The organism is Poseidonocella sp. HB161398 (genome assembly GCF_005870025.1).
Lineage (GTDB): Bacteria > Pseudomonadota > Alphaproteobacteria > Rhodobacterales > Rhodobacteraceae > Mangrovicoccus.
In genome coordinates this window covers 225,922-278,835 of the sequence record NZ_VATA01000003.1, presented here as the reverse complement: position 1 = coordinate 278,835, position 52,914 = coordinate 225,922, and the positions used below count along the sequence as shown (strand labels likewise).

Sequence of the window (52,914 nt, the reverse complement as noted above, 5' to 3'; positions counted from 1 at the left end):
ATGGCGCTGGTGGCCGAGGGGCGGTTCGACTCTATGGCGACCTTCCGCGACACCTGGGACTGGGACATCGCCGCCGGCACGCTGATCGCCGCCGAGGCCGGGGCGACGGTGACCGACGGCTTCGGCCAGCCCCTGTGGTTCAACACGCTCGACCGCCACAATCCGGGGCTGGTCTGCGCCTCCCCGGCCGTGCACCGCGCGCTGATGAACCACCGCCGCCCGGGCTGAGGGGCCTCAGCCCCCGGCCACCATCGCCTCGAGCTTGCCCAGCGTCTGCTGGCCCAGCTCTTCGGCGCCGAAGCCCTTCGCGGTGCGGCATTCCTCGGCCGTCACGAAGACCATCGACAGCGTGACCCGCGTCGCCCCGCCCAGATCCTCGAAGGTCGCCCGGGCATCGGCATGCTTCGGCCCGTTCTCGCCCCAGAGCAGCGTGTAGGCGATGTGCGCCTCGGGGCGGATCTCGGTATAGAGATGGTGGTTCGGATAGACCTTGCCGTCCGGGCCGATCATGTCGAAGAGCCATTCCCCGCCGGTCCGCAGGTCGATCCGCTGCGTCCGGCAGGAGAAGCCCTCCGGCCCCCACCACAGCGGCAGCGTCTCCTCGTTCACCCAGGCGCCCCAGACGGCCGCGCGCGGCGCCCGGATCACCCGCTCCAGCACCATGGTGCGGTCGGTTGCGTTGTCTTCCAGCCGGGTCATGAGTCCCCCTCCGTGATTGACTTGGCGACGAAGGCCTCCAGCCGGTCGAGCCGGGCCTCCCAGATCTCGCGCTGCTCGTCGAGCCAGGACCGCACCGGGTCGAGGCTGTCCGGGACCAGCGCGCAGGTGCGGATCCGCCCGTCCTTGGAGCTCGCGATCAGCCCCGCCTCCTCCAGCACCGAAAGATGCCGCATCACCGTCGGCAGCTTCAGCCCGGTCGGCCCGGCCAGCTCGGAAACGGCCAGCGGCTCGCGGCCCAGGCGCGACAGCATCGCCCGGCGCGTCGGATCGGACAGGGCGTGGAAAAGCAGGGACAGGTCAGGTGAATGCTTAGACATGTGGCTAACTAACCGCAGCCGCCGTGCCGGATCAAGAAATACTTCGCCGATCCGCTAAGTTTCTGCGCCCGGACCTGCCCTCTCCCTTGCGACTTTACCCGATCTTGACCCTTTGCTGCGATTGCACCAAAACGCGGGCGACCGGACAGTGCCACGGAGGTTCCCCAAATGGCCAAGCGACTGCATCTTGTCTTCGGCGGCGAGCTCGTCGATCCTTCCAAGACCGAGTTCAAGGATGTCGACGCCATCGACATCATCGGGATGTTCCCCGACTACGACTCCGCCCATTCCGCGTGGAAGGACGCCGCGCAGCGCACTGTCGACAACGCCCATATGCGGTATTTCATTGCCCATATCCATCGCCTGCGCGACCAGGAAAACCCGGCCTCCCCGACCGAAGAGCTCGGCTGAGCCCCTGCGCGTGCCTGAATGAAGCCCCTTGCCCTCTCCGCCTATCTTGCGTTTTCCCGCAATGCCGAGGGCTGGGGCCGCCGCCAGCTGCAGAAGCGGCTGGCCCGCGGCAAGGAAGACCCCGCGCGGATCGGCGAACGCGAGGGCCGCGCCTCGCAGCCCCGCCCCGAAGGCCCGCTGATCTGGTTCCACGCCGCCTCGGTCGGCGAGAGCCTGTCGATCCTCGAAGTCGTCAAGCGGCTGGGGATGCATGACCCGCAGCTGAATTTCCTCGTCACCACCGGCACCGTCACCTCGGCCGAGATCCTCGCCGCGCGCCTGCCTCCGCGCAGCATCCACCAGTTCGTGCCGCTCGACGTGCTGCCCTTCGTCCGCCGCTTCCTGGCGCATTGGCAGCCCGACCTGGCGATCTGGACCGAAAGCGAATTCTGGCCCGCGCTGATCACCGAGACGGCCGCCCGCGGCACGCCGCTGCTGCTGCTGAACGCCCGCATGTCCGAGCGCAGCGCGCGGCGCTGGTACTCGATCGGCAAGTCGGCGAAGGCGCTCCTGGAGCTGTTCTCGGCGGTGCAGGTGCAGGACGACGCCACTGCCGGGCATCTGCGCGCCCTCGGCATGCCGCGCGACCGGATGGCCGTGACCGGCACGCTGAAGGAAGGCACCCCGCCGCCGCCCTGCGACGAGTCGGAACTGGCGCGGCTCGGCGACCGGCTGAAGGGGCGCCCGCTCTGGTGCGCCGCCTCCACCCATGAGGGCGAGGAGGAGATCGCCGCCCAGGCCCACCGCCTGGCGCAGAAGAGCACGCACCGGCTGCTGATGATCCTCGCGCCGCGCCATCCCGAGCGCGGCGGCGCGATCCGCGACATGCTGGCCGCCCAGGGCTTCGCCGTGCGGCTGCGCAGCGAATATCCCTGCCCGGACGAGGATTGCGAAATCTATGTCGCCGACACGCTGGGCGAGATGGGGCTGTGGTACCGCCTGGCGCCGGTCAGCTTCGTCGGCGGCTCGCTGGTGCGGGTCGGCGGGCACAATCCCTACGAGCCCGCGGCGCTCGGCTCGGCGATCCTGCACGGGCCGCATGTCCACAATTTCGCCGATATCTACGCCCGGCTCGACGCCGCGGCCGCGGCGCTGCGGATCGCCGATGCCCAGGGCCTGGGCGAGGCGGTGGCCGAGCTGCTGCAGCCCTCGCGCAGCGCGCCGATGGCCTATGCCGCCTGGGAGCTCAGCTCCTCCGGCGCCGATGTCACCGACAAGGCGCTGGCGCTGATCCTCGAGCATCTGCCCGGCCCGGCGCACTGATGCAGGCGCCGCGCTTCTGGGACAATCCGCCGGAGCGGCCCGGCTGGCAGGCACGGGCGCTGGCGCCCCTGGGCGCGCTCTATGCCGCCGGAACCGCGCGGCGGGTGGCGCAGCCGCCGCTCTGCCGCCCTGCCGTGCCGGTGATCTGCGTCGGCAATATCAATGCCGGGGGCACCGGCAAGACGCCGACGGTGATGATGCTCCTGCAGAAGCTTGCCGAGGCCGGGCGCGCGCCATTCGTGGTCAGCCGCGGCCATGGCGGCAGCGAAGAAGGCCCGCTGCGCGTCGATCCGCGGCGCCACAGCGCGGCCGAGACCGGGGACGAGCCGCTACTGCTGGCCGATTTCGCACCGGTGGTGATCGCCCGCGACCGTGCGGCGGGCGCGACGCTGGCCGAGGCCGAGGGCGCCGGGGTGATCCTGCTCGATGACGGCTTCCAGAACCCGGCCCTGGCCAAGGACCTGTCGATCGTGGTCGCGGATGCGGCGCATGGCTTCGGCAATGGCCGGGTGCTGCCCGCGGGCCCGCTGCGCGAGCCGGTGGCGGCGGGGCTGGCGCGGGCCGACCTGCTGCTGACCCTGGGCGATGCGGAGGCGCAGGCGCGCTTCGACACGGCCTGGGGCGCCGCCACGGCGGGGCTGGCGCGGCAGCGGGCGGAGCTTCTGCCGCTGCAGACCGGCATGGACTGGCGCGGCGTGCCGGTGCTGGCCTTTGCCGGGATCGGGCGGCCGGAGAAGTTCTTCGCCACGCTGCGCGCACTCGGCGCCGATCTGCGCCGGACCGAGGCGCTGTCGGATCACCAGGCGCTCGGCCCGGCGCTGATGCAGCGGCTGCAGGCCGAGGCGCGGGCGACCGGCGCGCAGCTTGTCACCACCGAGAAGGACGCCGTCCGCCTGCCCCAGGCGCTGCGGCGCGAGGTGCTGACCCTGCCGGTGCGGCTCGGCAGCCCCGACTGGTCGGTGCTCGACGGCTTCCTCGCCGGCCTGACGGCAGGCCAAGGCTAATGCAAAACCGGGGCGCATGAAAAAGGGGCCCCGAAGGCCCCTTCCCCGCTGTCGCTGATCCCGGGATCAGCTTCCCAGCTTCTCGTCCAGGATCGAGGCGAACTTGTCGTAGCCCATGTTGGAATAGGGCTCGCCGTCGATGAAGAAGGACGGGGTCGCGGTGACATTGTCGGCCTTGGCGTTCTCGCCGTACCAGGCGACCAGCGCCTGGGCCATGTCGTTGTCGTTCAGGCAGGCGTCGAGCTCGTCCTTGGTCAGCCCGGCGGTCAGGCCGATCTTGCGCAGCGCATCGGCGATCTGCGCCGGCTCGCCCGCGCGCGCCCATTCGTTCTGGGTCGCGAACATCCGGTCGGCAATGCCGAAGAACCGCATCTCGCCGCCGCAGCGCGCCACCATCGAGGCCCAGAGGCCGAAACGGTCGAAATAGACCTCGCGGAAGGTGAACTGCACCTTGCCGGTGTCGATGTAGTTGGCCTTCAGCTCGTGGAAGACGTTCTGGTGGAAATTGGCGCAATGCGGGCAGGTGAAGCTGGCATATTCCATCACTTTCACCGGCGCGTCGGCGCTGCCCAGGACCATGTCCTTGATGGCGGGCGCATCGCCCGCGGGCGCGGCATCCTGCGCGAAGGAGAATGAGGGCAGCATCGTGGCCGTGCCGAGCATGAGCGCGGAGGTCAGAAGCTCGCGACGTGCGATCATTGGGTCATACCTTGTGTTTTCTTGCGTTGATTCTGGCGCCGAGCCCGGCCAGCGCGTCGCGCAGGGCCTGATCGGCCACGTCCCGGGTCTGGGCTTCGATTTCCGGCGTGGGCGCGGGCGGCGGCGGGGGCGCGGCGGCAAAGCCCGCCTGCGCCTCGGCAAAGCCGCCATGCCCGGCGGTCTGGGTCAGCGCGATGCGGGCGATGGCATTGTAGCCGTAACAGGCATTCACCCGGGCGCGGATCACCTCGGACTGGGCCTGGATGATCGGCCCGGCAGCACCGCGGACCAGGATGGTCAGCGTCGCGCCCAGCCCGCCCTTCCTGGCATAGCCGACCTTCACCGGCTCGCACATCCGCGCCATGTCCTCGCCCACGACCTCGGTCCAATGCGTCAGCAGCCGCGTCATCGCAAAGCCACGGCTCTCGCCCGCCTTCGAGATGCGGGTCTGGACAAGACTGCCCGCGCTTGCGAAGCCACGGCCGCGCCGCTGCATCGGGGACTTGGATTTCCGGGCGTCGGACATTGCGCTCCTTCCGTTCGGGCGCCAGATTACCCGCTCTGGTGGCGCATGCCAGAGCAAACCTTGGTGGAGGCATAACGCTTGCGTGACAGTAGTCCAGAGGCAACCGCGGCAGATCTGCTGGAATGGTACGACCGCCACGCGAGGGTGCTGCCCTGGCGCGTGCCACCCCATGCCGACGAGCGGCCGGACCCCTACCGGGTCTGGCTGTCGGAGGTGATGCTGCAGCAGACGACCGTGCCCGCGGTGAAGGCCTATTTCCACCGCTTCACGCTGGAATGGCCGACGGTGCAGGCGCTGGCAGCGGCCGAGGATGCCGACGTGATGGCCGCCTGGGCGGGGCTGGGCTACTACGCCCGGGCCCGGAACCTGCTGAAATGCGCGCGCGAAGTGGCGCAGATGGGGCAGTTCCCCGACACGCTCGAGGGGCTCCTGGGCCTGCCCGGCATCGGCCCCTATACCGCCGCCGCGATCGCCGCCATCGCCTTCGACCGGCCCGAGACGGTGGTCGACGGCAATGTCGAGCGGGTGATGGCGCGGCTCCATGACGTCGAGACGCCGCTGCCGACGGCCAAGCCCGAGCTGACCCGGCTGGCCGCCGCGCTGACGCCCGCCGAACGGCCGGGCGACTATGCCCAGGCGGTGATGGATCTGGGCGCGACGATCTGCACGCCGCGCAACCCGGCCTGCGGCATCTGCCCCTGGCGCGACCCCTGCCAGGCCCGGCGCGAGGGCACGGCGGCCGACCTGCCGAAGAAGCTGCCGAAGCGCGAGAAGCCGACGCGGCTTGGCATCGTCTATCTCGGCCGCCGCGCCGACGGCGCCTGGCTTCTCGAGACGCGCCCGGCCTCGGGGCTGCTCGGCGGCATGCTCGGCTGGCCGGGCAGCGACTGGGCCGAGGCGGAGCCGGTCGCGATGCCGCCCGCCCCCGGCGACTGGCAGACGCTCAATGGCGAGGTGCGCCACACCTTCACCCATTTCCACCTGCGGCTTCGGCCGATGGTGGCGCGGCTGCCGCAGGAGGCGGAGCCGCGGCGCGGGCATTTCGTGGCCAAGGGCGATTTCCGCTCCGCCCATCTGCCGACGGTGATGCGCAAGGCCTTCACCCTTTCGAAACCCTGGTTCGAGGAGAAATAGCGGCAGGAGGCCCGATGTCCCTGCCCGCCCAGTCCCTGTTCCGCCGCGCCGACGGCGTGCCCCGCGCCTGGCCCTACTGGGGCTCTCTGCTGCTGGTGCCGCTGGTGGTCCTAGCGGCCGCGGCGGGCGGCTGGGCGCTCCTGCTGGTGCCGCTGGCGGCCTGGGGCGCGACGGCGGCGCTCGACCGGCTGATCGGCGAGGACCGCGGCGAGGCGGGCGATCCCGCCCAGGGGCTCTTCTGGCATCTGGCGCTGCTCTGGGTCTGGGCGCCCTTGCAGGCGGGGCTGCTCCTCGCCCTCCTCGCCACGCGGCGGGAACTGGGACTGTCCCCGGGCGAGGAGATCCTGCTCTTCTCCGGCATGGGCGTGCTCAGCGGCACGATCGGCATCACCTACGCGCATGAGCTGATCCACCGCCCCTGCGCCAAGTCGCGGCTGCTGGGCGACCTGCTGCTCGGCTCCGTGCTCTACGGCCATTTCCGCAGCGAGCACCTGCTGGTCCACCATGTCCATGTCGCCACCCCCCGCGATCCGGCGACGGCGCGGCGGGGCGAGGGATTCTGGCGCTACTTCCTGCGGGTGCTGCCGCAGGGGCTGGCCAGCGCCCGCGATGCCGAGGCCGCGCGGCAGCGGCGGCGCGGCCGGCCGCCCTGGCACCTGTCGAACCCGTTCTGGCTCTATGCCGGGCTGGCCTGCCTCTTCTGCGGCCTCGCCCTGGCGCTCGGCGGCCCGGCGGGGCTCGGCCTGTTCCTCTGGCAGGCGCTGGTCGCGGTCTGGCAGCTGGAGCTGGTCAACTACATCGAGCATTACGGGCTGGTCCGGGCACGGCGTCCGGACGGACGCTACGAGCCGGTCGGGCCGCAGCATTCCTGGAACGCGGCGCAGCGGGCCTCGAACTGGCTGCTGATCAACCTGCAGCGCCATTCCGACCACCATGTCGTGCCGATGCGGCCCTATCCGCTGCTGCGCAACCGCGCCGGGGCGCCGGAGCTGCCGCATGGCTATCCGGTGATGACGGTGCTGGCGATGGTGCCGCCGCTCTGGCGGGCGCGGATGCATCCGCGCCTCGCCGCCTGGCAGGCGCGGCACTATCCGGCCGCCGCCACCTCGCGCGCGGCATCGGCGCGGGCGACGGCCGCGGCCAGCCCGGGCGCGGCGCCGCGCAGGGCGGCCGGGGACAGCGAGGCCAGCGCCAGCGCCTCGGCCGGGACATTGCCGTGGCGCGCCTCCGACCGGGCATAGCGCGGGTCGTAATGGTCGCGCATCAGCTCGGCCGCCACCTGGCGGAAGGCGCCCTGGCGCACCTGGCCCTGCCAGGCCTCGACCCGCTCATGGCCCTGCAGCCGGACGAGCTTCTCCAGCGTCGCGCAGAACCCGTCGGGATCGGCGACCAGATCGGCATAGGCGTCGAGGAAGAACTCCGCGCGCTCCTCCAGCGGCGCGGCGACCTCAACCCGCGGGGCGGCGCACATCCGCTCCCAGAGCCGGGGCGGCACCAGCAGATCGCCGATCCTCGAGCTCTCCGCCTCCACCACCACCGGGCGCGCCGGATCGAGCGCGCAGAGCGCCTGGGCGATGCGGCTCTCGAACATCTTCTGCGCGGGCTGCGGCGCGGCATGGCCGCCGAAGACCGAGCCGCGATGCTGCGCCAGCCCCTCGAGATCGAGCACCTGCACGCCCTCGCGCGCGAGCTCGCCCAGAAGCACGGTCTTCGCCGTGCAGGTCATCCCCGAGAGCACCACGCAGCGGAAGGGCAAGGGCGCCTCGTGCAGCATCCCGGCCACCAGCCGCCGGTAGGTACGGTAGCCGCCATCGACCTGCTCTGCGCGCCAGCCGACCTCGCGCAGGAGCCAGGTGAAGGTGCCCGAGCGCTGGCCGCCGCGCCAGCAATAGACCATCGGCCGCCAGGGCGCGGGCCGGTCGGCCAGCTCCGTCTCCAGATGGCGGGCAATGTTGCGCAGGACCAGCGCGGCGCCGAGCTTGCGGGCGCCGAAGCGGCTCTCCTGCTTGTAGATGGTGCCAACGCGGGCGCGCTCGTCATTGTCGAGCACGGGCAGGCTGATGGCGCCGGGGACGTGGTCCTCGGCGAATTCGGCGGGGCTGCGCACGTCGATCACGTCATCGAAACCGTGGGCGAAGAAGCCGGAAAGAGTGTCTATCTCGCGAAGCATCCCCTCTCCTAGCGCCTGTCGCGGCAATGCGAAAGCGTCAGCGCCGGCGCGCGGTGCCCAGCCAGATCGGCCGCAGCCGCTTCGAGACGCCGTAATTCTGCGGCGCCACCCCGGGAATGCCCTTCGGCCCGAACCCGCCGGTGCGCAGAGGCACGAAGCCCGCCTCCGCCATCAGCGCCTGCAGCGCCTTCGGCTCGATGCCGCGGCGGCGGCCGAGATGCTTGGGCAGGCCCGCCGCCATGCGGCCGGGAAAGAACCGCATCCTGAGCGCCGGCAGGAGCCCCGGCCGGGTGCAGGCGACCATCAGCACGCCCTCGGGGCAGAGCACCCGCGCCGCCTCGGCAAGCACGGCGCGGCGGTCGAGCTCGCGGTCGAAGACATGGTCGCAGAGCACGATGTCGAAGGCCCCCGACTCGAAGGGCAGCTCGGAGAGCGCCGCGGCATGGCGGTAGGTGACGCGGTAGCCATGCGCCTGCGAGCGCTCGCGGGCATGGCGCAGCATCGCCTCGCGGGTGTCGACGGCGGTGACGGCGCAGCCGCGGCGCAAGAGCCCGTCGGCGAGGATGCCGGATTCGCATTGCAGCTGCAGCACCCGGCTGCCTGCCCAGCGGGCGTCGCCGCCGAGATATTTCAGCTTCACCGACAGCGCGGCGCGGGCGCAGGTCCACCAGGCGTCCCGCTCGTCGTAATCCTGCGCCGCGGCCTCTTCCGGAGACAGCCCCCCGGCATCCTGGCCTCCCGCCGGGAAATCCTTCATGCGTACCTCCGTGTCCGCCATGGCCCTCCCCGGACCCGCGCCCGAAGCGGCGCCGGACGGTCCCGGATCCTGTCCGCAAACGGACGGCCCCGCCGGGGGCAAGCCCTTGTCCAGTATCACAATTCGAATACTTGACAATCACTTTCAGGTTGACCGGACCCCGCGCCGCACGGCATGGCGGCCTGCTGCAGCGCGGCATCGCCCGGACGGCCAGGCGCCGTGGCGCCGTTCGGCCAATTGCCTGACAGGGCACGGGTTTTGCCGTCTCCGACCAAGGTCTAGCGCGCCCGGCACAGCATCTTCTTGGCGGGTGCGGGGCGGCGGTGCTAGAAATGGGCATGACCAGTCCTCATCCCGCCCCTGCCGCGCCCAGGCTGCGCACCGCCCTGATCGTGGACGACCATCCGCTGTTCTGCGACGCGCTGACCATGACGCTGCGGCTCTGCACATCGATCACCGACATCCGCACCGCGGAACGGCTCTCCACGGCTCTGGAGATGCTCGAGGGCGGCGACCTGCCCGACGTCGTCGTGCTGGACCTCAACCTGCCGGATGTGCGCGGGCTCGACGGGCTGGTGCGGATCTGCAAGGCGGCGAAGGACATCCCCGTGCTGATCGTCTCGTCGATGGCCGACAACCGGATGATCGCCTCGTCGCTGCGGGCGGGCGCCGCGGGCTTCGTGCCCAAGCACAGCCAGCGCGACGTGTTCCAGCGCGCCTTCGAGGCCCTGGCCGCGGGCGAGCGCTTCACCCCGCCGGGCTATGTGCCGATCGAGCCCGACCAGACCGATGCCGGCGATGCGCCGCTGGAGCGGATGTCGCTGCTGACCAAGCAGCAGGCCCGCATCCTGGAGCTGATCTGCGAGGGCAAGCTGAACAAGCAGATCGCCTATGACCTGTCGATCGCCGAGACCACGGTGAAGGCCCATGTCACGGCGATCATGCGCAAGCTCGGCGTCCAGAGCCGCACCCAGGCGGTGCTGATCGCGCAATCGGCGCGGTTCAGCCACGTCCTGCAGCAGGGAGAGCCGCAATAGCACCGGGCGGACCCCTGTCACAGACCCTGGCCCGCGCCGCCCCGGTCCTGGCCTGCGCGCATGCGCCCTGCGACGCGCCCGACGCGCTCCAGCAGATCCGGCAGGAGCTGAAGCTCGCGCCCGGCGACCTGGTGGCGATCTTCGTCTCGCCGGTCGCCGATGTCGCCCGCATCGCCGCCGAGGCCGCCCGCGCCTTTTCCGGCATGACCGTGATCGGCTGCACCACCGCCGGCGAGATCACCGGCCAGGGCTATGCCTCGCGCGAGATCGTGGCGCTCGGCTTCCGGCAGGATCTCTTCGCCTGCGACACGGTGCTGGTGCGCAACCTGCATGATTTCGACAATCACGACCTCAGCTACCGCGTGCTGCGCGCCCGCTCCGAGCTGGAGCGCCGGGCGCCGGACTGGACCACGGAATTCGCCTTCACCCTGATCGACGGGCTGTCGCTGGCCGAGGACATCCTGATGGGCGCGCTGGCGATGACCATGGGGCCGGTGCCGATCTTCGGCGGCTCCGCGGGCGACGACGCCGCGTATACCCGCGCCTTCATCCTGCACGAGGGCGAGGCGCTGACCGATGCCGCGGTGCTGACGCTGGTGCGCACGCGCTGCCGGGTGAAACTCTTCACGCTCGACCATCTCAGCCCGACCGAGGCGCAGATGGTCGTCACCGGCGCCGACCCGGCGCGGCGGCTGGTCACCGAGATCAATGCCGAGCCCGCCGGGCGCGAATATGCCCGCATCCTGCAGAAGGATCCCGAGCAGCTCGGGCCGATGACCTTCGCCGCGCATCCCCTGCTGGTGCGGATCGGCGACACGCATCATGTCCGCTCGATCCAGCGGGTCGACGAGGAGGGCAACCTGGTCTTCCATTCGGCCATCGCCGAGGGCGTGGTGCTGACGCTAGCGCGCGCCGAGCCGATCGTGGCGCATCTGGAGCGCGAGCTGGGGCGGCTCTGCGAGGGCGGCCCGCCCGCCTCGATCCTCGGCTTCGACTGCATGCTGCGGCGCATCGAGGCCGAGCAGAGCCAGGAGGTCGGCGCGCTCAGCCGCGTTCTCGCCCGCCATGGCGTGGTCGGCTTCAACACCTATGGCGAGCAGTACCACGCGACCCATGTGAACCAGACGCTGACCGGCGCCGCGATCTACCCGCCCGAGACGGACTGACCCCATGAGCCAGTGGCTGATCGACCCCGAAGACAGTCTGGAGCGGCAGCGCGACAAGCTCCTGAAGATCGCCTCGGTTCTGATGCGGCGGGTGGAGCAGGACTTCTCCGACAAGAATGCCAGCTACGCGCATTTCCAGCGCGCGGTGATGCTGGAGGAGCAGGTCAGGAACCGCACCCGCGACCTGGAGCGGACGCTCGACCTGCTGAACCAGGCCAATGCCCAGCTGACCGATGCCACGATCCGCGCCGAGAAGGACCGGGCGAACCTGTCGAACGCCATCGAGGCGATCCAGGAGGGCTTCGCGCTCTTCGATGCCGAGGAACGGCTGGTGCTGTGCAATTCGCGCTTCTGCCAGCACCTGCCCGACATCCAGGCGCGGATGGAGCCGGGGCTGCAGTTCAACGCCTATGTCGACATGGTCAGCGAGAGCCGCCACCTGGTGCTGCCGCCCGACACCTCGGTCCGGCAATGGCGCGACCAGCGCAAGGACAAGCACCGCGAGGACTATGTCGTCTTCAACGTCCGGCTGATCTGGGACCGCTGGCTGCAGGTCAGCGAGCAGCGCACCCATGACGGCTTCACGGTGATGATCCATACCGACATCACCGACATCATCCGGCTGGAGCGGCGCGAGCGGGAGCGCATGCTCGACGACCAGGCGCGGCTGATCCGGGCGACGCTGGACCATGTGAACCAGGGGGTCTGCATCTTCGACGCCGACCACCACCTGATCGGCTGGAACCAGCGGCTGAGCTCGCTCCTGGCGATCCCGGCGGGGCGGCTGTCGGTCGGCGCGCGGTTCGGACGGCTCCTGGACATGATCGGCGAGCGGGTGCAGTTCCCGGGCGCGGCCAACGCAGACACGCTGCGCGACTGGGTGGCGCGCGAGACCGAGCGCCCGGCGCTTAGCTTCGAGATCCAGCGCGGCCAGCGGATCATCCTCGACGTCTTCGCCGAGGAGACGCCGGACCGCGGCTTCGTCATCAGCTTCACCGATGTCACCTCCGAGCGCGAGGCGATCCGCGCCATGGTGCAGGCCAACGAGACGCTGGAGCAGCGCGTCGCCGAGCGGACGCTGGACCTGGAGCACGCGCTGGCCGATGCGGAACGGGCCAATTCCTCGAAATCGCGCTTCGTCGCGGCGGCGAGCCACGACCTGCTGCAGCCGCTCTCGGCGGCCAAGCTCTTCCTCAGCTCGCTCGAGGAAGGCGGCGCCGCCCCCGCCCTGCAGCGCGAGACGCTGCAGCGGACGCGCAATGCGCTGGTCAGCGTGGAAACCATCCTGGCCTCGCTCCTCGACATCTCGCGGCTCGATGCCGGGCTGGCCGCCGTCGATCCCGCGCCGGTGCCCCTGGGGCTGGTGCTGAACACGCTGGCCGACGAGTTCGAGCCGCTGGCGCGCGCCAAGGGGCTGCGGCTGACCATCCTGCCCTGCTCGGCGATCGTCACCTCGGACCAGATCTATCTGCGCCGCATCCTGCAGAACCTGATCGCCAATGCGGTGCGCTACACGCCCCGGGGGCGGATCCTGGTCGGCGCACGGCGCCGGGGCGACGAGGTCCGGGTCGAGGTCTGGGACACCGGCGTCGGCATCGCGCCCGAGGACCAGCAGACCGTCTTCGGCGAGTTCCAGCGCGGCCGCGCGGCGGCGGACCTGTCCGAGGGCGTGGGGCTCGGCCTCGCCATCGTCGAGCGCGCCTGCGCGCTTCTCGGCCACCAGGTGGCGCTCGCCTCCGAGCCGGGGCGCGGCAGCGTCTTCTCGGTCACTTTCGCCCGGGCATCCGCGGCCGCGCCGGTCGCGCGCGCCCGCAGCGATCCCGCCCGCGCGGCGAGCTCTGCGCTCGAAGGACAGATCGCGCTGCTGGTCGAGCCGGACGAGACCCTGCGCGCCGCCCTCGCCCAGCAGTTCGATGCCTGGCACATGGAGGTGCTCGACCTGCCCGATGCGCAAGAAGCCGCCGAGTTGCTGGGAGAGATCGACATCCTGCCCGACCTGGTCATCCTGGGCATCCGCCGCGGCGAAGGGGTGGCCCTGCTCGACCAGCTGCGCAGCGCCGCTCCGCAGCTCTCCAGCCTTCCCACATTGGCGATTTCCTCCGACAAGTCGCTGGAGCTGCGCCAGAAGCTGGAGCGGCGCGGGGTCGAGATGGCGCGCAAGCCGATCGACCCGGACGCGCTTCACCGCCGCATCGACGCGCTGCTGCGACCTGCGATCAGCTTGACTGGATGAACGTTCCCGGGCAGCTTGGCGGGGACGAGTTTTCTCGAATTGCCTTGAAGATGGGCGGCCGCAGAGCATATTGTCACCAGGCCGTCGCAGGTCGCGATCAAGATAGCCGGATGCAAGACAGAATCGATCCTCTCATTGCCGAACGGGCCCCCTGGCTCTTCTCGGACCTGCCCTGGGCCCCGCCCTGCCGTTTCGCGCTGACGCGGATGCTCGGCTATTCCAAGACGGTGCGCCTGGGCGAGCATTTCGACCCGCTGCCGGTCGGCGAGATCATGTCGCAGCTGGCCGACATGCTGGCCAAGGATCTGGAATTCTCGGGGATCACCAACATTCCCGCCGCGGGCCCGGCGCTGATCGTGGCCAACCATCCGACCGGCATTGCCGACGGCATCATCCTGAACGCCGTGCTCAGCAAGGTCCGCACCGACGCGTATTTCTACGCCAATTGCGACATCCTGCGGGTGCTGCCGCAATTCGACGGCATGATCGCGCCGGTCGAATGGCGCAAGGAGAAGCGCAGCCATTCGAAGACGCGCGAGACGATGGCCTATACCCGCAAGGCGGTCGACCAGGGGCGGCTGGGGGTGATCTTCCCCTCGGGACGCCTGGCCAAGCGGCGCGGGCTGAAGCTCTACGAGCGGCCCTGGATGGCCTCTGCGGCGATGATCGCGCGCAAGTTCGAGCTGCCGGTCATCCCGGTGAACATCCGCGCGCGCAACTCGGTGCTGTTCTATCTCTTCGACCTGCTGCACCCGACGCTGCGCGACATCACGCTGTTCCACGAGACGCTGAACAAGGCCAAGCAGCCCTACCGCGTCACCATCGGCGAACCGATCTCGCCCGCCTCCCTGCCGGTGAAATCCGAGGACGGCATCGAGATGCTGCGCCGGGCCACGCTGGCGCTCGGCGGCCGCTACGCGCCGAATGTCTCGCTGGTGCAGAACAGCCGCTGGGTCGCGAAGACCAAGCTCCTGAGCTACTGACGGGCCGCGCCCCGCCCCGCGGGCGGTTCCGGCGCATTCGGCTTTCCGGCATTCGAAGCGGACGCCCTCGCGGGAGCGTCCCGCGGCAGGCCGCGACGCACGCGGCCCCGGGCAGGCTCAGCCCTTGGCTTCCTGCGCCTGGCAATAACCCTGGCTGCTGACCCAGGTCATCATGTCATTGCGCTTCTTCGAGGAATGGAACGGACCCCAGTCGGCTGCCACGCCGCGCATGCCCGCCGAGATCACGCCGTCCCGCGGCACGGTCTTGTTCATGATGCGGATGGCGCAGGAGAGGTTCTTGGACCCGTCGAGCAGCGCAGAGCCGCTCTTGGCTTCGCAGCCATAGGCCCGGGCCGTCCCCGGCGCGATCTGCACCAGTCCGAACCAGCGCCCGCCGCCGCCGACGGCGGTCTCGCGCCAGGTGCTCTCGTGCTTGGCCATCGAGGAGAGGAGCCCCGCCCAGAAGGCCTGCCGGTCCTCCATCGAGGCGGTCTTGTAGCCCGGGCAGTAGTTGTCGATGTCGCCGGGAACCATCTGGGGCAGATCGCTGCCATGTTCCTGCAGCGCCTTGAGTGCCGCCTGCGTCCAGGCCTCGCCCTTCGCGGACTTGTTGTCCCACGCCATGGTGGGCTTCTCCGTGCGGCTGGCCATTGCCGGGCCGTTTTCCACGGAACAGGCCCCCAGGGCCATACCAATTACCAGAACGCAAAGCCGCAGCCTCGTCATGCGGGACCTCATCGCCATTTCGCCGAAGGCGTGGTTAGGGCGCGACGGCCATCCGGCAAAGGCTTTATTTCAAGCCCGGAGTAATTGGGCAGATCCCCGCCGATCCCCGCCCGCCCCGGCCTGTTTGCGCGGCCCTTGTTTCCCGGGCGCGCCTTGGCGTAGAAGAGCCCATCCCGGCAATGCCCTCGACGGAGATCCCATGCTCGACCTGACCTACGACACCCCGAAACCCAAGGTGATTGCCGGCGCGACCGGCGACTGGGAACTCGTGATCGGCATGGAGATCCACGCGCAGGTCTCGTCCGAGGCGAAGCTGTTCTCCGGCGCCTCGACGAAATTCGGCGCCGAGCCGAACGCGAATGTGGCCTTCGTCGATGCCGCCATGCCCGGCATGCTGCCCGTGATCAACGAATTCTGCATCGCCCAGGCGGTGCGCACCGGGCTCGGGCTGAAGGCGGAGATCAACCTGGTCTCGGCCTTCGACCGCAAGAACTACTTCTATCCCGACCTGCCGCAGGGCTACCAGATCAGCCAGCTCTACCACCCGATCGTCGGCGAGGGCGAAGTGCTGGTCGAGCTGGCCGAGGGCATCGCGCGGCTGGTGCGGATCGAGCGCATCCACCTGGAGCAGGACGCCGGCAAGTCGATCCACGACATGGATCCGCACATGTCCTTCGTCGATCTCAACCGCACCGGCGTCGCGCTCATGGAGATCGTCAGCCGCCCCGACATCCGCGGCCCCGAAGAGGCCGCCGCCTATGTCGGCAAGCTGCGCCAGATCCTGCGCTATCTCGGCACCTGCGACGGCAACATGCAGAACGGCAACCTGCGCGCCGACGTCAACGTCTCGGTCTGCCGTCCGGGCGATTACGAGAAATACCAGGCGACCCAGGATTTCGGCCATCTGGGCACGCGCTGCGAGATCAAGAACATGAACTCGATGCGCTTCATCCAGGCCGCGATCGAGGTCGAGGCGCGCCGCCAGATCGCGATCCTCGAGGATGGCGGCAAGATCGACCAGGAAACCCGGCTCTACGATCCGGACAAGAACGAGACGCGGTCGATGCGCTCGAAGGAAGAGGCGCATGACTACCGCTACTTCCCCTGCCCCGACCTGCTGCCGCTGGAGATCGAGCAGGGCTGGGTCGACGACATCGCCGCGACGCTGCCCGAGCTGCCGGATGCCCGCAAGGCGCGCTACATCGCCGATTACGGCCTGTCGGACTACGACGCCTCGGTGCTGACCGCCGAGGTGGAGAATGCCGCCTATTTCGAGGAGGTCGCCAATGCCTCCGACGGCAAGCTGGCCGCGAACTGGGTGATCAACGACCTCTTCGGCCGGCTGAAGAAGGACGACAAGGCGCTGTCCGACAGCCCGGTCAGCCCGGCGCAGCTCGGCGGGATCATCAACCTGATCCAGAAGGGCGACATCTCGGGCAAGATCGCCAAGGACCTGTTCGAGATCGTCTATGTCGACGGCGGCGACCCCTCGCATATCGTCGAGGAGCGCGGCATGAAGCAGGTGACCGATACCGGCGCGATCGAGGCCGCGGTGGACGAGGTGATCGCCGCCAACCCGGCGCAGGTCGAGAAGGCCAAGCAGAACCCGAAGCTCGCGGGCTGGTTCGTCGGCCAGGTGATGAAGGCCACGGGCGGCAAGGCCAACCCGAAGGCCGTGAACGACCTGGTGGCGGCAAAGCTGGGGCTCTGAGCCCGGCGCCGTGCAATTCAGAATACAGGAAGGGGCCCCGCGGGGCCCCTTTTTCGTGCGGTGGCGCGGCCCTTCAGGCCAGTTCGGTCTCGACCTCGATATTGCCCTGGGTCGCGTTGGAATAGGGGCAGATGAAATGGCCGCGCTCGACGATCTTCTCGGCCGTGGCGCGCTCCACCCCCGGCATCGAGACGACGAGCTTCACCTTCAGGCCGAAGCCGCCCTCGCTGCGCGGGCCGATGCCGACATGCGCCTCGACGGTGGCATCCTCGGGGACGGTGCCGAGCTTCTCGCTGGAGGCGGCGAAGCGCATCGCGCCGAGATAGCAGGCGGCATAGCCGAGCGCGAAGAGCTCTTCGGGATTGTGCCCCGCCCCGGCGCCGCCCAGCTCCTTCGGGCTCGCCATGGTCACGGTCAGCATCCCCGATTTCAGCGCCGCCGTGCCGTTGCGGCCGCCGCCGGTTGCCGTCGCCTCGGTCCAGTACTTGGGGTCGATGGACATCGCAGTTTCCTTTGTGCACGTTTAAATCGTGCACGATACTTATGGCCGCCCCGTGTCCGAGTCAATGGCTTGCAAAAGGATCGTGCGCGATTTATCTGAAAGGGATGACCCTCGCCCCGTCCGACATGCTGTGCTTTGCGCTCTATTCCGCCTCGCAGGCGATGCAGCAGGCCTATCGCCCGCTGCTCGACCGGCTGGGCATCACCTATCCGCAATACCTGGTGCTCTCGGCGCTCTGGACGGCCGAGGGGCCGCTGACCGTGGGCGGGATCGGCCAGGCGGTCGGGCTCGATTCCAGCACGCTGACGCCGCTCCTGAAGCGGCTGGAGGCGGCCGGGCTGGTGGAACGGCGGCGCGACGGCAAGGACGAGCGGCAGGTGCGGGTGCATCTGAGCCCGGCGGGCCGCGCGATGGAGGCGGCCGCGGCCGACATCCCGCGCTGCGTCGGCGAGCGCACCGGGCTGGCGCCCGAGGCGATGGCCGCGCTGCGCGACGAGATTGCCGCGCTGGCGGCGGAACTGCGCCGCGCGCGCTAGCCGAAGAGCCGCCCCTGCAGCCAGATCAGCGAGGGATACGCCGCCAGCCAGGTCCAGAGGAAGCGGTTCAGCCCGAAGACGCAGGCATTGGCCAGATGGAACGCGGCCGTCGCGCAGAGCGCCGGAACGAGGAGCAGCGGACTGGTCAGCGCGAGCGGGAAGAGCAGCTCCAGCCCCATCACCCCCCAGGAGGCCGTGCGGAGGAGCCCGCGCCGCGCCGCAAGGCCGCGCAGGTCCTCCGCCACCGGATAGGCGGAGAAGCGGAACACGTCCGACAGCGCCCGGCCGCTGCGCCAGTCGGGATTGACGATCTTCACCCAGCCCGAGACCGCGTAGCTCAGCACCAGCTGGGCGGCGAGATAGCCGAGCGCCAGCTCCGCCTGGCCGGGGAAGAGCCGCGCCATCATCAGGCAGAAGAGGATCAGGAGGCCCATCCGGTCCGAGCCGCCGTTATAGGGCCCCTGCCAGCGGTGGAGGAGAAGGAGCGAGGTCGCGAAGAGCCCGGCCAGCACCGCCTCCGCCCCGGCCCGCGCGAGCAGCGCCAGGCAGAGCGCGGCGCGCAGCGCGTAGAGCGGGCGGGCATCGCCCTCGGCCAGATGCTCGGCCGCGGCCTGCAGAAGGGCCAGCGCCAGCAGGCACTCGCTCAGCCACAGCGCCGCCTCGAGCGTCATGGCGTGCCGCTGCTCCAGAGCGTCTGCCGCTCCAGCGCCTCGCCCTTGCGGCTGACGAAGACCAGGCGGACCTGCCAGTCGCCCGTCCGCCCCGCGAGAAGCCGCGTGCGCAGCTCGGCTTCGGCATGGGGATCGGGGGCTTCGGCCAGCCGCTCCGACAGGCTGACGAGATAGAGCCGGGCATTCCAGCGCGGGTTCCAGGCCAGCCGCCGCAGCATCGCCGCCAGCGGCAGGCGGGGCGGCAGCGGCACCGCCTCCTGCCAGAGCCCGCCCGCCTCGCGGATCTCGATCCGCGGCGAGGGGCCGACGCCCGAAAAGAACCGCCAGCTTGGCAGGAGCGCAGGGAGGAGAAGCCTGAGGGTGCCTGGCATGGCCGCCTTTCCGAACCGCCGGGACGCGCGCCGCCCCTGCCCCATGCCTAGGCGTGCAAGGTTAACGGAAGCTTGCGCCGGGCCCGGAACGGCAGAGGGCCGCGCCGTGGCGCAGCCCTCCGGGTCGTATCGCGGCCGGGATCAGGCCGGAACGGCCAGGCCCTGCTTCACCGCCAGATGGCGGTAGATCACCCCGCCGAGCACCGCGCCGCAGATCCAGGCATAGCCCGACAGGAACGCCAGGAAGGGCAGCCAGACGGTCGCCACCGAGAACACCGCCGCCGTGGCGAAGGCGATCAGCGCCGCGTCGTTCCAGCCGTTGCCGTAGTGGTACTTGCCGCCATCGGTCTCGTAGAGATGGTCGCGGTCGAGCTCTTCGCTGCGCAGCAGGTAGTAGTCGACGATCATGATGCCGTAGATCGGCGCCAGCGTCGCGCCCAGCGTGTTGACAAAGCCCGCGATGCCGAACTCGCTGATGAAGCTGTTCCAGAACCCGCCGATGATCAGCGCGAAGACCGAGGTGATCATCCCCGCCATGCGGAAGCTGATCTTCGCGGGCGCCAGGTTCGCGATGCCGTTCACCGCCGGGATGAAATTCGCCACCAGGTTGATGCCGACCGTCGCCGCGAAGAAGGTCACGGCGGCGATCATGCCGAGGATGGCGCTGTCGGTGCGCTCGACGATCTCGGTCGGGTTGATGATCGCCTCGCCATAGACGACGGCCGCGCCCGCGGTCGTCAAGAGCGCCAGCGCCGAGAACAGGATCATGTTGATCGGCAGCCCCGCCAGATTGCCCAGCACCATCGCCTTGCGGTCCTTGGCGAAGCGCGAGAAGTCGCTGAAATTCAGCATCACCGCGGCGAAATAGGCGACCATCGTGCCGATGATGGCGACATAGCCGGAGAATTCGCTCCAGAAGGTGGCCTCGGGATTGGCGAAGATGGTCTGCGCCTGCGCCAGCAGCTGGCCGTCGGATTTCTGCCACAGCACGACGACGAGCCCGATCATCACCGCGTAGACGAAGGGCCCGGCGATGTTGAGGAAGGTCTCCACCCAGCCCATGCCGCGCCAGAAGATGAAGATGTGGAAGGCCCAGACCGCGACGAAGGACAGCCAGTCGACGAAGGTCAGCCCCAGCAGCGTCCCGCCGGGCTCCATCCCGGTGACCGTGTAGAGGAAGAGCGACAGCGCGGTGGAGGCGAAATAGACCTGTACCCCGTACCAGAAGACCGCGACCGTCGCGCGCAGGATGGCCGGCAGCTTGGCCCCCGCGGTGCCGAGGCTGGCGCGGGCCAGGACCGGATAGGGAATGCCGTATTTCTCGCCCGCCCGGCCCGAGAGGTTGACGAGGAACATCACCATCAGCCCGGCGGTGATCAGCGCGGCAAAGGCGGTCCAGCCGGACACGCCGTAGGAGATGAAGAGCGAGGCCACCAGCGAATAGCCGAAGAGCGACTGGATGTCGTTCGCCCAGATGTTGAAGATGGCGAACCAGCCCCAGGTCTTCTCGTGCGGCCCGACGGGCGCCAGGGTATCGCCATGCGGGTCGGCCCCGGCGGCGGTGGCGGTTTCGGACGGATCTGCAGTTGCTGTCATTTTCATTTCCCCATGCAAGAACCCCGGAGCGCCCCGCCACGCCCTGGACGGCGCTGCCCCGCAACCAGCCTAGGCGCAGCGTCCCGTCCGGGCCGACCCCGCGGGCCGCCTCTGCGGAAAAGACGCATATGAGAGGCGGCTTTTAAGGCGGTTCTGGCCGCGCTTGTCGGATCAGCAGGCAGGAAACGAACTTGATGCTACATAGTTGTTAACAATCCTGAGGTCCTATTCTGGGGAATCGTCCAGCCGCGGCAGGGCCAGGCAGAGGCTGCAGCCGGGATTGTCCCCCAGCCGCCGCGGCGGGGCGACCGGGCTCTCGATCTCGACCCGCCCGCCCTGCTCTTCCATCACCCAGCGTGCCAAGGCCAGGCCGATGCCGAAGCCCGGCGAGTCCGCGCCGCGGGCGAAGCGGTCGAAGAGCCGCTCCCGCGCCTCCGGCGCGATGCCCGGCCCGTTATCGGTGATGCGCAGCACGGTCTCGGCGCCGGGCTCCAGCTCCAGCCGCAGCTTGCCGCCCGCCCCGGCATGGCGGATGGCGTTGCGGATCGCGCCGGTGGCAAGCTGGCGCAGCCAGGCGGGATCGGCCAGCACCGGCGCCGGGGCCAGCGGGCCGAGCGCGGCGTCCATCCCTGCCGCGGCCAGCTCGCCCTGTGCCGCCTCCAGCGCCTCGCGCAGGATCTCGCCCGCATCGAGCGGCACCGGCGCCAGCTCCAGCTGGCCGCTCTCCGAGCGGGCGACGCGCAGCAGGTCGTCGATCTGGCGGCTCAGCCGCTCGGCCCGGGCGCGGATCGTGGCGAAGGCGGCGGCCTGGCCGGGATCGGGCGACGCCGCACCGATCTGCGCCTCCATCGAGATGACGGTCAGCGGCGTGCGCAGCTCGTGGCTGATATCGGCGAAGAAGCGGCGGCGGTCGCGGTCGCGCGCGGCCAGCGCCTCGTTGGCGGCACGCAGCGCCTCGGTGCGGCTGTCGATGATCTCGTTGAGCCGCGCCCAGTCAGCCGCAATCTCGGCACGGCGGCGGCCGAGCGCGGCGGCCATGCGGTTGGTCTCGGCGAAGAGCCGGCCGATCTCGTCGGGCGCTTCGGGCAGCGCCACGGCGAAATCCTCGGCGCCGATCCGCCGGGCAGCCACGGCGAGCCGGTCGAGCCGCCGGATCTGCGGCCGGATCAGCGCCAGATAGGCCCCCGCCGCCAGCCCCGCCGCCGTCAGCGCCAGCGCCAGCGCCGCAACTGACAGCCGGTGGCGCAGCTGCACGATGCCCGCCCGGATCGCCTCGCGGCCGCGGATCTCGGCGCTGACGGCGGCATTCAGGTTGGGGTCGGCATTCATCGCGAAGCTGTCGAGATAGCCGCGCAGCGTCTCGGGCGCGCCGCCCGGCGCCAGCAGCGCGGCATGGGTGACGGCGAATTGCGCCTGCATCCGCGCGATGGCGAGCCCGGTGGTGGCGCGGCGGCTCTGCTCGTCGAGCCCCAGCCGCTCGGCCTCGGCGACGGCGGCCCTCAGGTCGTCCTGCAGCCGCGCGAAGGTGCCCGCCATCTCGGCGGCGATCCCCGAGAGCCGCTCCGACCGCGCCTGCGGCCCGAGCCCGCTCTGCAGCGCCTCGGTGGCGACGACCAGATAGCGCGCCGCCTCGGTCGAGAGCACCGAATAGCGGTCGAGCCGCCGCTCCGCCGCCTCGAGCGCCTGCATCCGCGCCGAGATCTCCGCCAGCCCCGCCAGCAGCAGCCCCGCCGAGAGCACCGCCGCCAGCCCCAGCCCGGCGGCCATCAGCCCCAGGCGCAGCTTCAGCGAGCGGAGAAGATACCTCATCCTTGCTGACCCAGGAAACCGGGTGCCGCTACGTTAACCCTCTTTATTGTGCAGGCGCAGCATTTCTGCGCCCGAAATTCAGGCAGCCTTGCTGACATACCTGCCATGCGGGTCGATTCCCTTTCCGGGCGAAACCATTCGTTCATACTCGTCTCATCCGAAAGCAGAGTAGACACGAGCCTCCCCCATGATCGAACTCCTCTTCGTTGCCTGCATGAATACCAGCCCCGGCGTCTGCGAGGAACGCAGCCTGCTGTTCTCGGACGTCTCGCCGATGACCTGCATGATGGGCGCCCAGCCGGAACTGGCAAAATGGACCGAGAGCCATGCAAGATGGCATGTCTCGAAATGGTCCTGCCGCATGATGAACACCGCCGAGAAGCAGGCCTGAGCCTCACGGCTCGGCCCCGAGCCGCGCGGGACTGCCCGAAAGCCACAGCATCCGGTCGGCCAGCCGCTCGGCCTCGGCACGGGCATGGGTGACCAGCAGGACTGACGGCTTCACCCGGGCGATCAGCGCCTCGGTCAGCGCCAGCATGGTCTCGGCCAGCTCGGCGTCGAGCGAGACGAAGGGCTCGTCGAGCACCAGCAGCTCGGGCTGCCCGGCGAAGGCGCGCGCCAGCGCCAGCCGCCGCTGCTGGCCGAGCGAGAGCTGGCCGGGAAAGGCCTCGCCCTTGCCCGCGAGCCCCACCTGTTCCAGCATCTCCTCCGCGCCCGCGCGGCCGAGCCCGGGATGGACCAGCGTCAGGTTCTGCAGCGCCGAGCGCCAGGGCAGCAGGGTCGGCTCCTGGAAGACCATCGCCAGCCGCTGCGGCCGCGCGACCCGGCCCTCGAAAAGGGTGTCGAGCCCGGCGACGATCTTCAGCAGCGTCGACTTGCCGATGCCCGAGGGGCCGAGCACCGCCAGCACCTCGCCCGGGGCGATGCGGAAGGAGAGCGGGCCCAGCACCTGGGTGCCGCCGAAGCTCTTGCCGCGGATATCGACCTCGATCATGCCGTCCGCCAGCGGCGCGCGCGCCGCTCCCAGGGCTGCAGCACCGCCCATTCCACCGCCAGCATCACCGCAACGAAGCTGAGCGCGTAGACCAGCACCCGGGCGACGTCGAAGAGCTGGAAATACAGGTGGATCTGGAAGCCGATGCCGTTCGAGCGGCCGAGGAACTCGACCACCAGCACGATTTTCCAGATCACCGCCACGCCCGAGCGCGCCGCTGCCGAGAGATAGGGCGCGAGCTGCGGCAGCAGCACATGGCGCAGCCGCCGCCGGAAGGGCATGCGGAAGACCGTCGCCATCGCGTCGAGATCGCCGGAGAAGCTGCGCACCCCCTCGCGGATCACCGCCGTCACGTTCGGCACCTTGTTGAGCGTCACCGCCGCGATGGCCGCGGTTTCGTTCAGCCCGATCCACAGATAGCACAGCACGATCAGCACCAGCGCGGGCAGGTTCAGGAAGACCACCAGCCAGGGGTCGAGCCAGCGGTTCACCGTCTCGTAGCGCCCCATGACGAAGCCCAGCACCGTGCCCGCCGCCATCGCCAGGGCGAAGGCCCAGGCGACCCTGACCAGGGTATGGCCGAGATGGAAGGGCAGCCGCCCCGAGACGATCTCGGCCCAGGCGGGACCGGCCAGCGCCCAGGGCTGCGGCAGGATCGAGGGATCGGCGGTGAGCGCGGCGGCGGCGGTCCAGAGCAGCAGGAGCCCCAGAAGCGACACCGCCGGAACCGGAAGACGTGTCAAGCGGCCGTCCCTACTCCACCTTGAGGAAGAGCCCCGGCGGCAGCTCTGTGGCGTCGCCGACCAGATCCGCCCCGCCGAGCTCGGCCATCAGCGACAGGAGCCGTCCCGCCGCCGCCTCGTCGACCGGGCCCGGCTCGGGGATGCCCGCGCGGAAATCGGCGCGCAGCCCCTCGAACTGGGCGTCGGTCTGGGCGTTCATCTTCGGCCGCACCGCCTCCCAGGCGGCATCGTCGCCGGCCAGAAGCTCCTTGGCGTCGCGCGAGGCCTCGTAGAGCGCCTGGCCGATGCCCGGATGGGCGGCCAGGAAATCCTCGCCCAGCACATAGCCCAGGAGCGGCGTGTTCGGGTCGAGCCCCAGCGTCCCGGCGGCCTCCTCGACCGAGATCAGCTCGCGCATGCCCCCGGCCTTCATCTTGGCGAGGAAGTGCCAGAAGTTGATCGCCCCGTCGAGATCGCCCGAAAGCGCGGTCTTGAAGATCAGCGGCGGCGCGCCGTAGACCTGTTCCGTCTCGCCCGCCAGGTCCATGCCGTATTCGGACCGGGCATAGGCGCGCAGGATCAGCCAGCTCTTGTCGAGCGGCCCGCCGGCGATGCCGATCTTGCCGCCGGCCAGATCGGCCAGCGTCTCGGCCTTGCTGCCTTCGGGCACCACCAGCCCGCCGACCGCGGTCGAATAGGGGATGACCACCCAGTCCTTGCCCGCGGCGCGCTGGCGGGCGGCCCAGATCCAGTCGGCGACGAACATGTCGGCCTCGCCGCCCTCGGCCGCGACCCGCGTCGCGTCATTCGAGGCATAGGGCTGCAGCACCAGCTCGAAGCCATGCGCCCGGTCGAAGCCGTTGCGGATGATCGTGTCCAGCTCCCAGTTGACCGTGCCGATTTCCAGCGTGGCGGCGCGGATCTGCGGCAGCTCCTGGGCCAGCGCCGGACCTGCGGCGGCTGCGGCCAAGAGGGCCGCGCCCAGCGTCTTGAAAATGCTCATTCTCTCCTCCCTGACGCCGGCCCCTCCCCGGGCCGGCCGCTCTGGCTCCTGACTGGCCCATCCCCCCGCGGCTTGCAATAGGACGAAGGCGGGGGGCGGCTGTCCGGGTTATTCCGCGCGGCGATCGATCTCGTTGAAATCCATGTCGAGAAGGATGTCGTACTGCTGGCCGCCCTCGCAGATCACGTCGTCGAGATCGAAGCCCTCGTCCTCGGCCTCGATGTCGTCCGGGTCCATCTGGCAGTTCATGGCGGCAAGCTTCGCCATGATCGCGTCGACCGTCTCCTGCGGCAGCCCGTCGGCATTCTGCGCCAGCGCCGGCAGGCCCGCCAGGGCAAGGAGGGCGGCAAGGAAAAGCGGCTTCATCTGGGACCTCACTGGATCTGGACGGTGATCTGCTGGCTCTCGCCGTGAGAGCCGGGGATGCGGATGACATGGGCGCCGGGCTTGATCGCGATGAAGCTCAGCTCTGCCTCGCCCGCCTTGTCGAATTCGATCGAGTCGATCGCCATCGGCCGGATCTCGATCTTGTTGATGACGATCTCGTTCATCCAGATGGCGCGGAAGAAGGACGGGCCCTCGATCGCCAGCTCGGCCGAGCCGTCGGCGGTGATGATCATCTTGTAGTAGGCGCCGGACTGCAGCACCACGTCCTCGCCCAGGGGCTCGCCCGAGGCCAGCGTCAGCTGGATCGGCTCGCCGCGGTTGCACGAGGCCAGGAGCCCCGCGAAGCCCATATCGGTGCATAGCGGCGCGGCCGCGGCCGGAGAGGCCAGCGCGAGCGCGGCCAGGAGGGTCGGAATACGCATGGGTCTACCTCACATGTCGGGTTGCACGACGACGCCCCAGGGCTGCTGCCCCACCTGGATCGAGCGCAGCGCCTTCTGGGCCGCGACATCGATCACCGTCACGTCGTTGGAATTGCCGTTGGTGGTAATCAGGAACTTCTCGTCCGGAGTGAAGTCCATCTGCCAGACCCTCTGCCCGACCATGATGTAGTCCTTCACCTCGTAGCTCTCGGCATCGACCACCGCAACGCGGTTCGCTGGGCCGAGCGCGACGAAGAGCCATTTTCCGTCCGAGGTGATCCTCGCCCCCACGGGCTGCAGCCATTCGGGCAGCACGCCGGGCACCTCGAAGCTGATCTTGTGCACAAGGTCCGGCTTGCCGTCATCGTCGATCGCGATCACCGAGACCGTGCCGCCGATCTCGGCCGTGACGAAGAGCTTGGTGCCGTCGGCCGAGTACTGGGCATAGCGCGGGCGCTGGTCCACCAGCACGTTGTGCTTGATCTGGTAGTCCGAGGTGTCGATGAAATGCGCCATGTTGGTGGTCTCGGACGTGTTGACCACGAAGCGGGCATCGGGGCTGATCCCCATCCCCTCGGGCTCCACCCCGACTGGCACCTCGGCCAGCACCTGGCGGGTCTCGACATCGGTCACCGTCACCAGGTTGTCGTCCTCGTTGGCGATATAGAGCGGATTGCCGTCGGGATGCAGCACGAAGAGCTCGGGATCGGGGCCCGAAGGCAGCGATGGCAGCTCCTCGTAGGTTTCGGCATCGAAGACCCGTACCAGGTTGTCGTCGCTGGCGCAGACATAGACATGCCGGCCATCGGGGCTGATGGTGATGCCGCGCGGGCGGTTCCCGGCGGGGAATTCGGCGATCACCTCCCAGCTGTCGCTGTCGATCACCGTGACGGTATTGCCGCGCTCATTGCTGACGAAGACCTTGTTGGCCAGGGCCGGTCCCGCCAGGGCCGCCAGGGCCGCGGTCAGTAGAAGTCGCCTCATCTCTCCTCCTCAGAAGGCGTCGCATTGGGACTCGGGGGCGTCGAGCCCCAGCGTGTCGAGCGGTGAGTTCTGGTGCAGGAAGCCTTCCTGCGGCGAGACGCTGGCGGTGATCCTGCCGTCGAAGAGCAGGATCGGCTGGCGGAGCTGGCCGTTCCAGGGGCGGAAGGTGACCTTCTGTCCCTTGAAGGCGGCAAGCTCGAACTGGTCGGACAGGACATAGCCGCGGATCTCGCCGGCATCGGCGCTGCCGGTGCGGGTCACCGCCTCGCCCAGCACGCGGAGCGCGAGCCAGGTGTCGTAGTCCTCCTCGCGGACATGGCGGCGGGTCAGCTCCTCGAAGCGGCGCTGGAACTGGGTGGCGCCCCAGGCCTCGTGCGCGGCGTCGAAGGTGACGGGGCGCAGCCCGGCCGAGCCGATCACCGGGCGCGGATCCCACAGGTGGTAGGGCAGATAGGGGGCGAAGACGTCCGAGGCATCCGCCGCGATCACCGCGTCATGGCTGCGCGCGCCCTCGGTGAAGACCGGCAGCTGGCGCTGCACCAGCACATGGCCGGTATCGGTCCGCCGCGAGCCGCCGGTATCCTCGAATTCGCGCTCCTCGACGATGCGCACGCCGAAGCGCGCCGCCGCGCGGCGGTAGGCGTCGGCCAGCTCGCGGTCCGCCGGATGCGAGCCGCGGATCAGGAACAGCCGGTCCCATTTCTTCCAGGCGGCGAACTGCACCGCGGCATCGGCCAGCATCGAGGTCGAGGGCGTCACGTGCAGCACATTCGCCCGGCAGTCGAGGCTGCGCAGCCGCGTCGCCCGCGCCGAGGCGTTGAGGATCAGCACCCCCGGCCCCGCCCGGTCGGCGAGCTTCAGCAGGTCGGCGTCATCCGCCAGCACCACCACCGTCTCGATCCCCTCGCCGAGGATCCGGTCGAGCGCGGCCTCCGCCTCCGCGGGCGGGACAGCGACGGTCTCCAGCTCGTAGCTATGGCCGAGGAAGCTGCCGGTGGTGCGGTTGTCCTCGAGCGCCAGCTGCGCCCCGGCAAAGCCCATGTCGGGGGGGATTTCGTCGAAGCGCGAAATCGGCGCCATGACGGGATAGTCCACGCGCAGCACCGCCGTGCGCAGATCCGCGCAGAGCGCAGGCACGGGCAATGCAAGGACCGCCGCAACAAGCGGTGCAAGCAGTTTCAAGTTGTCCTCCCTTCCCGGAAATCCGGGATCCCTCGGCATGCAGTCTGTCGCAAACTGCGCCACCTCCCAACCTAGACCATTGGTGGAGTTGCCGCATCCGCCGTGACCGCTACCATGCCGCCATGATCCGGTTTGCCGCCAGTTTCGCCGTCTTGGCCCTTGCCGCGGGCAGCGCCCTCGCCGGGCCGCCGCCGCTGGAACCGGGCAGCGAGATCGCGTTCCTGGGCATCACCTTCCTCAACACCTCTCCGATCCCGACCCGCGAGGAGGAGCTCGGCCGGGTGGAGATGCTGGAGGAGATGGTGCGCGCGCGCTTCGAGGAGGAAGGGCTGGTCCTTGCCGACCTGGCGCCGATCGCCGAAGAGCTCGACGGCATCGTCAACCCGGCCAACTGCTATGGCTGCGAGACCCGCATGGCCCGCAAGCTGGGCGCCCGCTACGTCGCGACCGGCGAGGTGCAGAAGGTCTCGGAACTGATCCTGGCGATGAACCTGGTGGTGCGCGACACCGCCGAGGGCGCCGTGGCGCGCGCGATGTCGGTCGATATCCGCTCCAATACCGATAACTCATGGTCAAGGGGCATGCGCTACATACTGAACAATGCGATCTTCAGGGAATGAGGGAGGATACATGCGCATTCCGAAGATACTGGCCCTGGTCGTGGCGCTCGTCGTGCCGGCCATGGCCATGGCCCACGGGCCGTCGCGGCAGAAGCTGACCCTGTCGACCGACGTCGCCGCCCCGCCTGCGGAGGTCTGGGCGGTGATCGGCGACTTCCAGGACATGAGCTGGCATCCCGCGATCTTCTCCACCACCGGCCAGGGCGGCAACGAGATCGACGCCACCCGCCAGCTGACCCTCGGCCAGGAGGGCGGTCCGACCATCGACGAGATCCTCTACAAGTACAGCGCCGAGAAGATGAGCTATTCCTACCGGATCGAGCAGGTCGATGTCGCCGTGCTGCCGGTGACGAACTACTCGTCCCACCTGACGGTGACGCCGCTCGACTCGGGCGGCTCGCATATCGAGTGGAAGGGCGCCTTCTACCGCGGCGACCCGCTGAACGATCCGCCCGAGAACCTCAATGACGAGGCCGCCATTGCCGCCGTGACCGGCGTCTACCAGGCCGGTCTCGACGCGCTGGCCGAGCGGTTCGGTGCGGCGAACTAGCCTCGCGGCGCTCTGTCTCTCCCTCGCTGCGGGCATGGCCGCGGCGGGGGATCTGGCCTTCGTCACCTGCCAGAACGGCGATGCGCTCAGCCTCATCGATCTCGGCACCCGGGCGGAGCTGCGCCGCATCCCCCTGCCCGGCAAACCTGCGGGGATCGCCGTCGCCGCCGATGGCAGCTTCTACGCCGTCTCCGCCGACAGCAAGACGCTGCGCCATCTCGACCGCGAGGGCGCGCTCCTGGCCGAACGGGTGCTCGATGGCGGGCCGATCGGCGTGGCGCTCGACCCCGCGACCGGCCATGTCTTCGTCTCCGACTGGTACAATGCCCGGATCTGGGTGCTGGATGCCGCGACGCTCGCCCCGGTGACGGAGCTCGAGACCGGCGCCGCCCCGGCGGGGCTGGCGGTCTGGGGCGGGCTTCTCGCCTCGGCGGACCGCGACGGCGACATGGTCTCGGTCTTCGATCTCGGAACCCTCGCGCTCCTTCACCGCATCCCGGTCGGCACCCGGCCCTTCGGCCTCGGCTTCGCCCCGGACGGGCGGCTCTTTGCCGGGAATGTCGGTAGCAACGACGTCACCGTGATGGACCCGCGCGAGGGCACCGTGATCGCCACGCTGCCAGTCGGCGAACGCCCCTACGGCGTCGCCTTCGCCGCGGGCCGGGCCTTCGTCACCAACCAGTATGCCGACAGCGTCAGCGTCATCGACCTGGCCACGCTGGACCCGGTCGCCACGATCGAGGTCGGCGAATACCCCGAGGGGATCGACACGGCGGGCGGCATGGTCGTCGTCGCCAACTGGTTCGAGAACACCGTCACGCTGATCGACGCAGCCACGCTCGAGGTCGCGGGCGCCATCGGCACCGCCGACGGGCCGCGCGCCTTCGGCCAGTTCATTCTGGAGGGATCGGGATGAGGACTGCCGCCGCCCTGCTGCTTCTGGGCACCGCCCCCGCGCTGGCGGGAACCTGGGACGATCTCGCCCCGATGGTCTTTCCCGGCGCAGAGCTGCTCGCCGCCGGCGAGGCGATCGCCATCGAGGCGCCCTATCGCAGCCCCGACGATGCCCGCGCCCGGATCGGCGCGCGGATCGCGCCGGGGCCCGGCGCCGCGGTCGAGGAGGTGACGCTGATCCTCGACGAGAACCCGATGCCGGTCTCGGCCGTGTTCCGCCTCGCGGCGCCCGCCCCCGGCTTCGTCTTCGAGGCGACGATGCGGATCAACGGCCCCACCGCGGTCCATGTCGTCGCCCGGCTCTCGGACGGGCGCCACCTGATGGCGGAGGGCTTCGTCAAGACCTCGGGGCTCGGCGCCTGCTCGGCGCCCCCGGGCGGCGATCCCGAAGAGGCATTGGCGACGCTCGGCCAGATGGAGCTGCAGCTGCTGCCCGGCCTTCCCGGCGCCAGCCCGGTGATGGAGCGGCTGGCGAAGCTCGCGGAGGCGCCGGGCCATCTCGATCTCGACATCCGCCATCCCAGCCATTCGGGCATGCAGATGGACCAGGTCTCGCTGCTTTTCATTCCGATGCGCTATGTCGAGACGCTGGAGATCGCCATCGACGGGGCGCCCTATGCCGAGGTGACCGGCAGCATCTCGCTGTCGGAGAACCCGCATCTGGGCCTGACCGTCCCGCCCGGGTCGCATCGCGCCGAGGTGACGATGACCGACACCGACGGCACGACCGCGACGGCCGCAACCGCCCTGCCCGGCTACTGATCCGGCACCGGCTCCAGCTTGATCAGCGGCAGCTCCGCCGCCTCCCAGCCATCCGTGCCCTCGGGATACCAGCTCACCGCGGAATAGCCGTAGCCGACCGCGCGCTTGGCCGCGTTCCAGGACATCCAGCAATCGGCCTGGCAGAAGATCACCAGCGGATAGTCCATGTTGCCGCCCGTTGCCTGCTCCAGCCCCGCCTTCAGATAGTCTTCCGTCTCGGGGGCCAGCGCGCCATAGCCGGTATTCGGCAGCCAGATCGCGCCCGGCACGGAATAGCGCGGCTTGTCATGCCAGATGGTGCCCGCGGGCAGGTTGTCGGGCTTCGGCGGGCGCGGCAGCACGTCGACGAAGGCCGCCCCGCGGCTCTGCCAGAGGACCAGCGCCCCCGCCGTGCCGATCACCGTGGCACCCGCGAGCGTTTCGGGCACCGGCGCGCGGTACTCCTCCATGCGGAACTCTTCGGGCTCGGCCACCTCGGCCGCCGCCGGAACCGCCAGCGCCAGAAGCAGCAGGAGCCCGGCGCGGATCACTGCCCCGCCCCCAGGAGCGCGTCGCCCATGTCATTGACGAGCGGCACCCCGGCCTCGGTCAGGATCGCGTTGATCCCGTCCTGGTTGCGGCGGATCAGCGAATTCAGCTTGTGCTCCCACACTTTCTCGCCCGGGCGCACGCCCATGGTGATGCGGAAGAAGAGCCGCGGCGGCAGCTCCTCCTTCAGGAGGGGGATGACCTTGAGCGCGGGATGCGACTGCTTGGCCAGCGGCCCGGCGATCGGACCCCAGAGCACAGCGGCATCGGTCGCGCCGCGGTCGAGGTCGTCGAGCATGTCGAGCGCGGGCGATTCCACCCGCCGGTCGACGGTCAGGTTGTAGGCGCGCGCCTTGCCGATCAGCCCGTTCCTGGCCATGTGCGTGGCCGGCGGGCTGCCCGCGATGACGCCGATCGACAGGCCCTGCAGCCGCGGATCGGACAGCGTCTCGACATCGGCCAGCGGCCCGTCGGCGGGCACCACCAGCGCGAAGGCCGAGGTCATGTAGTGGTTGGTGTTCTGCACCAGCTCGTTGCCCTGGGCATAGCCCATGACGACGTCGCACTTGTTGGCGCGCAGCGTGTTGCGGATGAAGCCGGTCGCCATCGGGAACCAGGTGTACTGCACCGGCAGGCCGAGCTGGTCCGCGAAGAGCTCCGCCAGCTGGTTCTCGTAGCCCTCGCCCTTGTCGTTCGACATCGGCAGGTTGGCGGGATCGGCGCAGACCCGGAAATGCGTCTTCGACACCAGGTCGGCGACCTGCGCCCGCGCGCCCCCGGCGGCGAGCGCCAGCAGGAGCGCGGCGGAGAGGACCGGCTTAGAGGCCCAGGCAGGCATTTTCATCGTCGCGGATCACGTCCGACTTCGACTCTTTCTTGGCCGGGCGTCCGCGCGGAACGGCGTCCGCGCCGCGGGCCTTCAGGTAGACGTAGATGTCGTCGATATAGCACATCACGTTCGGGTTGTCGCCGAAGGCCGGCATCACGTTGTGCTCGGCGGCATTGACCACCTGGCGGCCGTTGGTGACGACATCGAGGAAATCGTAGTAGTCCATGTCGATGGCCGAGGTCTTCAGCGCGGGCGCATAGCTCGACCCCTCGCCTTCCGGCCCGTGGCAGACATGGCATTCGGAATGGTAGCGGCGGAACCCGGAATAGGTCAGCCAGTCCACCGTCCCGTCATCGCCCACGTTGAAGGTCGGCACGTCGTCCTCGGTATAGTAGCGGCCATCTTCCTCGTAGGCGGCAGTCAGGTTGTCCACGTCCTGGGCAGAAGCCGGACCGGACATCCCGGCGGCGGCGAGGCATGCGGCGAGAACGCTTGCGGTAAACTTCATGGTGCGATCCTGTGTGATGGGGTGGCCGGCACGCCTTGGCATGCCGGCCGGGTCAGTTCGGGACGCGCCCGGATCAGTCAGGCAGGGCGAAGACGGTCAGCTGCCCGCCAAGCGCCGTGTAGTCGCTCAGCGAGGAATAGCCGCCCACGGCGCCCAGGCCGTCATTGGGGTTGGTCAGGCCCGCTGCCAGGCCGATGCCGGCCCAGCCGCCGACGCCCGAGAGCACCGCGACATACTGCTTGCCGGCCTGCTCGTAGGTCATCACGTTGCCGATGATGCCCGACGGGGTCTTGAAGCGGTAGAGCTCGTCGCCGGTCTCCGCGTCCACGGCCTTCAGGTAGCCCTCGAGCGTGCCGTAGAAGACGACGTCGCCCGCGGTGGCCAGAGCGCCCGACCAGACCGAGAACTGCTCGGGGATCGACCACTTGATCTCGCCGTTGATGTTGTCCCAGGCGATGAAGTTGCCCATGCCGCCATGGCTGTCCGGCGCCGGATACATCGCCAGCGTCGCCCCGACATAGGGCTGCCCCGCGGTGTAGCTCACCCGGAAGGGTTCGTAATCCATGCAGACATGGTTGGTCGGCACGTAGAACATCTGGGTGTCGGGGTGGTAGGCCGCGGGCTGCTGGTCCTTGGTGCCGAGCGCTGCCGGGCAGATGCCGGTCGAGTTCACGTCCTCGCCGTTCTGCTCGGTCGACATTTCCGCGACGACGGCCGGACGGCCATAGGTCTCGGACTCCGGGTCCATGTCGACGCCGGTGGTCCAGTTCACCGCCGGGTCGTATTTCTCGGCGACGAGCAGCTCGCCCGAGACGCGGTCCAGCGTATAGGCCAGGCCGTTGCGGTCGAAATGGGTCAGCAGCTTGCGCATCTGGCCATCAACTTCCTGTTCCGTCAGGATCATTTCGTTGATGCCGTCATAGTCCCATTCGTCGTGCGGGGTCATCTGGTAGACCCACTTGGCCACGCCGGTATCGGCGTCGCGGGCGAAGATGGTCATCGACCACTTGTTGTCGCCGGGACGCTGCGACGGGTTCCAGGTCGAGGGGTTGCCCGAGCCGTAGTAGATCAGGTTCTCCTCGGCGTCATAGGAATACCAGCCCCAGGTGGTGCCGCCGCCGATCTTCCACTGGTCGCCTTCCCAGCTGTTGAGCGAGCTGTCGGCGCCGACCGGCTTGCCGAGCGCGGTGGTCTTCTCCGGGTCGAACAGGATCTGGTCGTCCGGGCCGGTAGAATAGGCGCGCCAGGCCATCTCGCCGGTGTTCATGTCATAGGCGGTGACATGGCCCTGGACGCCGAATTCGCCGCCCGAGATGCCGACGATCACCTTGTCGCCGACCGGCATGACCGTCGCGGTGTTGGTCTCGCCCTTGGCCGGGTCGCCGTTCATGACGCTCCACAGCACCTCGCCGGTATTGGCGTCGAGCGCCACCACCTTGGTATCGGCCTGGTGCAGGAAGATCTTGCCGTCGCCATAGGCGACGCCGCGGTTGACCGTGTCGCAGCACATCACGCCGATCACGTCGGCATTCTGCTTGGGCTCGTATTTCCACTTGATGACGCCGTCATTCGCCAGGTCGAGCGCGTAGACGATGTTCGGGAACGGCGTGTGGACATACATCGTGTCGCCGACGACAAGCGGCGAGCCCTCGTGGCCGCGCAGAACGCCGGTCGAGAAGGTCCACGCGACCTGCAGGTCGTCGACATTGTCCTTGTTGATCTGGTCGAGTTTCGAGAACCGCTGGTTCTTGTAGTCGCCGGTCTGAAGCACCCATTGCTCGGGCTTGTCGATCTCGGCCTGGATGCTCTCGTTGGCGATGGCTGCGCCCGCCGCGGTCATCGCGAACACGGACGTCAGGGTCATGAACGTCTTCATTGCTACCTCCCTAAGGTATTGCCCGGTCCCGGCCGCGGATGCCCACCATAGCTATCCAATCTCCGGCCGCGGGCGGCCCCTCGCAGGCTCCTCTCCTGCTTGCGGGGCATTAAGAAAAGGTTGTGGTCCTCCCCTGTGATGGCCCGGCGGCGCTTGCGGCCGCCGGAGATGGTTAAGAAAACGTGGCGGCCGTTACTGGAAGGTCGCCAGATAGGCGATCACGTCGGCCCGCTCGCTGTCCTTGCGCAGGCCCGCGAAGGCCATCTTGTTGCCCGGGATGAAGCTTTTGGGGTCGGCGAGATAGGCGTCGAGCTCCTCCGCGGTCCAGACATGCCCCTCCGCCCCCTTGGCGGCCATGGCGTCGGAATAGGAGAAATCGGGCGCCGTCGCGGTGACCCGGCCGACGATCCCGTTCAGCTCGGGGCCGACCTTGTTCTTGGCATCCGGTCCCACCGCATGGCAGGCCATGCACTTGCGGAACACCTTCTCCCCCTTGGCGGGGTCCCCGGCGTCCTGCGCAAGCGCCGGGGCGGCGAGGCCCAGGGCAATGAGGCTGGCGGCGATGATCTTCATGGTCACTAGGTCCTTTCCTGGCTCACGCGGCACCCAGACGTTCGGCGTGCCACTTCACGTGGTCCTCGGCGAAGGTCGAGATGAAGTAGTAGCTATGGTCGTATCCCGGCTGCAGGCGCAGGATGCCGGGCTGGCGGCGCCGTCCCATCGCGGCGGCCAGCGCTTCGGGCCGCAGCAGGTCGAGGAACTGGTCCGACGCCCCCTGGTCGATCAAGAGCTCGCCCTTCCAGCCGCGCTCCTCCAGGAGGATCGAGCTGTCATGCAGCGCCCAGCCGGCCTCGTCCCCGCCGAGATAGGCCGAGAGCTGCTTGCGCCCCCAGTCCGACTGGGTCGGATTGGCGATCGGCGCGAAGGCCGAGAGCGAGTCGTAGTTGTCGGGATTGCGCAGCGCCACGGTCAGCGCGCCATGCCCTCCCATCGAATGGCCGGTGATGCCGTGGCGGCCGTTCACCGGAAATTCGCTCGCTACGAGACTATATAGTTCGTCCGTGACGTAATCCCACATCCGGAAATGCGGCGCCCAGGGATCGCGGGTGGCGTTGACGTAGAAGCCGGCCCCCTGGCCCAGGTCGTAGGCGTCGTCATTGGCGACGCCCTCGCCCCGGGGCGAGGTGTCGGGGAAGACCACCGCCATCCCGTGCTTCGCGGCATGTTCCTGGAAGCCGCCCTTGGTCATGGCGTTCTCGTGGGTGCAGGTCAGCCCCGAGAGGTACCACAGGCAGGGCACCGGGCCGTCCTTGGCCTGCGGCGGCAGGTAGACGGCGAAGGTCATGTCGCAGGAGGTCGAGCTGGCGGCGTGCCGGTACACGCCCTGAACGCCGCCGAAGCTCTTGTTTTCCGAGAGGATCTCGAAGCTCATCAGTACTGCACCACCGCGCGGATGGACTCGCCGGCATGCATCAGGTCGAAGCCCTTGTTGATGTCTTCCAGCGCCAGCGTGTGGGTGATCATCGGGTCGATCTCGATCTTCCCTTCCATGTACCAGTCGACGATCTTCGGCACGTCGGTGCGGCCGCGGGCGCCGCCGAAGGCCGTGCCGCGCCAGGAGCGGCCGGTGACCAGCTGGAACGGGCGGGTGGAGATCTCCGCCCCTGCGGGCGCCACGCCGATGATGATGCTCTCGCCCCAGCCCTTGTGGCAGGCCTCGAGCGCGGTGCGCATCACATTCACGTTCCCGGTGGCGTCGAAGGTGTAGTCGGCCCCGCCCTTGGTCAGGTCGACCAGATACGGCACCAGATCACCCTCGACCTCGGCCGGGTTGACGAAATCGGTCATGCCGAAGCGCTTGGCCATCTCGACCTTGCCCGGGTTCAGGTCGACGCCGACGATCTGGTCGGCGCCCGCCAGCCGCAGGCCCTGGATCACGTTCAGGCCGATGCCGCCCAGGCCGAAGACGATGGCGCGGCAGCCGATCTCGGCCTTGGCGGTGTAGATCACCGCGCCGATGCCGGTGGTGACGCCGCAGCCGATGTAGCAGATCTTGTCGAAGGGCGCGTCCTCGCGGACCTTCGCCAGCGAGATCTCCGGCAGCACGGTGTAGTTCGAGAAGGTCGAGCAGCCCATGTAGTGCAGGATCGGCGTGCCATCGAGCATGGAGAAGCGCGACGTGCCGTCGGGCATCAGGCCCGCGCCCTGGGTCGAGCGGACCTTCTGGCAGAGGTTCGTCTTGGGGTTGAGGCAGTATTCGCACTCGCGGCATTCTGCGGTGTAGAGCGGGATCACGTGATCGCCGGGCTTCAGCGACTTCACGCCGGGGCCGACTTCGACCACCACGCCCGCGCCCTCATGGCCCAGGATCGCCGGGAACAGGCCCTCGGGATCGGCGCCGGAGAGGGTGAATTCGTCAGTGTGGCAGATGCCGGTGGCCTTGATCTCGACCAGAACCTCGCCCTCTTTGGGGCCTTCGAGGTTCACGTCCATCACTTCGAGCGGTTTGCCGGCCTCGATGGCCACGGCTGCTTTGGTGCGCACGTCTGTGTCCTCCATGACCGCTTGGCGCGGTCTCTACTGATTGGCCAGGACGGTAGAGCCGCGCCCCGGCCGGAACAATTCATACCTTCGGATGTGCCCCCCGCCCCGCGGGCCGGATGGACACTTCCGGACGGTACCGTATGCTTGTGCTCGGGGAGGTAAAAGAATGATTACGAAACTTTTTCGGATACTTGCGACACTGGCGCTGGCGGCGGGGCCCGCCCTCGCCGCGGATCCCGCCGATCCCGAGTGGCCCTGCGTCCAGCGCAAGGTCGAGCAGCTCTCGGCCGGGCTGATGTGGCCCGCCCCGATCCCGCAGATGAAGCTCGACGCCGCGACGGCCGATGCCGCGGATGCGGTGATCCAGCAGCTCGTGCTGCGGCGGATCCCGCTGGAGGACGCCCGCCCCGCGCTCGACGCCTTCGCGGCCGCGCACGGGCACGGCCCCGAGATGATGGGCCATCTCTTCGGCGAGAGCTTCGAGCGGCTGTCGCATCTCAGGACGCGGATCATGAAGGGGATCGAGGACTACGCCCGCAAGCAGGTGGCGCTGGCGGCCCGGATCGACACGGCCCGCGACGAGATGGATGCGCTGATGGCGGCGGAAGAGCCGGATTTCGACCGGGTCGACGCGCTGGAGGAGCAGATCGACTGGGACGAGCGGATCTATACCGACCGGCAGCGCTCGCTGACCTATGTCTGCGAGACGCCGGTGCTGCTGGAGAAGCGGCTCTACGGCATTGCCCAGCTCCTGCAGTCGGAAATTGACGGTTAGTTCATCCCGGCGCGCTAGGAGCTGACCTGCCCCTGACCCCGGGGCGCGGGAGGAGGCCGCCATGCCGGGACATGCCGCAGCACTGCTTTTCGCGCTGGCCGCGCTATCGGCCGCGGCGCCCGCCTGCGCGGCCAGCCTGCTGCTGTCCTTCGGCGGCTACGGCGCCATCGCGCAGGACCACGGCGACAGCGCGCTGGCCGATCTCTCCTACCGCGCCATCGGGCCGGGCCAGGGCGATCTCCCCGCGGCGGGGCTGCTCTATGGCTGGGAGGCGGGCTTCGGCGGTCTCGCGGGCGCGGTCTGGGCCGATTGCGCGCCCTGCGGCGGCGAGATCCGCATCGCCGCCCGCGATCCCGCGCATCTGGTCGTGCTGGAGCGCTTCGACGCCGCCGGCTGGGCCCGGGACGAACCCCTCGACTGGCGGGTCTACGATCTCGGCTGGGGGCTACTCGGACAGGGCAGCGGCACGGCGCCGGACAGCGGCCATGCCCGCATCGCGCCGGGGATCTCGGCCACCGGCGGGCTGATCCTGCAATGGGGCGCCGATGCCTATGATGTCGGGCTGCAGGACCTGGCCTACCGCGTCGATGCCGTGCTGCCCCTGCCCGTCCCCGCGCTCCTCCTGCCCGCCGCGCTGGCGGCGCTGGCCCTGGCTACTCCCATTCCAGCTCGGCATAGGCGACGGTGGCGTTGCGCGGATTGAAGAGCCCGAAGAGCTGCCAGTTCCCCGCCTCGGAGGCCGCCACCGTCTCGATCGCGTCGCCCATCCGCATCCCGGCATCGAGCGCCGCGCGCGTGTCCTCTGCCAGCCGCGCGAGATAGCGCTGCACCGGCGCCGCCCCCTCGGGCCAGGGCAGCCGCGCCGCGCCATGGCCGGGCACCACGCCCGAGAAGGGCTCCGCCGCCAGCGCCCTGAGCGCCGTCTGCCAGCCCCGCAGCGATCCGTCGAGCGCGGGCGCATGGCGGTCGAAGACCAGATCGCCGGCGAAAAGCAGCCCCGCGCCGTCCTCGGCGACGGTCAGGTCGGTCGGGCTGTGCGCCTCCGGCCAGGGCACCAGCCGCAGCCGCCGTCCGCCAAGGTCGATCTCCTCCGGCCCCGCGATCTCGCGGGCCACCACGGGGATCTGCGTGCCGAGGAAGCCCGGGCCGATCTCCTCGCCGAACCGCGCCAGGTAGCTTTCCGCCCGGTCGGCCAGCGCCCGGCCGAGACCGTCGCGGCCGATCACCTCCGCCCCCGCCTCGGCAAGGACCGACGCGCCGAAGACATGGTCGGGATGCATATGGGTCAGGATCGCGTAGCGCACCGGCAGCGGGCTGCGCGCCCGGATCGCCCGCCACAGATCCTCGCCGATCGCCCGGCTCGAGCCGCTGTCGATCACCGCCACGCTGTCCTGCCCGATGACGAATCCCAGATTGGAGGCATCGCCGCCATTGCCCGGACCGGGCTCGGCCACCGCCCCGGCATGGACGAAGATGCCCGGCGCGACCTCCTCCATGACGAGCCCCGGCCCGGCCTCGCGGCAGCGCGGCGCGCCGGCCGCTGCCAGCCCGGGCAGCGCGGGCGCCGCCAGCCCGGCGAGCCCGTCCTCGCAGGCCGCGCGCGTCGCCGCCTCGTGCCCCGGCAGCAGCATGTCGCGGCAGGCGCCGCCCTCCAGCGCGCAGACCGCCGCGATCACCTCGAACATGGCATCCTCCCCGGGGCACACGCAAAGGTGTCGCCCCGCCTCCCCGAATTCTCTCCGAGATTGCCGCCCGCCATGGCAGGATGGCAACCCAGGAGAGCAAGGGAGGAGAACACATGCTCTGGAGGACCGCATGCCTCGCCGTCGCGCTGGCCGCGCCGGCGGTAGGCGCCATGGCCGGGGAGCCCGCGAATCCGCTGGTCAACGGCCCGACATGGGAGTCGCTGCGCTACGACATCGCCGGGGATGCCGCGATTGCCGACGGCGCGGCGCTTTTCGAGGTGGACGCGCCCTACCGCGCCCATGACGCGGCCACGGTGCCGGTGCGCATCCACCAGCTCGACCCCGCGGCCAGGATCACCAAAACCACTGTGATTATTGACGAAAACCCCGCTCCCGTGGCCGGGGAGTTCACCTTCGGCCCGGCGATGGGGCCGCTCGATTTCGAGCTGCGCGTGCGGGTGAACCAGTATTCCGACCTGCGGGTGATCGCCGAAACGGCCGAGGGCCTGGCGATGACGGGGCGCTACGTGAAGGCCTCGGGCGGCTGCGCGGCGCCTGCGAGCCGCGACCCGGAACTGGCGCTGGCCTCGATGGGCCAGATGAAGCTCAAGAGCTTCGAGGGCGCCCCCGGCGGACGGCGCGAGGTGCAGGTGATGATTCGCCATCCGAACTATTCCGGGCTGCAGCGCGACCAGGTCACGCATCTCTTCATCCCCGCCCATTTCATCTCGGAGCTCGAGGTGCGCCAGGGCGGGGACCTCCTCTTCCGGATGGAGGGCGGCATCTCGATCAGCGAGAATCCGGTCTTCCGCTTCTCCTATGACGATGACGGCTCGCCCGCGCTGAGCGTCACCGCCACCGATACCGAGGGCAACACCTTCCGCCAGGAGCTGGCCAAGGACAGCGCGTCCTGACACGCCGTCCCGGCGGGTCAGAAGCAGAGGATCTCCGCCTCGGCCTGGGCGCGGCGGAGATCGGCCACCAGCGCGTCGGTCATCGCCGTGCCGCGGAAGATCGCCATCCGTTCGCCGCCGACCTGGCGCATCGACAGCACGGTCTCGGCCTCGACGTATTTCCCGTAGGGCAGCACCGCGGCGATCTGGTCGACCGAGCAGGAGCAGCGCTCCAGCACGTCGCGCCCCTGGCCGTTCACCGCCATGCAGGCGAAGACGTAATCCGCCCGCGCGGAGGTCGGGTAGTCGTTGAAGCGCTCGTCGATCGTCTGCGCCCCGGCCATCCCGGCCGCCGCGCAGAGCCCTGCCGCGAAGAGCCGCCTCATGGCGCCGCCTCCGCGGCCTCGAAGACGATCTCCGAGCTGTAGGCGATCCCGCCCTTGCCGTCGGGCACCTCGGCCGAGAGGCTGCGGTACCAGCCGGGGATCTCGGCGCTCATCACTGCGCGGATTTCCAGGCCGCCGAAGCCCTGCATGCGCGCCGCATTGGCGTCGCCCTCGAAGGGACGGAAGACCACCTGCCGCGCCGCGACCGGCCCCTCGGCCCCCTCGACGGTGACATCCTCGACCTCGGCAGGGCGCGAGAGCGCGTCCTTCATGCGGTTGCGGATGTAGAACTGGCTGCCGCCGGTGATCTGCGCCATGTCCCGCACCACGGTCTCCATGTGGTACATGATCAGCGGGTTGCCGACGCTGGCCGGGAAGCTGCCGACGACATGGGTGCTCTGCGCATCCGGGCCGAAGCCCAGCCGCACCTCGTCCTCCGCCTCCTCGGCGAAGGCCAGCCGCAGCGCGCCGCTCTGGCGCAGGGCGAAGTCCTCGTCGGCGGGCAGCGTCACCTGCCGCTGGTAGATCAGCGCGCGGTCATGCGGCAGCGCATCGAGCGTGCCCTCGCGGAAGAGCAGCGCATAGGGCGCCACGGTCTCGGCCGCCGGGGCGGCCGCGGGCGCGGCCAGGGCCAGCCCGGCGCCCAGCGCCAAGGCCATCAGGCATGTCTTCATCGTCTTCCTCCCTCAAGTCTGCCGCGGGGCGCTCAGGACGCCGTCATCGCGGAAAAGGCGTTGCGCTCGCGCATCGCGGCGGCGATGCGGCGGCGCAGCTTCTGCAGGTCCACCGGCTTGGTCAGCACCTCCGCCCCCATCGAGCGGGCGGTCCAGAGCAGCTCGGTCGAGCGGTCGGCCGTGACCATGATCGCCGGGATCGAGGCGCCCGCGGCGCGGCGCACGGCGGCAATCGCGTCGACGCCGGTCGCGCCGTCATCCAGGTGGTAGTCGGCCAGGATCAGGTCCGGCGGGATGCCGATATCGGCGGTCACGGCCAGCGCCTCCTCCGCCGAGCAGGTGCCGAAGACCGAGGCGCCCCAGCCCTCCAGCACCTGCACGGTGGCGAAAAGCAGGTCGGGGTCGTTCTCGATCACCAGGATCAGCAGGTCGAGCTCCTCCCCGGTCAGGTCGGTGCCCGTCATCGGCACAGGCTGGCTGACCCGCGGCGCGTCGACCCGCGGCATGGCGATGGAGAAGACCGAGCCGACGCCGGGCGTCGAGCGCACCGACAGGCGATGGCCGAGCAGCCGGCAGGTGCGGTCGACGATGCTCAGCCCCAGCCCCATGCCGGGCCCCGCCTTCTCGCCGCCGGCGCGGGTGAATTCCTTGAAGATCTTCTGCTGGTCCTCGGGACTGATCCCCATCCCGGTATCCCAGACCTCCAGCACGACGTCCTCCCCCCTCTGGCGGCAGCCGAGCAGCACGCGCCCCTCCGCGGTGTACTGGATGGCGTTCACCACCAGGTTCTGGATCGAGCGCAGCAGGTAGCGCTGGTCGCTCATCACCCAGGCGGAACTGGGCACCACCGAGAGGCGCACGCGCTTCTGCGCGGCCAGGGGCGCCTGGTCCTCGACGATGGAGCTCATCAGCGGGCCGAGGCAGACCGGCGAGGGGCTGAGATCGGTGCCGGTGGAATCCAGCCGCGAAATGTCGAGGATCGCCTGCAGGAGCGACTCCATCGAGGCAAACGAGCCCTGCAGCCGCTCCACCATGCCGATCAGCTCGCTGTCGCGCGCCTTCTCGGCGAGCGAGGACAGGAGCAGCTTGGCGGCATTGGCGGGCTGCAGCAGGTCATGGCTGGCCGCGGCCAGGAAGCGGGTCTTCGAGGTCACCGCCTCTTCGGCCAGCTCCTTGGCGCGCTTCAGCTCCTCCTTGACCACCGCCTGGCGCTCGTGCTGCTCGAGCAGCGCCTCATGCGCGGCGGTCAGCTCCGAGGTGCGCTCGTCCACGCGCCGCTCCAGCAGCTCGGTCGCCTGCACCTCCAGCGTGATGTCGGCGATGTCGGCGAGGAAGCCGCGGTCGGGCAGCAGATGGACATGCAGCCCCAGCACCCGCCCCGAGGGATGGCGCAGCCGCTTGCGGATCCGCCCCTCGTCGCGCAGCACCTGGCGCCAGTTGGAGAAATCCAGCAGGTCCTCCACCTGGATGTCATACCCCGTGCGGATGAAATCGAGGATCTCGGCAAAGCAGGTACCGCCGCGAACCAGCCGCACCGGCAGGCCGAGAAGGTCGCGGAAGCGGTCGTTGTGCAGCAGCAGCTCGCCCTCGCGGGAGAAGGTGCCGAGCCCCGAGGACATGTGATCGAAGGCCGCCTGCATGTAATGGGCATGCATGTCGATCAGGTGGTCCTTCTCGCGCCGCGCCCGCCGCACGATGTCCGAGATGTCGGTCTGCAGGATGATCTGGTTGTCCGAGCTGCTGCGCTGCAGCGAGAACTGGAACCAGCGGTCGCCGATCAGCCCGACGACGAAGCTGTTGACCGTCTGCCCACGCGGCATGTCGCGGGCGCGGGCCAGCGCCTCGCGGGTGCGGCCGTCCTGGTTCAGCACATGGCCCGAGGCGCGCAGCGCGTCGAAATAGGCCGGCACGCTCAGCCCGGGGCGGATCAGGTGCGAGACATCGGGCAGCAGCGTCTCGAAGAGGTCGTTGCAGATGTCGAGCCGCCCGTCGGTGAAAAGCGCGAAGCCCCCCTCCATGACGGAGAGCGCCTCGGTCAGGGTCTTGCGGCTCTTCTCGCGGTCGAAGCGCAGCTGCTCCAGCTCGGAGGAGGCGCGCTCCAGGTCGCGGGTCTTGGCCCAGACCTGTTCCTGCAGCGTCACGGCGGACTGGAAGGCGGCATAGGCCGACTGCCCCACCGTGTGCTGGCGCGCATTGCGGCGCAGGAGCGCGTCGATGATGCGCGCCTGCTTCTCGACCTGCAGCTCGGGCGGGTCCTGGGGATTGATCAGAGAAGGGTGGTCCATGACGGTCCGAAAAAGGCGACGCCGACGAAGGTCTGGTTCACATGCACGCCGCAATGCTGTTCGCCATAGGTGTTGAAGCCGATGACGCGGTGCTCCTTCAGAAGATCGGAGGCCGCGCCGGTGAGGGATTTCTGGCCGAGCTCCAGCTTGCGCAGGTAGCAGTCGAAGCCGAGGATGAAATCGGGCCGCCTGCCCTTGGCATCGGTGACATCGAGCCCGGCGCGCAGCTTGGCGATCAGGTCCTGCCCCTCGCCCAGCGTCAGCAAGAGCCCGTCCTCGATCGCAGACAGGAAGCTGAGCGAGCCGTCGGGCAGCGCCTGCTGGATGCCGCGCACATGGTACATGGCGTTGTTGCGCACCAGCACCGGGTTCTCGGCGAAGACCTTTGGCGTCAGCTCGTCCACGCCCAGCCCCAGCTGGCGGGCATATTCCTCCGCGGCCGGAGCGCCGTTCAGTTCCATCACGATCCGCTCTTCGGGATTGGCGCGGGTGACGACCATGTGCTGGTCCGAGGGCAGGAAATGGTCGAAGCCCAGCCCCGCGAATTCCATGTCGGTCTCGATCAGCAGCACGACGGCGGCATCGGTCAGGAAGCGCCCGCCATGCAGCACGAAGGTCTCGGCGAAATCATGGTCGTCCGCCGCCGAGCCCCCGAAGCAGGGCAGATCCTCCAGCGTGGTGACCATGGTGGCGACCAGCATGTCCTCCTGCTTCGACAGCCCGTCGGCGAAGGTCAGCGCGAAGCGGTTCCATTTCGCCGTGCGCGGGAAGCGCGAGGCCAGCCGCCGCAGATCGCGCGAGATGCGGCTGATCGCCAGCGGCTTCAGCGGAGAGATCAAGAGCGAGGCGCAGCGGAAATGCGCCTTCGGGAAGGCGATGGCCAGCAGCGCCCCGGTCTCGTAGCCCTCGGGCGTGATCTGTCCCGCCGAGGAGCAGCCGAAGACCGGCAGGCCGGAGAAGGCGGTGTTGAGCGCGGCGGCCAGGCCCTCGCGCTCCAGCGCGGCGGGGGCGAAGACCAGCAGGAAGCAGATATCGGTCCCCGCCAGCTCTGCCGCGACCTCCGCCACGGCGCGCCCGGGATCGGTCTCGCGCGAGACCGCGACCGCGACGGGCGCAGCCGCGGCGCCGGAGCTCCGCGCGACGGGATCGGCGATCAGGTTACCCACGGAGCCTGAGCGTCTCCCCGGCTTCGTCCTCCAGGCTGACGCTTTCCATCATCACCGCGGCCTGGGTCCGGTTCTGCACGCCGAGCCGCCGCAAGAGCGCTGTGACATGCGCCTTGACCGTGGCCTCGGCCAGCGACAGCTCGTAGGCGATCTGCTTGTTGGCCTTGCCCGCGCAGATCAGCTTCATGATGCGCATCTGCTGGGGCGAGAGCTCGGCGATGCGGCGGCTGACATTCTCCAGCTCGCTCGGCGCGGCCGGGCGGCGGCGCAGCGCGTCCTGGAATTCCAGCGGCAGGTAGCGGTTGCCCCGGCGCACCTCGCACAGCGCCTGCTCGATCGCGGGCAGCGGCAGGTCCTTCGGCACGAAGCCCGCCGCGCCCAGCTCCATCAGCGACTGCACGACATCGACCGAGGTCTGGGCCGAGATGATGACCACCGGGGTCTCCGGCAGCCGCTCCTTCAGGCGGATCAGGCCAGACAGGCCCGAGGCATCCGGCAGGCGCAGGTCGAGAAGGACCAGATCCGGCCCCGTCCCCGTGCCCACCGCCTTCAGCCCCTCCTTGAGCGTGACGGCGGTCTCCACCTTGCAGCCGTCGAAGACATGGGCCAGGGCCGTGGTCAGCGCATAGGCATAGAGCGGATGGTCGTCGATCACGAGGACAGAGCGAATCGCCCTACCCCCCGAAATCAATCGGTCATGCTTCATTTCGTAGTCCTCCCTGAGTCGAACAAACATCAAAGAGCGGCATGACGCAACAACCAGCCACGCCCTCAGGCGCCTGTCCGGTCAGGCCGGCAGCGCTCCGCTCTGCTTGGCGACATGGGTGGCGATGGCATCCATCAAGGGCGGCGACAGGCAGTCATAGGGCTCGAGCCCCAGCTCCCTCAGCCGCGCGCGGATCCCGTCCATCCGCGAGGGATCGACGCCCGACTCGATGATCGAGGAGACGAAGGCCGCGAATTCGGCCGGCGACCAGCCCGATTGCGGCGACAGCTCGGTATGCACGAAGTCGAGACCGTAGAAGGGATGCCCCTGGTTCTCGATCCGCCCGTACATGTGGGTGCCGCAGCCGGTGCAGGCATAGCGCTGGATCGCGGCGGAGGGATCGACGATGGAAAGCTTCTCGGCATGCGCGGAGACGGTGACATTGTCGCGCGAGATGACCGCGATCTGGCTGAACACCGCCCCTGCGGGCTTCCAGCACTTGGTGCAGCCGCAGACATGGTTATGCGCGGTCTGTCCGGTCAGCGTCACCTCGACCTTGTCGGAGCCGCATTTGCATTTCAGCGTGCCTCCCGAAAAGCCGGGCGCGGCCGGAGACACGCCATTGTCAACGGAGGGGTGGATCTTCACCCCGCTGGTCGGCACTGCCGGTTTGGACGCGGCAGCGGGCGCCGGCCCTTCGGTCCCGAAGAGCTTTGACAAGAATCCCATATTTTCCTCCCAATGCGGCTGTTGAGTATCGTTATGGCAGCCATTGGAGCAAAGTCTGCGGCTCTGCCCCCCTTGCGATCAACCGAGTATTTAGTATCGGTGGGCGTCGGACCCCCGCCGCCTGACCTGCCGCCCGCCCCGTCGCCGGGCAGCGCCGTGCATGCCGGGCGCCCGGCGGGGCGCAGCGGTCGCTTTTCCCTTGCGCAAGGGGCGCCTCTCGGCTATGCGCGCGCTTCATCCGGGCCGACACCCTTGGAGGCGGCCCACTCATCTAGGAGATAAGACTATGGCTGGTGAGATTCCTGATCTCGAAGTCCAGGTTCGCGCGGGGACGGGCAAGGGGGCCGCTCGCGAAGCACGCCGCAATGGCATGGTGCCTGGCGTTGTCTACGGTGGCGAAGGCGAACCGCAGGCGATCCAGATCCCCTTCAACGTCCTGCTGAAGCGCCTGAAGCAGGGCCGCTTCCTCTCGACCCTCTTCAACATGAAGATCGAGGGCCAGGAAGACGTGCGCGTGATCTGCCGTTCCGTGCAGCGCGACGTGGTCAAGGACCTGCCGACCCATGTGGACTTCATGCGCCTGCGCCGCGCGTCGAAGATCAACCTGTTCATCCACGTGGAATACATCAACCACGAGCAGTGCCCCGCCCTCAAGCGCGGCGGCGTCCTGACCGAGGTCCGTCCCGAGGTCGAGCTGGTCGTGACCGCCGGCGACATCCCCGAGAAGATCGTCGTGGATCTGGCCGGCCGCAAGATCGGCGACACCATCCACATCTCGGACGCGCAGCTGCCGGAAGGCGTCACGCCGACCATCGACCGCGACTTCGTCATCGCCAACCTGCAGGCCCCTGCAGGCCTCGGCGGCGGTGCCGCTGACGAGGAAGAAGAGGCCGCCGCAGAGGAGTGATCCCCGGCGCCTCTGGCAACCGATCCGAAGGCCTCCGCATCGCGGGGGCCTTTTCCGTTCCGCCCCCTGCTGCCCCGGCAGCCCGCCTTCCGTCCCCGGTGGCGCGATGCGCGGCCGGGGGCGCCTGTCGCATGCCCGGGACTTTTCCCGGACCGCTCCCTTTCCCGCCGGATGCGGCCGGGGCCGGAGCACATTTTTCCCGGGCCATTGCAATTTTGCCGATTCCGTTTATATAGGGACCTGCTTAGTTATTCCGACCGCAACCTGTCTCCTTCACCGGCTTCAGTCTGCTTTTCGTACTGACCGGCCGGGCTGTCGCAATTCCGTGGACAGCATCAATAGAAGGAAATCCCACGATGGCCACTGGCACCGTGAAATGGTTCAACTCCACCAAAGGCTTCGGCTTCATCCAGCCCGACGGCGGCAACAAGGATGTGTTCGTGCACATTTCCGCGGTCGAGCGCGCCGGGATCAGCCACCTCGATGACGGACAGAAAGTGACGTTCGAAATCGAGACCGGCCGTGACGGCCGCCAATCGGCACGCGATCTGGCACTGGCATAATTCTCCAACCTGGCCAGGTGCCGACATGGTCGGCCGGCCGCAAGGAGACTCATGACAAAAAAGAAAGCCTCTCCCGGATTATTCCGGGAGGCTCCGCAGAAGCCGAAGTCGCCCTTCGAAAAAACGGCGGCCGCGGCCAAGCTGATCCTCGAAAGCGAGGCCAGCGCACGTGCGGAACAGACAGCGAAGCTGAAGGCCGCAAGGCTGGCGAGGGACACGTCCTCATCCGACCAGGAAGAGTGATGCCCCCGCCCCCGGGCAGACGCTTCGAAGGCCCCCGCATCGCGGGGGCCTTTTGCGTTTCCGGGACCGGCGCAGGCGGGTCCGCCCCCGTCCCGGTCCGAGGAGATCAACTCAAAGTTGCGGCCCTGCAGGATTAGGTTTACCTTTGGTCAAGAGGCGGCGGGAGCTGCCGGACGGGAGGGGTGCCTATGCGTCAGACCCTGGGGACAGTCCTGGCCCTGGCCGCCGCCGCGGGCGCGGCCTCCGCCGAAAGCCTCGACCGCGACACGATCCAGTACATCTACGGCACGGCCATCCTGATGTGCGGCGACTACAACGCCACGGGCTCCGCCTCGAAATCCGACACCGACATCCGCAACTCGCTCGACGCCCTCTCCGAGACGCTGGAGGAAAAGGGCTATGCCAGCCGCCAGACCACCTCCTCGACCCAGTATGTCGGCCTCCTGCGCGAACAGCTCGGCGCCGAGTTCAGCGATGTGCGCACCTGCCGGCTGGAGATCTGGAACGACCTGATGGGCATCGTCGGCCAGGCCTTCGTCGCCACCGCGCCGGTCACGGCCCCGGTGCCCGCGGCGCTTCCCGATTTCAGCGGCCAGAGCGCGCGCTACACCCCGTCGGAGGCGGCCTGGTTCGTCATCATGGGCAGCTTTCCCGACCGCGCCGGGGCCGAGCGGCGGCTGCGCGAGATCACCGGGCTGGGGCTCCTGCCCGCGATCATCCGCACCGGCGACTACCCGAATCTCAGGAACGGCTACTACTCCGTCGTCACCCCGGTCGGCTCGCGGCAATCGGCGCAGGAGATGCTGTCGATCGCCCGCACGCAGGTTCCCGATGCCTACATCAAATCCCCCTGGTGATCCCATGACCGCATGCGCGCCCCTTCTCCTCGCCGCCCTGGCCCTCCTGCCCGCCGCGCCGCTCCGCGCCCAGGCGGCGCTCGACCCGCAGACGATCTCGGCCATCCTGCAGGTCGCCGACGGCATTTGCGGCGAGTACTTCCTGAACGGCAATACCAGCGAGACCAGCTTCTCGGGCGCGGCCGAGGGCCATATCAAGGGGCTGGCCAAGCTGATGGCCGATGCCGGGGCCGAAGGCAGCTTCGCGTTCAACGAAAAGGAATATCTCAACGTGCTCCACGAGGAGCTCGGCACCAAGCTGACCGACCAGCGGGCCTGCCGACTCCAGGTCTGGAGCGACATGAAATCGGCCCTCGTCCCGCAGTGAGGCCCGCGGGACGGACCCGGGCTCAGAGGGGCTCGATATCACCCATGGCGCGCCCGGCGTGGAACTCCGCCTCGAAGGCCTCGAACCGCCCGGCGGCGATGGCGTCGCGGATGCCCTGCATCAGCTCCTGGTAGTAGTGCAGGTTGTGCCAGGTCAGCAGCATCGAGGAGATGATCTCCTGGCTGCGGAAGACATGGTGCAGATAGGCGCGGCTGTAATTCGAGCAGGCCGGGCAGGTGCAGGCCTCGTCCAGCGGCCGCGGATCCTCGGCATGGCGGGCATTCTTGATATTGACCACGCCCCGGCGGGTGAAGGCCTGGCCCGTGCGCCCAGAACGCGAGGGCAGCACGCAGTCGAACATGTCGATGCCGCGCTTCACCGCCCCGAGGATGTCGTCGGGCTTGCCCACCCCCATCAGGTAGCGCGGCTTGTCCTCGGGCAGCATGCCGGGCGCGTAGTCGAGCACCTTGAACATGATCTCCTGCCCCTCGCCCACCGCGAGCCCGCCGACCGCATAGCCGTCGAAGCCGATGCCGCGCAGCTTCTCGGCGCTCTCGCCGCGCAGATCCTCGATGTCGCCGCCCTGCTGGATGCCGAAGAGCGCATGGCCCGGCCGGTCGCCGAAGGCCTCGCGCGAGCGGGCCGCCCACCGCATGGAAAGCCGCATCGAGTCCGCGATCCGCTCCCGCGGGGCAGGCAGCGCCGGGCATTCGTCGAAGCACATCACGATGTCCGAGCCCAGCAGCTTCTGGATCTCCATCGAGCGTTCGGGGCTCAGCATGTGGCGCGAGCCGTCGACATGGCTGCGGAAGGTCACGCCCTCCTCGGTCAGCTTGCGCAGCTCGGCGAGGCTCATCACCTGGAAGCCGCCCGAATCCGTCAGGATCGGCCGGTCCCAGTTCATGAACTCGTGCAGCCCGCCCAGCCGGTCGATCCGCTCCGCCGTCGGCCGCAGCATCAGGTGGTAGGTGTTGCCCAAGAGGATGTCCGCCCCGGTCGCGCGCACGCTCTCGGGCATCATCGCCTTGACCGTCGCCGCCGTGCCGACCGGCATGAAGGCCGGGGTGCGGATCTCGCCGCGCGGCGTGCTGATGAGCCCGGTCCGGGCCTTGCCATCGGTGGCGTGAAGGGCGAAGCTGAATCTCTGGGTCACGGGGCGCGGGTCCTTTGCTCGGCCCCTCCTTCTAGACATTTCCGCCGCAGTGCCAAGCCTCGGCCCTGCGGAAGGCCCGGGTTTTCTCCCGCCGCGGATTGACCGGACGCCCTTCCAGAGGCTAGGGCGGCGCCAAATCAAGGTGACCGGGGAGTTTCCCATGACCGATAGCAGCTTCGATCAGACGGATTTCCGCCTCGGCTGGGAGGAATGGCTCTCCCTGCCGACGCTTGGACTGCCCGCGCTGAAGGCCAAGGTGGATACCGGCGCGCGGACCTCGGCGCTGCACGCGTTCGACATCGAGCCCTTCGGCCCGGTCAACCGGCCCAAGGTGCGCTTCGGCGTGCATCCGATCCCCGGCCGCGACGAGCTGTCGATCCCCTGCTCTGCCCAGATCGTCGACCGCCGCGAGGTGACCTCGTCGAATGGCGAGATGGAGCTGCGCTACGTGATCCGCACCGAGGTGCACATGGGCAACCGCTCCTGGCCGATCGACGTGACGCTGACCAATCGCGGCGCGATGACCTACCGGATGCTGCTGGGGCGCCAGGCGCTGATGGACGACATGCTGGTCGCCGCCTCCGAGCGCTGCTGCCAGCCGGAGCTGAGCTACGACGTCTACCACACCGCCGATGTCCGCACCCAGGCGCCGCGGCGGACGCTGCGCGTCGCCGTGCTCAGCCGCGAGCCGAAGAACTACACCACCTCGCGCATCGTCGCCGAGGGCGAGAACCGCGGCCATGTGGTCGAGGTGATCGACACCGCGCGCTGCTACATGGCGATCAATGCGGATGCGCCCGAGGTGCATTACGACGGCAAGCGCCTGCCCCGCTACGACGCGGTGATCCCGCGGATCGGCGCCTCGATCACCCCCTACGGCACCGCCGTCATCCGCCAGTTCGAGACCGTGGGCACCTATTGCGTGAACCCCGCCGACGGGATCACCGCGAGCCGCGACAAGCTGCATGCCCACCAGGTGCTGGCGCGCCACCGCATCAACATGCCGGTCACCGCCTTCGCCTCCTCGCCGAAGGACACGCTGCACCTGATCGACGTGGTCGGCAACGCGCCGCTGATCGTCAAGCTGCTGGAATCGACGCAAGGAAAAGGCGTCGTGCTGGCCGAGACCAAGAAGGCCGCCGAGTCGGTGATCTCCGCCTTCCGCGGGCTGAAGGCCAACTTCCTCGTCCAGCAATTCGTCAAGGAGGCCGCGGGCGAGGATGTCCGCTGCCTGGTGATCTCGGGCAAGGTCGTGGCGGCGATGAAGCGCTCGGCCGCGGCCGAGGGCGAGTTCCGCTCGAACCTGCACCAGGGCGGCACCGCAAAGCCGGTGCGCATCTCCAAGGAAGAGCGCGACATCGCCATCCGCGCGGCCCGGGCCTTCCGGCTGAACATGGCCGGGGTCGACATCCTGCGCTCCTCCACCGGGCCGAAGGTGCTGGAGGTCAATTCCTCTCCGGGCTTCGAGGGGATCGAGAAGGCGACCGGCAAGAACATCGTCGAGTCGCTCTACCAGGACATCGAGAAGCGCGTCCGCCCCGCCCCGGTGCGCCGCAGCGCGACGGTGCCGCGCGGGGGCGAATAGGCCGGCCGGATCGCGGCCGGGTGATTCTCCCGCGCGCCCCGGGCGACTGCCGTTCCGGCAATGCCCGCATGGCGGGCATCCGGGCCCTGCGCCGCAGCAGCGCCCCCGCCGCGGTCACGATCGCTTCATCTTCCGCAGCCGCCGGGCCTGCCATTGCTGGCGGAAATGGCGCCAGGGGCCCGGTCCTGCACGGCCTGCCGCCTGCGCCGCGCCTGACGCGGGGCCCGGGCCGCCCGCGGGAGGGTTCTGGACCTCGCGGCCGCCGCAGCCTATATTCCCGAGTGAAACACGAGGAATATGCATGTCCGTGACCGACACCTCCGATCCCCAGCTCGAGGGCGCGCCGCTCATCAAGCCGTCCTCCACCGACCATCCGCTGCATGAAGCGGTCGTGGAGGCCTGCCGCAGCGTCTACGACCCCGAGATCCCGGTGAACATCTACGATCTGGGCCTCGTCTACACGGTCGAGATCAGCGACGAGAACGACGTCAACATCATCATGACGCTGACCGCGCCGGGCTGTCCGGTCGCAGGCGACATGCCCGGCTGGGTCGCCGATGCGGTGGAACCCCTGCCCGGCGTGAAAAGCGTCAATGTCGACCTGACCTGGAACCCGCCCTGGGGGATGGAGATGATGTCCGACGAGGCGCGCCTGGAACTGGGCTTCATGTAAGACGGAAATGGAAGGCGGCGC

General features: G+C 69.2%; 61 protein-coding genes and 1 pseudogene (2 of these 62 cut by a window edge). 28 read left to right on the top strand and 34 right to left on the bottom strand.

The window, feature by feature from the left end; all coding sequences use genetic code 11:
• Positions 1-228 carry the end of a 3'(2'),5'-bisphosphate nucleotidase CysQ gene (locus tag FGX59_RS04410; RefSeq protein WP_138465295.1) on the top strand. 555 nt of this gene lie to the left of the window's left edge, so the window shows 228 of its 783 coding nt (coding positions 556-783); the start codon falls outside the window, past its left edge; its stop codon occupies positions 226-228.
• A gap of 6 nt (positions 229-234) precedes the next feature.
• On the opposite strand, the gene FGX59_RS04405 is transcribed toward FGX59_RS04410, so the two are convergent.
• A complete protein-coding gene (locus FGX59_RS04405; RefSeq protein WP_138465294.1) occupies positions 235-699 on the bottom strand; it encodes an SRPBCC family protein in 465 nt (154 codons plus the stop codon).
• Positions 696-1,037, bottom strand: coding sequence for a helix-turn-helix transcriptional regulator (locus FGX59_RS04400; RefSeq protein WP_138465293.1), 342 nt, complete (start codon positions 1,035-1,037; stop codon positions 696-698). Before FGX59_RS04400 ends, FGX59_RS04405 begins: the two co-directional genes overlap by 4 nt.
• A gap of 168 nt (positions 1,038-1,205) precedes the next feature.
• On the opposite strand from FGX59_RS04400, the gene FGX59_RS04395 reads away from it, so the two are divergent.
• From FGX59_RS04395 to lpxK, 3 genes are read left to right on the top strand one after another with little or no spacing between them, the layout of a single operon-like run.
• Complete coding sequence (locus FGX59_RS04395) at positions 1,206-1,448, top strand: DUF4170 domain-containing protein (RefSeq protein WP_138465292.1); 243 nt, start codon at positions 1,206-1,208, stop codon at positions 1,446-1,448.
• An 18-nt stretch (positions 1,449-1,466) separates the two neighbouring features.
• Positions 1,467-2,750 (top strand): 3-deoxy-D-manno-octulosonic acid transferase, encoded by a 1,284-nt coding sequence (locus FGX59_RS04390; protein WP_138465291.1) that lies wholly within the window; start codon positions 1,467-1,469, stop codon positions 2,748-2,750.
• The gene (gene lpxK / locus FGX59_RS04385; RefSeq protein WP_138465290.1) at positions 2,750-3,754 is read left to right on the top strand and encodes a tetraacyldisaccharide 4'-kinase; all 1,005 of its coding nucleotides are present in this window, start codon (positions 2,750-2,752) and stop codon (positions 3,752-3,754) included. The genes FGX59_RS04390 and lpxK overlap by 1 nt, the downstream gene beginning before the upstream one ends.
• A gap of 66 nt (positions 3,755-3,820) precedes the next feature.
• Here lpxK and FGX59_RS04380 read toward each other — a convergent pair whose 3' ends face one another.
• Both FGX59_RS04380 and FGX59_RS04375 read right to left on the bottom strand, forming a co-directional pair.
• Entirely contained in the window at positions 3,821-4,453 is a 633-nt protein-coding gene (locus FGX59_RS04380; RefSeq protein WP_171060506.1) for a DsbA family protein, read from the bottom strand.
• 4 nt (positions 4,454-4,457) lie between these two features.
• Positions 4,458-4,979, bottom strand: coding sequence for a DUF721 domain-containing protein (locus FGX59_RS04375; protein ID WP_138465289.1), 522 nt, complete (start codon positions 4,977-4,979; stop codon positions 4,458-4,460).
• A gap of 78 nt (positions 4,980-5,057) precedes the next feature.
• Here FGX59_RS04375 and mutY point away from each other — a divergent pair, with 78 nt between their 5' ends.
• The gene (gene mutY, locus FGX59_RS04370; protein ID WP_138465288.1) at positions 5,058-6,113 is read left to right on the top strand and encodes an A/G-specific adenine glycosylase; all 1,056 of its coding nucleotides are present in this window, start codon (positions 5,058-5,060) and stop codon (positions 6,111-6,113) included.
• A 14-nt stretch (positions 6,114-6,127) separates the two neighbouring features.
• Positions 6,128-7,099, top strand: a pseudogene (locus tag FGX59_RS04365) (alkane 1-monooxygenase); the annotation flags it as partial.
• A gap of 101 nt (positions 7,100-7,200) precedes the next feature.
• Here FGX59_RS04365 and mnmH read toward each other — a convergent pair.
• Both mnmH and FGX59_RS04355 read right to left on the bottom strand, forming a co-directional pair.
• Positions 7,201-8,283 (bottom strand): tRNA 2-selenouridine(34) synthase MnmH, encoded by a 1,083-nt coding sequence (gene mnmH, locus FGX59_RS04360; protein WP_138465287.1) that lies wholly within the window; start codon positions 8,281-8,283, stop codon positions 7,201-7,203.
• Positions 8,284-8,320: 37 nt separating this feature from the next.
• A complete protein-coding gene (locus FGX59_RS04355; RefSeq protein WP_171060505.1) occupies positions 8,321-9,040 on the bottom strand; it encodes a class I SAM-dependent methyltransferase in 720 nt (239 codons plus the stop codon).
• A 338-nt stretch (positions 9,041-9,378) separates the two neighbouring features.
• Here FGX59_RS04355 and FGX59_RS04350 point away from each other — a divergent pair, with 338 nt between their 5' ends.
• From FGX59_RS04350 to FGX59_RS04335, 4 genes are all read left to right on the top strand, one after another.
• On the top strand, positions 9,379-10,077 hold the full coding sequence (locus FGX59_RS04350; RefSeq protein ID WP_138465285.1) for a response regulator transcription factor: 699 nt from the start codon (positions 9,379-9,381) through the stop codon (positions 10,075-10,077).
• A gap of 131 nt (positions 10,078-10,208) precedes the next feature.
• A complete protein-coding gene (locus FGX59_RS04345) occupies positions 10,209-11,243 on the top strand; it encodes an FIST N-terminal domain-containing protein (protein ID WP_240722242.1) in 1,035 nt (344 codons plus the stop codon).
• A gap of 4 nt (positions 11,244-11,247) precedes the next feature.
• Positions 11,248-13,476, top strand: a complete 2,229-nt coding sequence (locus tag FGX59_RS04340; RefSeq protein WP_138465283.1) for a PAS-domain containing protein — start codon at positions 11,248-11,250, stop codon at positions 13,474-13,476.
• Positions 13,477-13,586: 110 nt separating this feature from the next.
• A complete protein-coding gene (locus tag FGX59_RS04335; RefSeq protein ID WP_138465282.1) occupies positions 13,587-14,459 on the top strand; it encodes a 1-acyl-sn-glycerol-3-phosphate acyltransferase in 873 nt (290 codons plus the stop codon).
• Positions 14,460-14,576: 117 nt separating this feature from the next.
• Here FGX59_RS04335 and FGX59_RS04330 read toward each other — a convergent pair whose 3' ends face one another.
• Entirely contained in the window at positions 14,577-15,083 is a 507-nt protein-coding gene (locus FGX59_RS04330; protein WP_240722241.1) for a transglycosylase SLT domain-containing protein, read from the bottom strand.
• Positions 15,084-15,384: 301 nt separating this feature from the next.
• Here FGX59_RS04330 and gatB point away from each other — a divergent pair, with 301 nt between their 5' ends.
• Complete coding sequence (gene gatB / locus FGX59_RS04325; RefSeq protein WP_138465280.1) at positions 15,385-16,896, top strand: Asp-tRNA(Asn)/Glu-tRNA(Gln) amidotransferase subunit GatB; 1,512 nt, start codon at positions 15,385-15,387, stop codon at positions 16,894-16,896.
• A 73-nt stretch (positions 16,897-16,969) separates the two neighbouring features.
• Here the strand turns inward: gatB and FGX59_RS04320 are convergent, their stop codons facing one another.
• Entirely contained in the window at positions 16,970-17,398 is a 429-nt protein-coding gene (locus FGX59_RS04320) for an organic hydroperoxide resistance protein (RefSeq protein ID WP_138465279.1), read from the bottom strand.
• Between the two features lie 104 nt (positions 17,399-17,502).
• On the opposite strand from FGX59_RS04320, the gene FGX59_RS04315 reads away from it, so the two are divergent.
• Positions 17,503-17,934 (top strand): MarR family winged helix-turn-helix transcriptional regulator, encoded by a 432-nt coding sequence (locus FGX59_RS04315; protein WP_138465278.1) that lies wholly within the window; start codon positions 17,503-17,505, stop codon positions 17,932-17,934.
• Here the strand turns inward: FGX59_RS04315 and FGX59_RS04310 are convergent.
• The 4 genes from FGX59_RS04310 to FGX59_RS04295 all read right to left on the bottom strand — a co-directional run bounded on the left by FGX59_RS04310 (position 17,931) and on the right by FGX59_RS04295 (position 22,381).
• Positions 17,931-18,605: an HTTM domain-containing protein gene (locus FGX59_RS04310; RefSeq protein ID WP_138465277.1), complete on the bottom strand. Its 675-nt coding sequence runs from the start codon at positions 18,603-18,605 to the stop codon at positions 17,931-17,933. The two genes, FGX59_RS04315 and FGX59_RS04310, sit on opposite strands and share 4 nt — an antisense overlap.
• Entirely contained in the window at positions 18,602-18,976 is a 375-nt protein-coding gene (locus FGX59_RS04305; RefSeq protein WP_138465276.1) for a hypothetical protein, read from the bottom strand. The genes FGX59_RS04310 and FGX59_RS04305 overlap by 4 nt, the downstream gene beginning before the upstream one ends.
• A 141-nt stretch (positions 18,977-19,117) precedes the next feature.
• Positions 19,118-20,572 (bottom strand): NCS1 family nucleobase:cation symporter-1, encoded by a 1,455-nt coding sequence (locus FGX59_RS04300; protein WP_138465275.1) that lies wholly within the window; start codon positions 20,570-20,572, stop codon positions 19,118-19,120.
• Between the two features lie 225 nt (positions 20,573-20,797).
• Entirely contained in the window at positions 20,798-22,381 is a 1,584-nt protein-coding gene (locus tag FGX59_RS04295; RefSeq protein WP_138465274.1) for a HAMP domain-containing sensor histidine kinase, read from the bottom strand.
• A gap of 187 nt (positions 22,382-22,568) precedes the next feature.
• Here FGX59_RS04295 and FGX59_RS04290 point away from each other — a divergent pair, with 187 nt between their 5' ends.
• Positions 22,569-22,772, top strand: a complete 204-nt coding sequence (locus FGX59_RS04290; RefSeq protein ID WP_138465273.1) for a hypothetical protein — start codon at positions 22,569-22,571, stop codon at positions 22,770-22,772.
• Between the two features lie 3 nt (positions 22,773-22,775).
• On the opposite strand, the gene FGX59_RS04285 is transcribed toward FGX59_RS04290, so the two are convergent.
• The 7 genes from FGX59_RS04285 to FGX59_RS04255 all read right to left on the bottom strand — a co-directional run bounded on the left by FGX59_RS04285 (position 22,776) and on the right by FGX59_RS04255 (position 28,075).
• Positions 22,776-23,375: an ABC transporter ATP-binding protein gene (locus FGX59_RS04285; RefSeq protein WP_138465272.1), complete on the bottom strand. Its 600-nt coding sequence runs from the start codon at positions 23,373-23,375 to the stop codon at positions 22,776-22,778.
• Positions 23,372-24,118 carry an ABC transporter permease gene (locus FGX59_RS04280; RefSeq protein ID WP_206078282.1) on the bottom strand — a complete coding sequence of 249 codons (747 nt, stop codon included), beginning with the start codon at positions 24,116-24,118 and terminating at the stop codon, positions 23,372-23,374. The genes FGX59_RS04285 and FGX59_RS04280 overlap by 4 nt, the downstream gene beginning before the upstream one ends.
• Positions 24,119-24,128: 10 nt before the next feature.
• A complete protein-coding gene (locus FGX59_RS04275; RefSeq protein ID WP_138465271.1) occupies positions 24,129-25,100 on the bottom strand; it encodes an ABC transporter substrate-binding protein in 972 nt (323 codons plus the stop codon).
• A gap of 108 nt (positions 25,101-25,208) precedes the next feature.
• The gene (locus FGX59_RS04270; protein WP_138465270.1) at positions 25,209-25,466 is read right to left on the bottom strand and encodes a PepSY domain-containing protein; all 258 of its coding nucleotides are present in this window, start codon (positions 25,464-25,466) and stop codon (positions 25,209-25,211) included.
• 8 nt (positions 25,467-25,474) lie between these two features.
• A complete protein-coding gene (locus tag FGX59_RS04265; RefSeq protein WP_171060503.1) occupies positions 25,475-25,909 on the bottom strand; it encodes a hypothetical protein in 435 nt (144 codons plus the stop codon).
• Between the two features lie 9 nt (positions 25,910-25,918).
• Complete coding sequence (locus tag FGX59_RS04260; protein WP_138465269.1) at positions 25,919-26,893, bottom strand: YVTN family beta-propeller repeat protein; 975 nt, start codon at positions 26,891-26,893, stop codon at positions 25,919-25,921.
• A gap of 9 nt (positions 26,894-26,902) precedes the next feature.
• Positions 26,903-28,075 carry an ABC transporter substrate-binding protein gene (locus FGX59_RS04255; RefSeq protein WP_370295741.1) on the bottom strand — a complete coding sequence of 391 codons (1,173 nt, stop codon included), beginning with the start codon at positions 28,073-28,075 and terminating at the stop codon, positions 26,903-26,905.
• Between the two features lie 122 nt (positions 28,076-28,197).
• Here FGX59_RS04255 and FGX59_RS04250 point away from each other — a divergent pair, with 122 nt between their 5' ends.
• The 4 genes from FGX59_RS04250 to FGX59_RS04235 are packed head-to-tail and all read left to right on the top strand — an operon-like array spanning position 28,198 to position 30,961.
• On the top strand, positions 28,198-28,695 hold the full coding sequence (locus FGX59_RS04250; protein WP_138465267.1) for a DUF3280 domain-containing protein: 498 nt from the start codon (positions 28,198-28,200) through the stop codon (positions 28,693-28,695).
• A gap of 10 nt (positions 28,696-28,705) precedes the next feature.
• Entirely contained in the window at positions 28,706-29,245 is a 540-nt protein-coding gene (locus FGX59_RS04245; protein ID WP_138465266.1) for an SRPBCC family protein, read from the top strand.
• The gene (locus tag FGX59_RS04240) at positions 29,232-30,161 is read left to right on the top strand and encodes a YncE family protein (protein WP_370295739.1); all 930 of its coding nucleotides are present in this window, start codon (positions 29,232-29,234) and stop codon (positions 30,159-30,161) included. The genes FGX59_RS04245 and FGX59_RS04240 overlap by 14 nt, the downstream gene beginning before the upstream one ends.
• The gene (locus tag FGX59_RS04235; RefSeq protein WP_138465265.1) at positions 30,158-30,961 is read left to right on the top strand and encodes a quinoprotein dehydrogenase-associated SoxYZ-like carrier; all 804 of its coding nucleotides are present in this window, start codon (positions 30,158-30,160) and stop codon (positions 30,959-30,961) included. The genes FGX59_RS04240 and FGX59_RS04235 overlap by 4 nt, the downstream gene beginning before the upstream one ends.
• On the opposite strand, the gene FGX59_RS04230 is transcribed toward FGX59_RS04235, so the two are convergent.
• From FGX59_RS04230 to FGX59_RS04200, 7 genes are all read right to left on the bottom strand, one after another.
• Entirely contained in the window at positions 30,955-31,491 is a 537-nt protein-coding gene (locus tag FGX59_RS04230) for a PQQ-dependent catabolism-associated CXXCW motif protein (RefSeq protein WP_138465264.1), read from the bottom strand. The genes FGX59_RS04235 and FGX59_RS04230 overlap by 7 nt on opposite strands.
• The gene (locus FGX59_RS04225; protein ID WP_138465324.1) at positions 31,488-32,327 is read right to left on the bottom strand and encodes a substrate-binding domain-containing protein; all 840 of its coding nucleotides are present in this window, start codon (positions 32,325-32,327) and stop codon (positions 31,488-31,490) included. The genes FGX59_RS04230 and FGX59_RS04225 overlap by 4 nt, the downstream gene beginning before the upstream one ends.
• The gene (locus tag FGX59_RS04220) at positions 32,308-32,826 is read right to left on the bottom strand and encodes a c-type cytochrome, methanol metabolism-related (protein WP_138465263.1); all 519 of its coding nucleotides are present in this window, start codon (positions 32,824-32,826) and stop codon (positions 32,308-32,310) included. The genes FGX59_RS04225 and FGX59_RS04220 overlap by 20 nt, the downstream gene beginning before the upstream one ends.
• 73 nt (positions 32,827-32,899) lie before the next feature.
• On the bottom strand, positions 32,900-34,702 hold the full coding sequence (xoxF5, locus tag FGX59_RS04215) for a lanthanide-dependent methanol dehydrogenase XoxF5 (RefSeq protein ID WP_138465262.1): 1,803 nt from the start codon (positions 34,700-34,702) through the stop codon (positions 32,900-32,902).
• Positions 34,703-34,894: 192 nt separating this feature from the next.
• Positions 34,895-35,275 (bottom strand): cytochrome c family protein, encoded by a 381-nt coding sequence (locus FGX59_RS04210; protein ID WP_138465323.1) that lies wholly within the window; start codon positions 35,273-35,275, stop codon positions 34,895-34,897.
• 22 nt (positions 35,276-35,297) lie between these two features.
• Positions 35,298-36,134: an S-formylglutathione hydrolase gene (gene fghA, locus FGX59_RS04205; RefSeq protein WP_138465261.1), complete on the bottom strand. Its 837-nt coding sequence runs from the start codon at positions 36,132-36,134 to the stop codon at positions 35,298-35,300.
• Complete coding sequence (locus tag FGX59_RS04200) at positions 36,134-37,246, bottom strand: S-(hydroxymethyl)glutathione dehydrogenase/class III alcohol dehydrogenase (protein ID WP_138465260.1); 1,113 nt, start codon at positions 37,244-37,246, stop codon at positions 36,134-36,136. Before FGX59_RS04200 ends, fghA begins: the two co-directional genes overlap by 1 nt.
• Positions 37,247-37,412: 166 nt before the next feature.
• Here FGX59_RS04200 and FGX59_RS04195 point away from each other — a divergent pair, with 166 nt between their 5' ends.
• Together FGX59_RS04195 and FGX59_RS04190 are read left to right on the top strand one after the other, a co-directional pair.
• Positions 37,413-38,021 carry a hypothetical protein gene (locus FGX59_RS04195; RefSeq protein WP_138465259.1) on the top strand — a complete coding sequence of 203 codons (609 nt, stop codon included), beginning with the start codon at positions 37,413-37,415 and terminating at the stop codon, positions 38,019-38,021.
• Between the two features lie 61 nt (positions 38,022-38,082).
• Positions 38,083-38,724: a hypothetical protein gene (locus FGX59_RS04190; RefSeq protein WP_138465258.1), complete on the top strand. Its 642-nt coding sequence runs from the start codon at positions 38,083-38,085 to the stop codon at positions 38,722-38,724.
• On the opposite strand, the gene FGX59_RS04185 is transcribed toward FGX59_RS04190, so the two are convergent.
• Entirely contained in the window at positions 38,675-39,706 is a 1,032-nt protein-coding gene (locus FGX59_RS04185; protein WP_138465257.1) for a quinoprotein relay system zinc metallohydrolase 2, read from the bottom strand. The two genes, FGX59_RS04190 and FGX59_RS04185, sit on opposite strands and share 50 nt — an antisense overlap.
• 113 nt (positions 39,707-39,819) lie before the next feature.
• Between FGX59_RS04185 and FGX59_RS04180 the strand changes: the two genes are divergently transcribed.
• Positions 39,820-40,620: a quinoprotein dehydrogenase-associated SoxYZ-like carrier gene (locus FGX59_RS04180; protein WP_138465256.1), complete on the top strand. Its 801-nt coding sequence runs from the start codon at positions 39,820-39,822 to the stop codon at positions 40,618-40,620.
• A gap of 17 nt (positions 40,621-40,637) precedes the next feature.
• Here FGX59_RS04180 and FGX59_RS04175 read toward each other — a convergent pair whose 3' ends face one another.
• From FGX59_RS04175 to gfa, 6 genes are all read right to left on the bottom strand, one after another.
• The gene (locus tag FGX59_RS04175) at positions 40,638-40,985 is read right to left on the bottom strand and encodes a hypothetical protein (protein ID WP_138465255.1); all 348 of its coding nucleotides are present in this window, start codon (positions 40,983-40,985) and stop codon (positions 40,638-40,640) included.
• Positions 40,982-41,659 (bottom strand): hypothetical protein, encoded by a 678-nt coding sequence (locus FGX59_RS04170; protein ID WP_240722240.1) that lies wholly within the window; start codon positions 41,657-41,659, stop codon positions 40,982-40,984. Before FGX59_RS04170 ends, FGX59_RS04175 begins: the two co-directional genes overlap by 4 nt.
• A 32-nt stretch (positions 41,660-41,691) precedes the next feature.
• Positions 41,692-43,944, bottom strand: coding sequence for an ATP-binding protein (locus FGX59_RS04165; protein ID WP_240722239.1), 2,253 nt, complete (start codon positions 43,942-43,944; stop codon positions 41,692-41,694).
• The gene (locus FGX59_RS04160; RefSeq protein WP_240722238.1) at positions 43,926-45,110 is read right to left on the bottom strand and encodes an FIST N-terminal domain-containing protein; all 1,185 of its coding nucleotides are present in this window, start codon (positions 45,108-45,110) and stop codon (positions 43,926-43,928) included. Before FGX59_RS04160 ends, FGX59_RS04165 begins: the two co-directional genes overlap by 19 nt.
• Complete coding sequence (locus tag FGX59_RS04155) at positions 45,103-45,816, bottom strand: response regulator transcription factor (RefSeq protein WP_138465254.1); 714 nt, start codon at positions 45,814-45,816, stop codon at positions 45,103-45,105. Before FGX59_RS04155 ends, FGX59_RS04160 begins: the two co-directional genes overlap by 8 nt.
• Before the next feature lie 81 nt (positions 45,817-45,897).
• Entirely contained in the window at positions 45,898-46,545 is a 648-nt protein-coding gene (gene gfa, locus FGX59_RS04150; RefSeq protein WP_138465253.1) for an S-(hydroxymethyl)glutathione synthase, read from the bottom strand.
• Between the two features lie 286 nt (positions 46,546-46,831).
• On the opposite strand from gfa, the gene FGX59_RS04145 reads away from it, so the two are divergent.
• From FGX59_RS04145 to FGX59_RS04125, 5 genes are all read left to right on the top strand, one after another.
• Entirely contained in the window at positions 46,832-47,452 is a 621-nt protein-coding gene (locus FGX59_RS04145; protein ID WP_138465252.1) for a 50S ribosomal protein L25/general stress protein Ctc, read from the top strand.
• A 356-nt stretch (positions 47,453-47,808) separates the two neighbouring features.
• Complete coding sequence (locus FGX59_RS04140; RefSeq protein ID WP_138465251.1) at positions 47,809-48,015, top strand: cold-shock protein; 207 nt, start codon at positions 47,809-47,811, stop codon at positions 48,013-48,015.
• Positions 48,016-48,066: 51 nt separating this feature from the next.
• Positions 48,067-48,258, top strand: a complete 192-nt coding sequence (locus FGX59_RS04135; RefSeq protein WP_138465250.1) for a hypothetical protein — start codon at positions 48,067-48,069, stop codon at positions 48,256-48,258.
• A 188-nt stretch (positions 48,259-48,446) separates the two neighbouring features.
• A complete protein-coding gene (locus tag FGX59_RS04130) occupies positions 48,447-49,115 on the top strand; it encodes an SPOR domain-containing protein (protein WP_138465249.1) in 669 nt (222 codons plus the stop codon).
• 4 nt (positions 49,116-49,119) lie between these two features.
• Positions 49,120-49,482 (top strand): hypothetical protein, encoded by a 363-nt coding sequence (locus FGX59_RS04125; RefSeq protein ID WP_138465248.1) that lies wholly within the window; start codon positions 49,120-49,122, stop codon positions 49,480-49,482.
• A 22-nt stretch (positions 49,483-49,504) separates the two neighbouring features.
• Here the strand turns inward: FGX59_RS04125 and tgt are convergent, their stop codons facing one another.
• Positions 49,505-50,635 carry a tRNA guanosine(34) transglycosylase Tgt gene (gene tgt, locus FGX59_RS04120; RefSeq protein WP_138465247.1) on the bottom strand — a complete coding sequence of 377 codons (1,131 nt, stop codon included), beginning with the start codon at positions 50,633-50,635 and terminating at the stop codon, positions 49,505-49,507.
• A gap of 160 nt (positions 50,636-50,795) precedes the next feature.
• On the opposite strand from tgt, the gene rimK reads away from it, so the two are divergent.
• From rimK to FGX59_RS04105, 3 genes are all read left to right on the top strand, one after another.
• Entirely contained in the window at positions 50,796-52,220 is a 1,425-nt protein-coding gene (gene rimK / locus FGX59_RS04115; RefSeq protein ID WP_138465246.1) for a 30S ribosomal protein S6--L-glutamate ligase, read from the top strand.
• A gap of 301 nt (positions 52,221-52,521) precedes the next feature.
• On the top strand, positions 52,522-52,893 hold the full coding sequence (locus tag FGX59_RS04110) for an SUF system Fe-S cluster assembly protein (RefSeq protein WP_370295736.1): 372 nt from the start codon (positions 52,522-52,524) through the stop codon (positions 52,891-52,893).
• A gap of 7 nt (positions 52,894-52,900) precedes the next feature.
• A protein-coding gene (locus tag FGX59_RS04105) for a hypothetical protein (RefSeq protein ID WP_138465245.1) crosses the window boundary here: on the top strand, positions 52,901-52,914 show its start. The gene runs 610 nt beyond the window's last position; only the first 14 of its 624 coding nucleotides appear in the window; its start codon is at positions 52,901-52,903; its stop codon lies beyond the right edge, outside the window.

Bases quoted from the DNA above. Each gene is read 5' to 3' on its own strand.
- FGX59_RS04300 (WP_138465275.1), bottom strand. From the start codon at position 20,572: ATGACAGCAACTGCAGATCCGTCCGAAACCGCCACCGCCGCCGGGGCC.
- FGX59_RS04220 (WP_138465263.1), bottom strand. From the start codon at position 32,826: ATGAAGTTTACCGCAAGCGTTCTCGCCGCATGCCTCGCCGCCGCCGGG.
- FGX59_RS04400 (WP_138465293.1), bottom strand. From the start codon at position 1,037: ATGTCTAAGCATTCACCTGACCTGTCCCTGCTTTTCCACGCCCTGTCC.
- FGX59_RS04190 (WP_138465258.1), top strand. From the start codon at position 38,083: ATGCCGGGACATGCCGCAGCACTGCTTTTCGCGCTGGCCGCGCTATCG.
- FGX59_RS04185 (WP_138465257.1), bottom strand. From the start codon at position 39,706: ATGTTCGAGGTGATCGCGGCGGTCTGCGCGCTGGAGGGCGGCGCCTGC.
- FGX59_RS04195 (WP_138465259.1), top strand. From the start codon at position 37,413: ATGATTACGAAACTTTTTCGGATACTTGCGACACTGGCGCTGGCGGCG.
- gatB (WP_138465280.1), top strand. From the start codon at position 15,385: ATGCTCGACCTGACCTACGACACCCCGAAACCCAAGGTGATTGCCGGC.
- FGX59_RS04350 (WP_138465285.1), top strand. From the start codon at position 9,379: ATGACCAGTCCTCATCCCGCCCCTGCCGCGCCCAGGCTGCGCACCGCC.
- FGX59_RS04305 (WP_138465276.1), bottom strand. From the start codon at position 18,976: ATGCCAGGCACCCTCAGGCTTCTCCTCCCTGCGCTCCTGCCAAGCTGG.
- FGX59_RS04265 (WP_171060503.1), bottom strand. From the start codon at position 25,909: ATGCGTATTCCGACCCTCCTGGCCGCGCTCGCGCTGGCCTCTCCGGCC.
- FGX59_RS04405 (WP_138465294.1), bottom strand. From the start codon at position 699: ATGACCCGGCTGGAAGACAACGCAACCGACCGCACCATGGTGCTGGAG.
- FGX59_RS04135 (WP_138465250.1), top strand. From the start codon at position 48,067: ATGACAAAAAAGAAAGCCTCTCCCGGATTATTCCGGGAGGCTCCGCAG.
- FGX59_RS04375 (WP_138465289.1), bottom strand. From the start codon at position 4,979: ATGTCCGACGCCCGGAAATCCAAGTCCCCGATGCAGCGGCGCGGCCGT.
- FGX59_RS04110 (WP_370295736.1), top strand. From the start codon at position 52,522: ATGTCCGTGACCGACACCTCCGATCCCCAGCTCGAGGGCGCGCCGCTC.
- FGX59_RS04340 (WP_138465283.1), top strand. From the start codon at position 11,248: ATGAGCCAGTGGCTGATCGACCCCGAAGACAGTCTGGAGCGGCAGCGC.
- FGX59_RS04125 (WP_138465248.1), top strand. From the start codon at position 49,120: ATGACCGCATGCGCGCCCCTTCTCCTCGCCGCCCTGGCCCTCCTGCCC.
- mnmH (WP_138465287.1), bottom strand. From the start codon at position 8,283: ATGCTTCGCGAGATAGACACTCTTTCCGGCTTCTTCGCCCACGGTTTC.
- FGX59_RS04225 (WP_138465324.1), bottom strand. From the start codon at position 32,327: ATGCCTGCCTGGGCCTCTAAGCCGGTCCTCTCCGCCGCGCTCCTGCTG.
- FGX59_RS04235 (WP_138465265.1), top strand. From the start codon at position 30,158: ATGAGGACTGCCGCCGCCCTGCTGCTTCTGGGCACCGCCCCCGCGCTG.
- lpxK (WP_138465290.1), top strand. From the start codon at position 2,750: ATGCAGGCGCCGCGCTTCTGGGACAATCCGCCGGAGCGGCCCGGCTGG.
- rimK (WP_138465246.1), top strand. From the start codon at position 50,796: ATGACCGATAGCAGCTTCGATCAGACGGATTTCCGCCTCGGCTGGGAG.
- FGX59_RS04275 (WP_138465271.1), bottom strand. From the start codon at position 25,100: ATGAGCATTTTCAAGACGCTGGGCGCGGCCCTCTTGGCCGCAGCCGCC.
- xoxF5 (WP_138465262.1), bottom strand. From the start codon at position 34,702: ATGAAGACGTTCATGACCCTGACGTCCGTGTTCGCGATGACCGCGGCG.
- FGX59_RS04165 (WP_240722239.1), bottom strand. From the start codon at position 43,944: ATGGACCACCCTTCTCTGATCAATCCCCAGGACCCGCCCGAGCTGCAG.
- gfa (WP_138465253.1), bottom strand. From the start codon at position 46,545: ATGGGATTCTTGTCAAAGCTCTTCGGGACCGAAGGGCCGGCGCCCGCT.
- FGX59_RS04245 (WP_138465266.1), top strand. From the start codon at position 28,706: ATGCGCATTCCGAAGATACTGGCCCTGGTCGTGGCGCTCGTCGTGCCG.
- FGX59_RS04395 (WP_138465292.1), top strand. From the start codon at position 1,206: ATGGCCAAGCGACTGCATCTTGTCTTCGGCGGCGAGCTCGTCGATCCT.
- FGX59_RS04390 (WP_138465291.1), top strand. From the start codon at position 1,467: ATGAAGCCCCTTGCCCTCTCCGCCTATCTTGCGTTTTCCCGCAATGCC.
- FGX59_RS04155 (WP_138465254.1), bottom strand. From the start codon at position 45,816: ATGAAGCATGACCGATTGATTTCGGGGGGTAGGGCGATTCGCTCTGTC.
- FGX59_RS04330 (WP_240722241.1), bottom strand. From the start codon at position 15,083: ATGGCGTGGGACAACAAGTCCGCGAAGGGCGAGGCCTGGACGCAGGCG.
- FGX59_RS04250 (WP_138465267.1), top strand. From the start codon at position 28,198: ATGATCCGGTTTGCCGCCAGTTTCGCCGTCTTGGCCCTTGCCGCGGGC.
- FGX59_RS04175 (WP_138465255.1), bottom strand. From the start codon at position 40,985: ATGAGGCGGCTCTTCGCGGCAGGGCTCTGCGCGGCGGCCGGGATGGCC.
- FGX59_RS04130 (WP_138465249.1), top strand. From the start codon at position 48,447: ATGCGTCAGACCCTGGGGACAGTCCTGGCCCTGGCCGCCGCCGCGGGC.
- FGX59_RS04285 (WP_138465272.1), bottom strand. From the start codon at position 23,375: ATGATCGAGGTCGATATCCGCGGCAAGAGCTTCGGCGGCACCCAGGTG.
- FGX59_RS04335 (WP_138465282.1), top strand. From the start codon at position 13,587: ATGCAAGACAGAATCGATCCTCTCATTGCCGAACGGGCCCCCTGGCTC.
- FGX59_RS04270 (WP_138465270.1), bottom strand. From the start codon at position 25,466: ATGAAGCCGCTTTTCCTTGCCGCCCTCCTTGCCCTGGCGGGCCTGCCG.
- FGX59_RS04210 (WP_138465323.1), bottom strand. From the start codon at position 35,275: ATGAAGATCATCGCCGCCAGCCTCATTGCCCTGGGCCTCGCCGCCCCG.
- FGX59_RS04140 (WP_138465251.1), top strand. From the start codon at position 47,809: ATGGCCACTGGCACCGTGAAATGGTTCAACTCCACCAAAGGCTTCGGC.
- FGX59_RS04180 (WP_138465256.1), top strand. From the start codon at position 39,820: ATGCTCTGGAGGACCGCATGCCTCGCCGTCGCGCTGGCCGCGCCGGCG.
- FGX59_RS04320 (WP_138465279.1), bottom strand. From the start codon at position 17,398: ATGTCCATCGACCCCAAGTACTGGACCGAGGCGACGGCAACCGGCGGC.
- FGX59_RS04355 (WP_171060505.1), bottom strand. From the start codon at position 9,040: ATGAAGGATTTCCCGGCGGGAGGCCAGGATGCCGGGGGGCTGTCTCCG.
- FGX59_RS04380 (WP_171060506.1), bottom strand. From the start codon at position 4,453: ATGATCGCACGTCGCGAGCTTCTGACCTCCGCGCTCATGCTCGGCACG.
- FGX59_RS04290 (WP_138465273.1), top strand. From the start codon at position 22,569: ATGATCGAACTCCTCTTCGTTGCCTGCATGAATACCAGCCCCGGCGTC.
- FGX59_RS04170 (WP_240722240.1), bottom strand. From the start codon at position 41,659: ATGAAGACATGCCTGATGGCCTTGGCGCTGGGCGCCGGGCTGGCCCTG.
- FGX59_RS04315 (WP_138465278.1), top strand. From the start codon at position 17,503: ATGACCCTCGCCCCGTCCGACATGCTGTGCTTTGCGCTCTATTCCGCC.
- FGX59_RS04310 (WP_138465277.1), bottom strand. From the start codon at position 18,605: ATGACGCTCGAGGCGGCGCTGTGGCTGAGCGAGTGCCTGCTGGCGCTG.
- FGX59_RS04260 (WP_138465269.1), bottom strand. From the start codon at position 26,893: ATGAGGCGACTTCTACTGACCGCGGCCCTGGCGGCCCTGGCGGGACCG.
- FGX59_RS04295 (WP_138465274.1), bottom strand. From the start codon at position 22,381: ATGAGGTATCTTCTCCGCTCGCTGAAGCTGCGCCTGGGGCTGATGGCC.
- FGX59_RS04145 (WP_138465252.1), top strand. From the start codon at position 46,832: ATGGCTGGTGAGATTCCTGATCTCGAAGTCCAGGTTCGCGCGGGGACG.
- fghA (WP_138465261.1), bottom strand. From the start codon at position 36,134: ATGAGCTTCGAGATCCTCTCGGAAAACAAGAGCTTCGGCGGCGTTCAG.